General features: G+C 67.9%; 51 protein-coding genes (2 of these 51 cut by a window edge). 29 read left to right on the top strand and 22 right to left on the bottom strand.

Annotated features, from left to right (window positions below; all coding sequences use genetic code 11):
- From IG04_RS0126190 to IG04_RS0126210, 5 genes are all read right to left on the bottom strand, one after another.
- Positions 1 to 595 carry the 5' portion of a helix-turn-helix domain-containing protein gene (locus tag IG04_RS0126190; RefSeq protein WP_157513002.1) on the bottom strand. It extends 191 nt beyond the left edge of the window, so the window shows 595 of its 786 coding nt (coding positions 1–595); it begins with the start codon at positions 593 to 595; its stop codon lies off the left edge, out of view.
- Positions 596 to 639: 44 nt separating this feature from the next.
- On the bottom strand, positions 640 to 873 hold the full coding sequence (locus IG04_RS46690; RefSeq protein WP_144065729.1) for a hypothetical protein: 234 nt from the start codon (positions 871 to 873) through the stop codon (positions 640 to 642).
- Positions 874 to 970: 97 nt separating this feature from the next.
- Entirely contained in the window at positions 971 to 1,408 is a 438-nt protein-coding gene (locus IG04_RS0126200; protein ID WP_030479373.1) for a hypothetical protein, read from the bottom strand.
- Positions 1,392 to 1,694 (bottom strand): helix-turn-helix domain-containing protein, encoded by a 303-nt coding sequence (locus IG04_RS0126205; protein ID WP_030479374.1) that lies wholly within the window; start codon positions 1,692 to 1,694, stop codon positions 1,392 to 1,394. The genes IG04_RS0126200 and IG04_RS0126205 overlap by 17 nt, the downstream gene beginning before the upstream one ends.
- A complete protein-coding gene (locus IG04_RS0126210; protein WP_159460528.1) occupies positions 1,694 to 1,867 on the bottom strand; it encodes a helix-turn-helix domain-containing protein in 174 nt (57 codons plus the stop codon). Before IG04_RS0126210 ends, IG04_RS0126205 begins: the two co-directional genes overlap by 1 nt.
- Positions 1,868 to 1,995: 128 nt before the next feature.
- On the opposite strand from IG04_RS0126210, the gene IG04_RS0126215 reads away from it, so the two are divergent.
- Together IG04_RS0126215 and IG04_RS0126220 are read left to right on the top strand one after the other, a co-directional pair.
- Complete coding sequence (locus tag IG04_RS0126215) at positions 1,996 to 2,499, top strand: helix-turn-helix domain-containing protein (RefSeq protein ID WP_144065728.1); 504 nt, start codon at positions 1,996 to 1,998, stop codon at positions 2,497 to 2,499.
- A gap of 6 nt (positions 2,500 to 2,505) precedes the next feature.
- Complete coding sequence (locus IG04_RS0126220) at positions 2,506 to 4,074, top strand: LacI family DNA-binding transcriptional regulator (RefSeq protein WP_030479377.1); 1,569 nt, start codon at positions 2,506 to 2,508, stop codon at positions 4,072 to 4,074.
- Positions 4,075 to 4,289: 215 nt separating this feature from the next.
- Here the strand turns inward: IG04_RS0126220 and IG04_RS0126225 are convergent, their stop codons facing one another.
- On the bottom strand, positions 4,290 to 5,048 hold the full coding sequence (locus tag IG04_RS0126225; RefSeq protein WP_051770712.1) for an alpha/beta hydrolase family protein: 759 nt from the start codon (positions 5,046 to 5,048) through the stop codon (positions 4,290 to 4,292).
- A 19-nt stretch (positions 5,049 to 5,067) separates the two neighbouring features.
- Here IG04_RS0126225 and IG04_RS0126230 point away from each other — a divergent pair, with 19 nt between their 5' ends.
- On the top strand, positions 5,068 to 6,837 hold the full coding sequence (locus IG04_RS0126230) for a hypothetical protein (protein ID WP_144065727.1): 1,770 nt from the start codon (positions 5,068 to 5,070) through the stop codon (positions 6,835 to 6,837).
- 9 nt (positions 6,838 to 6,846) lie between these two features.
- On the opposite strand, the gene IG04_RS0126235 is transcribed toward IG04_RS0126230, so the two are convergent.
- On the bottom strand, positions 6,847 to 7,785 hold the full coding sequence (locus IG04_RS0126235; protein ID WP_051770714.1) for an ABC transporter substrate-binding protein: 939 nt from the start codon (positions 7,783 to 7,785) through the stop codon (positions 6,847 to 6,849).
- Positions 7,786 to 8,127: 342 nt separating this feature from the next.
- On the opposite strand from IG04_RS0126235, the gene IG04_RS0126240 reads away from it, so the two are divergent.
- From IG04_RS0126240 to IG04_RS0126250, 3 genes are read left to right on the top strand one after another with little or no spacing between them, the layout of a single operon-like run.
- Complete coding sequence (locus tag IG04_RS0126240) at positions 8,128 to 9,045, top strand: quaternary amine ABC transporter ATP-binding protein (RefSeq protein WP_211257819.1); 918 nt, start codon at positions 8,128 to 8,130, stop codon at positions 9,043 to 9,045.
- Between the two features lies 1 nt (position 9,046).
- The gene (locus IG04_RS0126245) at positions 9,047 to 10,990 is read left to right on the top strand and encodes an ABC transporter permease (RefSeq protein ID WP_030479382.1); all 1,944 of its coding nucleotides are present in this window, start codon (positions 9,047 to 9,049) and stop codon (positions 10,988 to 10,990) included.
- Between the two features lie 12 nt (positions 10,991 to 11,002).
- Complete coding sequence (locus IG04_RS0126250; RefSeq protein ID WP_030479383.1) at positions 11,003 to 11,956, top strand: ABC transporter substrate-binding protein; 954 nt, start codon at positions 11,003 to 11,005, stop codon at positions 11,954 to 11,956.
- 71 nt (positions 11,957 to 12,027) lie between these two features.
- On the opposite strand, the gene IG04_RS46695 is transcribed toward IG04_RS0126250, so the two are convergent.
- From IG04_RS46695 to IG04_RS0126295, 9 genes are all read right to left on the bottom strand, one after another.
- The gene (locus IG04_RS46695) at positions 12,028 to 12,204 is read right to left on the bottom strand and encodes a hypothetical protein (protein ID WP_157513004.1); all 177 of its coding nucleotides are present in this window, start codon (positions 12,202 to 12,204) and stop codon (positions 12,028 to 12,030) included.
- 191 nt (positions 12,205 to 12,395) lie between these two features.
- Positions 12,396 to 13,859, bottom strand: coding sequence for a PKD domain-containing protein (locus IG04_RS0126260; protein ID WP_030479384.1), 1,464 nt, complete (start codon positions 13,857 to 13,859; stop codon positions 12,396 to 12,398).
- 12 nt (positions 13,860 to 13,871) lie between these two features.
- Positions 13,872 to 15,332: a PKD domain-containing protein gene (locus IG04_RS0126265; RefSeq protein WP_084402198.1), complete on the bottom strand. Its 1,461-nt coding sequence runs from the start codon at positions 15,330 to 15,332 to the stop codon at positions 13,872 to 13,874.
- Between the two features lie 116 nt (positions 15,333 to 15,448).
- Positions 15,449 to 16,348: a glycoside hydrolase family 18 protein gene (locus IG04_RS0126270; protein ID WP_030479386.1), complete on the bottom strand. Its 900-nt coding sequence runs from the start codon at positions 16,346 to 16,348 to the stop codon at positions 15,449 to 15,451.
- Positions 16,349 to 16,351: 3 nt separating this feature from the next.
- Positions 16,352 to 19,258, bottom strand: a complete 2,907-nt coding sequence (locus tag IG04_RS0126275; protein ID WP_030479387.1) for an alpha-mannosidase — start codon at positions 19,256 to 19,258, stop codon at positions 16,352 to 16,354.
- Positions 19,259 to 19,279: 21 nt separating this feature from the next.
- Positions 19,280 to 20,398, bottom strand: a complete 1,119-nt coding sequence (locus tag IG04_RS0126280) for a glycoside hydrolase 5 family protein (RefSeq protein ID WP_051770718.1) — start codon at positions 20,396 to 20,398, stop codon at positions 19,280 to 19,282.
- Between the two features lie 20 nt (positions 20,399 to 20,418).
- Positions 20,419 to 21,225 carry a carbohydrate ABC transporter permease gene (locus tag IG04_RS0126285; protein WP_051770720.1) on the bottom strand — a complete coding sequence of 269 codons (807 nt, stop codon included), beginning with the start codon at positions 21,223 to 21,225 and terminating at the stop codon, positions 20,419 to 20,421.
- Positions 21,222 to 22,091: a carbohydrate ABC transporter permease gene (locus IG04_RS0126290; RefSeq protein ID WP_036015921.1), complete on the bottom strand. Its 870-nt coding sequence runs from the start codon at positions 22,089 to 22,091 to the stop codon at positions 21,222 to 21,224. Before IG04_RS0126290 ends, IG04_RS0126285 begins: the two co-directional genes overlap by 4 nt.
- 9 nt (positions 22,092 to 22,100) lie before the next feature.
- Positions 22,101 to 23,354 carry an ABC transporter substrate-binding protein gene (locus IG04_RS0126295; RefSeq protein WP_144065725.1) on the bottom strand — a complete coding sequence of 418 codons (1,254 nt, stop codon included), beginning with the start codon at positions 23,352 to 23,354 and terminating at the stop codon, positions 22,101 to 22,103.
- Positions 23,355 to 23,466: 112 nt separating this feature from the next.
- Between IG04_RS0126295 and IG04_RS0126300 the strand changes: the two genes are divergently transcribed.
- A complete protein-coding gene (locus IG04_RS0126300) occupies positions 23,467 to 24,456 on the top strand; it encodes a LacI family DNA-binding transcriptional regulator (RefSeq protein ID WP_030479392.1) in 990 nt (329 codons plus the stop codon).
- A gap of 27 nt (positions 24,457 to 24,483) precedes the next feature.
- On the opposite strand, the gene IG04_RS0126305 is transcribed toward IG04_RS0126300, so the two are convergent.
- Entirely contained in the window at positions 24,484 to 25,383 is a 900-nt protein-coding gene (locus IG04_RS0126305) for a LysR family transcriptional regulator (RefSeq protein ID WP_030479393.1), read from the bottom strand.
- Positions 25,384 to 25,880: 497 nt separating this feature from the next.
- Between IG04_RS0126305 and tig the strand changes: the two genes are divergently transcribed.
- The 7 genes from tig (at position 25,881) to IG04_RS0126340 (ending at position 33,474) form a co-directional block, all read left to right on the top strand.
- Entirely contained in the window at positions 25,881 to 27,227 is a 1,347-nt protein-coding gene (gene tig, locus IG04_RS0126310; protein ID WP_030479394.1) for a trigger factor, read from the top strand.
- Between the two features lie 198 nt (positions 27,228 to 27,425).
- A complete protein-coding gene (locus IG04_RS0126315; protein WP_030479395.1) occupies positions 27,426 to 28,013 on the top strand; it encodes an ATP-dependent Clp protease proteolytic subunit in 588 nt (195 codons plus the stop codon).
- Between the two features lie 20 nt (positions 28,014 to 28,033).
- Positions 28,034 to 28,663 (top strand): ATP-dependent Clp protease proteolytic subunit, encoded by a 630-nt coding sequence (locus tag IG04_RS0126320; protein WP_030479396.1) that lies wholly within the window; start codon positions 28,034 to 28,036, stop codon positions 28,661 to 28,663.
- Positions 28,664 to 28,991: 328 nt separating this feature from the next.
- Positions 28,992 to 30,272 (top strand): ATP-dependent Clp protease ATP-binding subunit ClpX, encoded by a 1,281-nt coding sequence (clpX, locus tag IG04_RS0126325; protein ID WP_030479397.1) that lies wholly within the window; start codon positions 28,992 to 28,994, stop codon positions 30,270 to 30,272.
- 65 nt (positions 30,273 to 30,337) lie between these two features.
- Positions 30,338 to 30,916 (top strand): RBBP9/YdeN family alpha/beta hydrolase, encoded by a 579-nt coding sequence (locus IG04_RS0126330; RefSeq protein WP_030479398.1) that lies wholly within the window; start codon positions 30,338 to 30,340, stop codon positions 30,914 to 30,916.
- 43 nt (positions 30,917 to 30,959) lie between these two features.
- A complete protein-coding gene (locus IG04_RS0126335; protein WP_051770721.1) occupies positions 30,960 to 32,156 on the top strand; it encodes a serine hydrolase domain-containing protein in 1,197 nt (398 codons plus the stop codon).
- 19 nt (positions 32,157 to 32,175) lie between these two features.
- A complete protein-coding gene (locus tag IG04_RS0126340; RefSeq protein ID WP_030479400.1) occupies positions 32,176 to 33,474 on the top strand; it encodes a serine hydrolase domain-containing protein in 1,299 nt (432 codons plus the stop codon).
- On the opposite strand, the gene IG04_RS0126345 is transcribed toward IG04_RS0126340, so the two are convergent.
- From IG04_RS0126345 to fdhD, 3 genes are read right to left on the bottom strand one after another with little or no spacing between them, the layout of a single operon-like run.
- Positions 33,471 to 34,349 carry an alpha/beta hydrolase gene (locus tag IG04_RS0126345; RefSeq protein ID WP_030479401.1) on the bottom strand — a complete coding sequence of 293 codons (879 nt, stop codon included), beginning with the start codon at positions 34,347 to 34,349 and terminating at the stop codon, positions 33,471 to 33,473. The genes IG04_RS0126340 and IG04_RS0126345 overlap by 4 nt on opposite strands.
- A gap of 39 nt (positions 34,350 to 34,388) precedes the next feature.
- Positions 34,389 to 35,519, bottom strand: a complete 1,131-nt coding sequence (locus IG04_RS0126350; protein ID WP_030479402.1) for a CaiB/BaiF CoA transferase family protein — start codon at positions 35,517 to 35,519, stop codon at positions 34,389 to 34,391.
- Positions 35,506 to 36,333 carry a formate dehydrogenase accessory sulfurtransferase FdhD gene (gene fdhD, locus IG04_RS0126355; protein ID WP_030479403.1) on the bottom strand — a complete coding sequence of 276 codons (828 nt, stop codon included), beginning with the start codon at positions 36,331 to 36,333 and terminating at the stop codon, positions 35,506 to 35,508. Before fdhD ends, IG04_RS0126350 begins: the two co-directional genes overlap by 14 nt.
- A gap of 65 nt (positions 36,334 to 36,398) precedes the next feature.
- Here fdhD and IG04_RS0126360 point away from each other — a divergent pair, with 65 nt between their 5' ends.
- The 4 genes from IG04_RS0126360 (at position 36,399) to IG04_RS46700 (ending at position 39,258) form a co-directional block, all read left to right on the top strand.
- Entirely contained in the window at positions 36,399 to 37,913 is a 1,515-nt protein-coding gene (locus IG04_RS0126360) for a phytoene desaturase family protein (RefSeq protein ID WP_030479404.1), read from the top strand.
- Positions 37,914 to 37,960: 47 nt separating this feature from the next.
- The gene (locus IG04_RS44270; protein WP_051770725.1) at positions 37,961 to 38,452 is read left to right on the top strand and encodes a hypothetical protein; all 492 of its coding nucleotides are present in this window, start codon (positions 37,961 to 37,963) and stop codon (positions 38,450 to 38,452) included.
- A gap of 68 nt (positions 38,453 to 38,520) precedes the next feature.
- Complete coding sequence (locus IG04_RS0126370; protein WP_030479406.1) at positions 38,521 to 39,078, top strand: winged helix-turn-helix domain-containing protein; 558 nt, start codon at positions 38,521 to 38,523, stop codon at positions 39,076 to 39,078.
- A 21-nt stretch (positions 39,079 to 39,099) separates the two neighbouring features.
- Positions 39,100 to 39,258, top strand: coding sequence for a hypothetical protein (locus tag IG04_RS46700; RefSeq protein ID WP_157513006.1), 159 nt, complete (start codon positions 39,100 to 39,102; stop codon positions 39,256 to 39,258).
- Position 39,259: 1 nt separating this feature from the next.
- Here IG04_RS46700 and IG04_RS0126380 read toward each other — a convergent pair whose 3' ends face one another.
- Complete coding sequence (locus IG04_RS0126380) at positions 39,260 to 41,548, bottom strand: FdhF/YdeP family oxidoreductase (RefSeq protein ID WP_030479407.1); 2,289 nt, start codon at positions 41,546 to 41,548, stop codon at positions 39,260 to 39,262.
- A gap of 149 nt (positions 41,549 to 41,697) precedes the next feature.
- Positions 41,698 to 42,564 carry a hypothetical protein gene (locus IG04_RS0126385; RefSeq protein WP_030479408.1) on the bottom strand — a complete coding sequence of 289 codons (867 nt, stop codon included), beginning with the start codon at positions 42,562 to 42,564 and terminating at the stop codon, positions 41,698 to 41,700.
- Between the two features lie 136 nt (positions 42,565 to 42,700).
- On the opposite strand from IG04_RS0126385, the gene IG04_RS0126390 reads away from it, so the two are divergent.
- The 11 genes from IG04_RS0126390 to pulA all read left to right on the top strand — a co-directional run.
- Complete coding sequence (locus IG04_RS0126390; protein WP_030479409.1) at positions 42,701 to 45,319, top strand: valine--tRNA ligase; 2,619 nt, start codon at positions 42,701 to 42,703, stop codon at positions 45,317 to 45,319.
- Between the two features lie 28 nt (positions 45,320 to 45,347).
- On the top strand, positions 45,348 to 46,685 hold the full coding sequence (gene folC / locus IG04_RS0126395) for a bifunctional tetrahydrofolate synthase/dihydrofolate synthase (RefSeq protein WP_030479410.1): 1,338 nt from the start codon (positions 45,348 to 45,350) through the stop codon (positions 46,683 to 46,685).
- Positions 46,682 to 47,080: a DUF4233 domain-containing protein gene (locus IG04_RS0126400; protein WP_030479411.1), complete on the top strand. Its 399-nt coding sequence runs from the start codon at positions 46,682 to 46,684 to the stop codon at positions 47,078 to 47,080. The genes folC and IG04_RS0126400 overlap by 4 nt, the downstream gene beginning before the upstream one ends.
- A gap of 150 nt (positions 47,081 to 47,230) precedes the next feature.
- Entirely contained in the window at positions 47,231 to 47,527 is a 297-nt protein-coding gene (locus tag IG04_RS0126405; protein WP_030479412.1) for a PE domain-containing protein, read from the top strand.
- Positions 47,528 to 47,540: 13 nt separating this feature from the next.
- Positions 47,541 to 48,146 carry a DUF3558 domain-containing protein gene (locus tag IG04_RS0126410; RefSeq protein ID WP_030479413.1) on the top strand — a complete coding sequence of 202 codons (606 nt, stop codon included), beginning with the start codon at positions 47,541 to 47,543 and terminating at the stop codon, positions 48,144 to 48,146.
- Complete coding sequence (locus IG04_RS0126415; protein WP_030479414.1) at positions 48,143 to 49,477, top strand: PPE domain-containing protein; 1,335 nt, start codon at positions 48,143 to 48,145, stop codon at positions 49,475 to 49,477. The genes IG04_RS0126410 and IG04_RS0126415 overlap by 4 nt, the downstream gene beginning before the upstream one ends.
- Position 49,478: 1 nt before the next feature.
- The gene (locus IG04_RS0126420; RefSeq protein ID WP_030479415.1) at positions 49,479 to 50,177 is read left to right on the top strand and encodes an ESX secretion-associated protein EspG; all 699 of its coding nucleotides are present in this window, start codon (positions 49,479 to 49,481) and stop codon (positions 50,175 to 50,177) included.
- A 43-nt stretch (positions 50,178 to 50,220) separates the two neighbouring features.
- Complete coding sequence (locus tag IG04_RS0126425) at positions 50,221 to 50,643, top strand: hypothetical protein (RefSeq protein ID WP_084402196.1); 423 nt, start codon at positions 50,221 to 50,223, stop codon at positions 50,641 to 50,643.
- A 51-nt stretch (positions 50,644 to 50,694) separates the two neighbouring features.
- Positions 50,695 to 52,203 carry an alkaline phosphatase D family protein gene (locus tag IG04_RS0126430; protein ID WP_030479417.1) on the top strand — a complete coding sequence of 503 codons (1,509 nt, stop codon included), beginning with the start codon at positions 50,695 to 50,697 and terminating at the stop codon, positions 52,201 to 52,203.
- 21 nt (positions 52,204 to 52,224) lie between these two features.
- On the top strand, positions 52,225 to 53,469 hold the full coding sequence (locus IG04_RS47735; protein ID WP_063758321.1) for a hypothetical protein: 1,245 nt from the start codon (positions 52,225 to 52,227) through the stop codon (positions 53,467 to 53,469).
- Positions 53,470 to 53,563: 94 nt separating this feature from the next.
- A protein-coding gene (gene pulA, locus IG04_RS0126440) for a pullulanase-type alpha-1,6-glucosidase (RefSeq protein WP_051770729.1) crosses the window boundary here: on the top strand, positions 53,564 to 57,671 show its 5' portion. It continues 1,331 nt past the right edge of the window; only the first 4,108 of its 5,439 coding nucleotides appear in the window; its start codon is at positions 53,564 to 53,566; the stop codon falls past the right edge of the window.

The following is a 57,671-nucleotide window of genomic DNA, read 5'->3' on the forward strand; positions in this document are numbered from 1 at the left end:
CGGCGTTGAGTTCGGTCTCGTCTGCTGTGAGATCGATGGAGGGCAGTTCGTCGTTCGAGCTCGCGCGCGTGTGGTGGGTTGTGGTGCCAACTGCTGGGTTGGTCCGCGTTGTGGGGTGGTCAAGCTGGGTTGGTGGGGGCTCACTGGCGACCCCTGATGCCGGTCGTGTGTGAGCCCTGATCGGCGGTTCAGGGGCTGCTGCTGACTCCTGATCGGTTTCAGGGTTCACAGGTGAGCCCTGATCCTTCGGGCGTCTACGAGCAGCCTCGGCGGCTTGTCGCTGCTCGTTGATCTCCTGTGTGGCGTTGTTGATCTCGCTCGGTGTGAGCCACTTCAGGCGGTCGAAGATGTCGTCCGCGAGGATCAGCCGGTACTCGTCAGCCTCGTGCTTGCGCCGATTCCCGCGCTTGGCGAGTTGGAGGAGGCCAGCGCGCAGGAGTTCCTGCCGTGCACGGCGAACGGTGGCGTACGACAGATCGGTGAGCACGCAGAGCCGCGCGATGGTCGGCCGCACGCGGGTGCCGTCGGGATCGGCGAAGGTCCGCATCGTGAAGGCCACCAGCTTCGTGGACGAGCTGAAGCGGGCGGCGAGCACGATCCGTTCCCAGGAGAACAGGAAGCCGGCCTTCTCGTCCTCGTTCACGCGGCCCACCTCCGCCCGTACCGCCGCTCGGCGACGAGCACGGCGAAGTACCGGCTGGGGTACTCGTCGGGCCCGTGCGAGGGGCACACGCCGATCCAGCAGCAGCCGCGGACCGCGCACCGTTGCCGCGCGCGAGGAGCTACTCTCGGGGCGTCGGTGTGTGCCGTATTTCGAGCGTTGGGGCGGTCGGGCTGCCGGGCCTGGCCGCTCCGCTCGTTGAACCGGGTCATCTCCCTCTTTCTGAGCCCCCGCGTGAACTCGCGGGGGCCTCGGCGTCAGCGCGGCTGGGAGTGGCCACGTGGCGATTTACGTTGTGCAGCAGGGATGTCAGGGCGTTTCCGGGTCCGCCAGATGGCCGACCTTCCGCGCGAGGTCCTCGACGTCCGCCTCGCGGCCGGCCTCGACCGTGAGGCCGAGCAGCTCGTCGAGGGCGGCGTCGGTCATGTCGCACAGCCGCTCGACGGTTTCGACGAGCTGTTCCACCTGAGCGCTCTTCTCCGGGTTGGCCTTGGTCCACCGGCGGCACTGCACGTCACGGCCGCGCTCAAGCAACCAGGCGAGCGTCCGGTCGAGCAGCTTCGGCGGCGCGTCGGGGAGTTCGGCGAACTTCAGCGGGCTGTCCTCACGGTCGGTACGGTGAGCGGCGGCGGATTCGGACATGGGGCTCTCCGGTTTCGTGTGCAATTCGCTGGGAGTCGCCCGGTGGCTGCCGGGCGACTCCGCCTTGTCGTTGATGTGCGGGACGCGGTCAGGCGGGTTGGGCATCGCTACCTGCCCTGCCTCGTCGGGGGCGCCGCGGGCGCAGCTGGGTGACCGAGGGATCCATTGCGGCCCGCTGTGAGCGCCTGGCGGTGCTGGTCGGCTGGTGCTCTGGGCGCTGCTCGTGCGACGCGACGATCTCGTCCAGGTGGGCGCTAGTGAAGCGATAGGCGCCACCGACCTTCACGAACGGCACGCGACGCTGACGGGCCTGCTCCTTCACCCACCACTCCGAGACGCCGAGCGCTTCGGCGATCTCCTCGGCGGTGTGCAGACGGGGGAGCGCGGACATCAGGCAGCGCTCCCGCCAACGGGCACAGAAGCCTGCTCGTCGATGTAGCGCTCGATGTCCTCCCAGCGCCAACGCAGGTGCTTGCCGACCTTGGTCGCGAGCGCGCCGACGCCGACGTTGCGGTGCCGCTGGTCGCGCAATGTGGCCTTGCTGACCTGGAGGTAGGCGGCCACTTCGTCGATGGTTCCCAGCGGTCTGCGTTCGGTCGTAACGACCGAGTCATTGTCACTTGGACTCATGTTCGGTAGCTCATCATTGCTAACGGTTGCTGTCAAGTCGCTACGACCGGTACCTTGTCGATATGACCGAGGAATCACGGAAAGTGCTGAGTGATGTGGTTGCCGAGCGGGTCAAGGAGGTGCGCGCGCGTCGGAGCTGGTCCGCCCAACAACTTGCCGATCGGTGCGCTGAGCTCGGCGCCACCCAGATGACGCCGAGCGTGATCGCCAACATCGAGGCCGGACGGCGTGGCAAGGACGGCCGGCGGCGGCGCGAGATCACGGTCGACGAGCTTTTCGTGCTTGCTGAAGCGCTCGGCACTTCGCCGACTGATCTCCTCGTGATGCCGTCCGTCGACGCAACGCACCCGGTGACACCGAATCGCCAGGCCCCAATGCAGCTGGTGCGCGCATGGCTGGACATGCACATGGTGCCGCTCGACGAGGTGATCGAGTACTGGGAACGAATGCAGGGCTCTGACGAGCTCGCCGAGGACCTCCGGCGCCGCTGGTACGCCGAGCAGGACGCTTACCAGCGGCGCGTGGACGGCGTCCGGCTGCTGCGTGAGTCGAGAGCAGAGGGGTAGGCCCTCATGGGTTACGCGGAGAAGCGCACTGGCAAGGACGGGGTCTACTACCGCGCCCGATACAAGATCGCGACCGGCAAGTACGGCACGGTCCAGGACGCGACCGGCGCGACGATCAAGTACCGCACGAAGCGTGACGCCGAGCAGGCCGCGGACGACGAGGAAGCCAAGGTCCGCGGAGGCACCTGGCGGGACCCGGCCACGGGGAAGGTCCCGTTCGAGGACTACGCGTCACGCTGGTACGCGGCACAGGACCTCGCTCTGTCGACAATGGAGACCTACAAGTCGAACCTTGAGGTGCACCTGATCCCGTTCTTCGGGGAGATGGAGATCGGCGCGATCTCCGCGTTCGACATCGCCGAGTGGGAGAAGGAAGAGCGCGCCGCCGGGTGGGCGCCGAGCAGCGTCAAGGGCTGGCGCAGCAACCTGCACCTGATCCTTGCGGACGCGGTTGACGACGGCCTGCGCGACACGAACCCAGCGACCCGGCGCCGCGGACGAGGGAAGCGCGCCGGCCGAGCCAAGGAGCGAGGCCCAGAGAAGGTCATCACCGATCCGCTGGGCACGCTGCTCATCGCCGAGCGGGCAGCGCTGCTGTCGGGCCGTGACGACGAGTTCGTGGCCATCGTGACGAAGTACTACACCGGGATGCGCTGGGGTGAGATCGTCGGCTTGGAGACCGAGTACCGGCGCCTTCGGTCGATCCGGGTTGAGTGGCAGCTGTACGAGCTCGACAGCAGCGAGCTTCATCGTTGCCCACCGAAGGACGACTCGTACCGCGACATCGACACGCCGGCCTTTCTGTCGCGGCTGCTCTCCGACCACATCGCGCGTACGGGGCCGACGCCGTGCACCTGCCACGGTCGGACGTACGTGTTCAAGGGGCTGGGCGCTGCGAACGGTGCCGCGCGTCGACCTGGCGCGAAGCTCGTCGACGTCGCTCGACGAGCGGGCGTGTCGACGGGCACGGTCTCGAACGTGCTCAACCACCCGGACCGCGTCGCCGAGGAGACACTCCGGCAGGTCAGGAGCGCGATCGCCGAGCTCGGCTTCGTCCGTGGTGCAGCGGCAGGGGAGACGGCTCCGCACTGGCGCCGCAACGGCTTCGCGACGTGGCTGTTCCAGCCGGCGGCGACCGGCTGGTACCCGAAGAAGGCGCCGCACGATGCACATCCGGTCCCGGTGCTCGCCGAGCCGTGGCCTGGCGTACCGGCGCGCGGACGCAACGCCAGTGGGCGCGCTGACTCCTGCTGGATGCCGATCGCGAAAGGTCTGACACCGCATGGGATGCGGCACTCGCACAAGACGCTGATGCGTGGGCTCGGGACGCCACCGCCGTTGATGGACGACCGGCTGGGGCATCTCGACGGCTCAGTCCAGGCGCGCTACGACCACGTCACGCGAGAGATGCGGGACCGGTTGCTCGACGGCCTGACGGCCGCGTGGGAGGCCTCGCTGGACGCGCGGCTGGCGCTGTGCCCGCGGTCGCCTGTCGCCGTGCTGGACGAGCTGCTGCGCGCCCGTGCCCGCAAGGTCAGCGAACCTCACCGGGGTGTCCTGGGGATCGCGCGCTGATCGGGGAGAAAACTGGGAGATGATCAAGGAAAACGGACTCGGTCAGACCAACGCAGCCCAATGCAGTCCAACGGCTAGACCAGGCGTTATCGCTCTTCAGGCTGGTGGAGAACCTCGCCGGACCATATTTGGGAGCGGGGGGTCGCAGGTTCAAATCCTGTCGCCCCGACGGTTGACGAAAGCCCTCGACGAGCACCTCGTCGAGGGCTTTCGGCTTACCTCAGGTAGCGGCTCACCCAGGCCGCGAGCACCTCCGCCACGTACGCGGCGTCCGCGCGGCCGGTCAGCAGGTGGTCGGCGCCGTCGAGCGAGACGAACGACTTGGGGTGGCGCGCCGAGTCGAAGACGAGCCTGGCGTTGTCGATGCCCACCATGTCGTCCTGCGGGGAGTGCATGACGAGCAGCGCGCGGTCCAGGCCGGAGATGCACGCGGTCTGGTTCTGCTGGTTGATGTCGAGCAGGAAGCCGTTGCTGATCCGGAACGGGCGGCCGGCCAGTTGCACCTCGGCCACGCCCTGAGCCTCGATCTGCTCCTTGGACGAGCCGAGCAGGTGTTCGACGTGTGAGGTGTCGAAGGGCGCGCCGATCGTCACGACGGCCTTCACCTCCGGGATCTGGTGCGCGGCGGCCAGGACGGCGGCGCCTCCCAGTGAGTGTCCGATGAGGACGCTCGGAGCTCCGATGGTGTCGCGCAGGTGGCCTGCGGCGCAGACCAGGTCGTCGACGTTGGACGTGAACGTGGTGTTGGCGAAGTCGCCGTCGGACTGGCCGAGGCCGGTGAAGTCGAACCGCAGCACCGCCACCCCGCGCTCGGCCAGGCGGCGGGAGATCCGGCCGGCCGCCACCGAGTCCTTGCCGCAGGTGAAGCAGTGCGCGAACACGGCGGTGGCCACGACGTCTCCCGCGGGCAGTTCGAGGCGACCCGCCAGTGCCTGGCCGTCGATGCCCGCGAAGACCGCTTTCCGGTTGTCCATGACCTCTATGGTGCGTCACGTGCGCTACCAGTACCTCGATGCCCGGCTACGGCAGGCTTTCGACGACGCCGGGCTCGATCGCGGGCAGCGGGCGTTACTGCAGGGTGTGCTGCGTGCGCTCGACCCCGACGCGCACCTCGGTGAGCACGTCGCGGGGCTCAACAGCGCGTACCTCGCCGTCACTCGGGCTCAGACCGCGTTGGAGAGTCACGCGACCGAGGACCAGCCTCGGTGGAACCTGTTGCGGCGCATCATCGCCACCTCGCTCGCGTGCATGGACGCCGCCAAACCCGCCTACGCCCACGGCGGCGGACTGGAGCTCGCCAAGGCCCGCAGGATCCTGGTGAAGGTCGACGCGGCCATCGTCGCGGACGGTCAGAGGTTCGATCCTCAGGTGGCGGCCGACGCCGCGGCCAGGCTCGACCCCGGGAAGCTGCGCGGTGCGGTGCAGAAGTGGATCACTCCACTGTGGAACGGAATCGAGCTTCCGTTGCGCGCCAGGATGATCGCCGAGGTCGCGGTGGTCGTCGCGGTGCACGGCAGGGACGGCAGGCAGCTCAGGACGGACCTGCTGCGGTGGCTCAAGAAGCGCGGCGATCTCGCCGACGTGCTGTGGCCCCGCAAGCAGAAGCACGTCGTCGCGTTCGTGGTGAGGGGTGCGCGCGTGCTCAGGCACCTGGACGAGCTGTTGCCCCAGGCGCGGCAGGAACCGTTGCACCGCAACAGGTTACCGAAGGACGACTTCCTGAAGGAGGCCGTCAACGGGTCGTCGGTGCTGGTGCGGGTGCCGGTCGAGGCGGCGGACGTGCACACGGCCGCGCTGAGGGGCCGCCGGATCCTCAGTGAGGTGCTCGACCAGTACGCGGCGGGGGAGCGGCTCACCGAACTGAACATCGCGCCGGTCTGGCAGGTCAGCGAACCGGGCGGACGGGTCACGCGCGGCACCGAGCACCAGCGCACGGTCGGCAACGCCTACCCGCTCACCGCGTACTGGCCGGCGGAGCTGCGCAGCGCGATGCGGGTGGCGAACCTGGCGCGGCAGGTCGACGCGCCGATGGCCAGCGCCGGGCTCGCGTGGAGTGCGCTGGAGGCGACCGGGCTCGACCCGGGCAAGATCGCGTGGCTGGCCAAGGCGTGTGCGCTGCAGATGCTGCGGCAGCACCTCGTCAGCCTGCACGTCGTGGTCACCAACCACGACACGGACCTGCGTAAACCGCTCGACGCGCACGTGCCGACCACCGGCGTGAAACACCACCTGAAGTCGGTGGACGCCTGGCTGGAGGTGCTCATCCAGCACAACCGCCCGGACGCGCGGCTCGAAGCCGCCCAGAAGGCCATCACCGCGCTCGCCGAGAGCGAGGGTGGTCTCGTGCAGGACCTCACGGAACTCTGGCGCGCCAGGCTCGCCGACTCGAAGGTCCTGGCGGGCTGGCTGCGCGAACAGGAGGACACCGCCGCCGCGCTGCTGGAGTGGCTCTATGTCACCAGGAACCTGGCGTTCCACGCGGGACGGTTCGCCTCGCCCGCCGACACGCTGACCGCGCACGCCGGCCAGGCCGTCGCCGATCTCACACTCGAGTTCCTCGGGAACTGGCGGACCGTCGAAAGACGCGCCCAGAAGGAACGAGGCAGCCGGCAGGAGACCTCCGCCGTGGAGATCTACCGCCGGCTCGCGCAACGACAGGACCAGCTGGTGGCCCGGCTCAAGCGCGCCGGGTCCGTGCGCAGGCTCAGCGTCGAGGACATCTCCGGGCCTGACGAGAAGTGGTGGTCGCGCGGCCGGAACTGAGGCCGTTGGTTACGGCTTGGCCTTCCTCAGCCAGTCCTCGACCCGGTCCGGGTTCGCCTCGACCCACCGCTTCGCCGCCTCGTCGGGCGACATCTTGTACTTCGCGATGAACGACGCGACCGTGTCCTGCTCGTCGTTGCTCCACTGGAAGTTCTGCACGAGCCTGGCCGCGGGGCCGCCCTTGTCCATGAACTTCTTCGAAGCGATCTTGTCGAGCTCGTAGCGCGGGTAGTCGCACGCGACCTTCGCCGCGTCCGCGTCACAGCCCGCCGTGTACTCGGGCAGTTCGATCTTCACGAGCTCGATGTCGAGGTGCAGCCACTGCGGCTCGAAGAAGTAGCCGATGAGCGGCGTCTTCTTCTCCTGTGCCTGGCGGAACGCCTTGATCGACGCTTCCTCGCTGCCCGCGTAGACGACCTTGTAGTTGAGGTTCAGGTTCTTGACCAGGGCCTCGTCGTTCGTCACGAACGACGGGTCGCCGTCGAGCACCTGCCCCTTGCCCTCGGACTGGGCGGTCTTGAACTTGTCCGCGTACTTGTTGAGGTTCTGCCAGTTCGTGATGTCCGGGAATTCCTTCTTCATCCACGGCGGCACGTACCAGCCGATCACGCCCTTGTTGCCGGTCGGGCCCACCCGCAGGGCGGAGCGCTTCTCCTCGATGTACTTCTGTTTCAGGTCCTCGTGACCCCAGTTCTCCAGGATCACGTCGATCTCGCCGGAGTCGAGGCCCTGCCAGGCTGTCTGTTCGTCGACTTCCTTCTTCGTCACCTTGCAGCCGAGCCGCTTCTCGGCGAGGTACGCGATCACGGCCGCGTTCGCCACGTAGCCGACCCAGGGGTTGACCGCGATGGTGATGGAGTCGCAGGGTTCGGTGGGTGCTGCCGAACTGGAGCGCGGTGATGCGGTTGATCCACCGCCACAACCGGCAATTGTCAACACGAACGTCATTGCCAGAGCGATTCTGGGGGCTTGCACGAACAGCTCCTCGTCGGGGGGAAGAGCGATGCAGGAGACCGCTCAGTTCAGCTTTTCCCTAACGATCAGAGCTAGTCAAGTCATGGGATGATTGGTTGTCCACAAAGGATCTGATTTGTATCAGCCCTTGACCGTATCCGTGTGAAGGTCAATGCTGTCGCGCATCGAGAAACGGTGTGCGCAGTCCGCAACAGGTCGGAGTGGTTTGGCGTGGATCCCGTGATTTCGGTCAGGGACCTGTGGAAGGTGTTTGGCCCCAACGCATCTCAACTGGTGGCCTCGGACGAGCTCAAAGCCTTGTCGCGGCAGGAGCTGATGGAACGCACAGGTTCCGTCGCCGCCGTGCGGGGAGTCGACTTCGATGTCGCTCCCGGTGAGATGTTCGTGGTGATGGGACTGTCCGGTTCGGGTAAGTCCACACTGGTCCGTTGTCTCACGCGGCTGGTGGAACCGACCGCGGGCACGATCATGTTCGAAGGCGAGAACATTCTCGAAGCGGACCCGAAGCGCCTGCGTGACCTGCGCAGGAACAAGTTCTCCATGGTGTTCCAGCACTTCGGTCTGCTGCCGCACCGGACCGTGGCCGAGAACGTCGGTTACGGCCTGGAAATCCGCGGGGTACCGCGCGCGAAACGTGGAGAACGGTCACAGGAAGTGATCGACCTCGTCGGACTGTCCGGAAACGAGAAGTCCTATCCGGACCAGCTCTCCGGCGGTATGCAGCAACGTGTCGGTCTCGCGCGCGCACTCGCCGGCGACCCCGACGTCCTGTTCTTCGACGAGCCGTTCTCCGCGCTCGACCCGCTGATCCGGCGTGACATGCAGTCCGAGGTCATCAGGCTGCACCGCGAGGTCGGCAAGACGATGGTCTTCATCACCCACGACCTGAGCGAGGCGCTCAAGCTGGGCGACCGCATCCTGATCATGCGTGACGGCCAGGTCGTGCAGGTCGGCACCGGTGACGAACTGGTCGGCGCGCCCGCGGACGACTACGTGCGCGACTTCGTGCGGGACGTGCCCAAGTCGCACGTGCTGACACTGAAGTGGATCATGCGTCCGCCGCGCCCCGACGACGAGCTCGACGGGCCGGAGCTGTCGCCGGAAACCGTTGTGCGGGAAGCCGTCCGCAGCGTGCTGAGCGCGGACAAGCCGGTGAAGGTCGTGCAGAACGGCGAGTTGCTCGGTGTGGTCGCGGACGAGGAGATCCTCGGGGTCGTGGCCGGGGAGGCGTGACATGGTTGCCGTCGCCGCCCCTCGGCAGCTACTACCTCGGGTGCTCCAGCACAGGAAATCGCTGATCTTCGCCGGCATCGTGCTGGCCTGGCTGGTGCTGTGGATGGTGTTCCGCAACGTCGGGACGCTCGCGCTCGGTGCCGCCGACCTCACCCCGCTGCACCGGTGGATCAACGACGTCAACGACGCCGTTGGCGCGTCCAGGAACTCCAATCCGCTGTTCCTGTACTTCTTCAACGAGATCCGGCTCGTCATCGACGAGTTCGTGACCTTCATCCAAGCCATGATCGCGCAGCCGTCGTTCGGCCGGCCCGTGCCGGTGATCGGCTGGCTCGGCGTGGTCGCGATCGCCGGTTTCGTCAGCCTCGCGGTGGCCGGCTGGCGGATCGCCCTGCTCGCCGTCGCGGGCTTCGTGTTCCTCGGCCTGCAGGGCCTGTGGCAGGAGAGCATGGACACGCTCTCGCTGACCCTCGCCGCGGTCGTGATCTCGTTGCTCGTCGGCATTCCGCTGGGAATCTGGGCAGGACTGTCCGATCGGGCCAACCGGATCCTCACGCCGGTGCTCGACTTCATGCAGACCATGCCGACGTTCGTCTACCTGGCACCGCTGACGTTGTTCTTCCTCATCGGCCCTGCCTCGGCGACGATCGCGACGCTGATCTACGCGGCACCGCCCGCGATCCGGATCACCGCGCACGCCATCCGCTCGGTGCCGCGCAACACCGTCGAGGCGAGTGAATCGCTTGGTGCGACGCGGAACCAGACGCTGGTCAAGGTGCTGCTGCCGTCCGCGCGCAAGACCATCGTGCTCGGCATCAACCAGACGATCATGGCCGCGCTGGCAATGGTCACGATCGCCGCGCTGATCGACGCGCCGGGCCTCGGCAAGACCGTCGTGAAGGCGTTGCAGACCCTCGACGTCGGCACGGCGTTCAACGCGGGCCTCGCGATCGTGGTGATGGCGATCGTGCTGGACCGCGTGACGACCGCCGCCGCGAGCGAGCGCCGCACGCTCCCGCGCTGGGCGCTGTTCGGCGGCCTGGGCATCACCGGTGTCTGCGTCTACCTCTCCTACACCTACCTGTGGGCGGCGGAGTTCCAGTCGGACGTGGAGATCGGCAGTGCGATCCGCACGGGCGCGACCGCCGTGACGGACTGGGCGCAGGACTCGCTGCCGGTGATCACGGACGGCTTCAAGGACTTCGTCACGCTCGCGTTGATCAACCCGCTGCAGGCGCTGCTGGCCGAGTCGCCGTGGTTCCTGGTGGCACTGGTGATCGTCGCGCTGTCGTTCATGATCGGCGGCGTGCGGTCCGCGATCGTCTCCGCCGTGTGCGTCGGCCTGCTGATCGCGACCGGCCTCTGGCAGGACTCGATGATCACGCTGGCGTCCACGCTGGTCGCCACGATCATGGTGATGGCACTGGGCATCGTCGTGGGTGTCTGGATGGGACGGAGCACGCGCGCCGACCGGTTCATCCGGCCGGTCCTCGACGCCGCCCAGGTGATGCCCGCCTTCGTCTACCTGGTGCCCTTCCTGGCGTTGTTCTCCGCGTCGCGCTTCACCGCGATCATCGCGGCCGTGGTGTTCGCGGCGCCGGTGGCGATCAAGATCATCGCGGACGGCATCCGCGCGGTGTCGCCCGCGACCGTCGAGGCTTCCACGGCGCTGGGATCGAGCTCGTGGCAGACGATCGTGAAGGTGCAGTTGCCCATGGCGCGCGGCGCGTTGACCCTCGCCGCCAACCAGGGCCTGATCTACGTGCTCTCGATGGTCGTCGTCGGCGGTCTCGTCGGCGCCGGCGCGCTCGGCTACGACGTGGTGGCCGGCTTCTCGCAGGGCCAGTTGTACGGCAAGGGGCTCGCGGCCGGTGCCGCGATCGTCGTGCTGGGCGTGATGCTCGACCGCCTCACCCAGGCGGCCGCCAAGCGGTGGACCAACTAGGAGGTTCGGAAAGTGGCTAGGCACAGCGTGCTGGGAGCAGTGCTCGTCGGAGCACTCGCCCTTGCTGGTTGCGGTGGCGCCAAGGTCGGTGACACCTCTACGGGTGCGACCGGCGACTGCGGCACGTTCAACCTCGCGATCAATCCGTGGGTCGGTTACGAGGCGAACGCGGCCGTGCTCGCGTACGTGGCCGAGAAGGAGCTCAAGTGCAAGGTCACCAAGAAGGAGCTCAAGGAAGAGGTGGCCTGGCAGGGCTTCGGCACGGGTGAGGTCGACGCCGTGGTGGAGAACTGGGGCCACGACGACCTGCGCAAGAAGTACATCGACGAGCAGAAGACCGCCGTCAGCGCGGGGTCCACGGGCGTGAAGGGGCAGATCGGCTGGTACGTGCCGCCGTGGCTCGCCAAGGAGCACCCCGACATCCTCGACTGGAACAACCTCAACAAGTACGCCGACAAGTTCAAGACCTCGGAGTCCGGCGACAAGGGCCAGCTGCTCGACGGCGACCCGTCGTTCGTGACCAACGACGAGGCTCTGGTGAAGAACCTGAACCTCAACTACAAGGTCGTCTACGGCGGCAGCGAGACCGCGCTGATCCAGGCCTTCCGCCAGGCCGAGAAGGACAAGAAGTGGGTGCTCGGCTACTTCTACTCGCCGCAGTGGCTGCTCAACGAGGTCAAGCTGGAGAAGGTGAAGCTGCCCGCGTACACGCCGGGCTGTGACGCCGACGCCGAGAAGATCGCCTGCGACTACCCCGACTACGACCTCGACAAGCTCGTGTCCAAGAAGTTCGCCGACGCCAACGGCCCGGCCTTCCAGCTGGTCAAGAACTTCAAGTGGACCAACGAGGACCAGAACACCGTGGCGAAGTACATCGCCGAGGACAAGATGAAGCCCGAGGACGCCGCCAAGAAGTGGGCGGACGCCAACGCCGACAAGGTCAAGGCGTGGCTCCCCAAGGCCTAGTCACAGCATGAGCCGTAGGGGGTGTGGTTCCTGGACGAGAGGAACCACACCCCCTACGACTACCCCCGGCATCACGCAGCCTGTTGTCCGGCGGGAACCTCAGGCTCGTGGTGGTGTGTCATGCGGTGCCACCACGAACGCGGCTTGCCGCCCTGGCGGTAGTACTCGCGGGCCTGGCGGGCGTCCTCCCGCAGGGCTGCCTGCCGGTAGTCCATCTCCGCCTTGATCGCTTCGGGCGTCCACTCCATCTGACTCACTCCTCAGTGCGTTCTCTCGCTTGCTGACAACGATGAGATTGCTCCTGAGGGGTGACCCCTTACATCGGACGATCACCTAAGGCGCCGCCGCGAGACCCCTTACCCAGGGGCCGCTCTCAGGCGGAAGGGCCCTCCCGCCACGACCTGAGGGGTCGCGGCGGGAGGGCCCTGTCAGTTCTCCGCTAGCTGATCTGCGCGTTCGCGGGCGTCCTGGCTGCCGCGTGCACCGCGGTGACGGCGACGAGCTCGTTGTCCGCCGGCTGTGCGTCGTCGTACTCCCACCGGTTCAGCTCCGCCACGAGCTTGAACTCCACCTGGCCCGCCGCTGCGTCAGCCGCCGTGTAGGTGTAGGCGAACGGGAACTCGACCTTGCCGGTGGGCGACGCCGCCACGCGCTGCGTCAGGTAGCCGATCTCCTCGTAGTAGCCGCTCGTCGTCTTGCGCTTCAGCGAGACGCGGACGTTCTCGTCGTAGCGCGTGTTGGCGACCGACACCTTGATCCGCTTGGTGTCGCCCGCGCGGGCAGAGGCCGGCAGGGACAGCCCGGTCAGCTTGACGTCGTGCGTGGCCACCTCCAGCACCTGCTCGGTCGTGCCGGTCCGGCCGTCCATCGTGGTCCCGGTGACGCGCACGGTGTAGTTGCCGTCCTTGGCGTAGCGGTGGCCGACGGCCTGCGTGCCGGTGAACGGCGTGGTTGCGCCGTCGCCGAACTGGATCTCACCGCTCACCAATGCGCGGTTGAGCGGATCCCCCGCGTAGGGCGAGAACTGGACGTCGTCGAAGACGGACGGCCGGTCGGGGGTCGCGTACGCGCTGGGCTTGATGGCGGGGGCGTTCACGAGGTTCAGCTCGAACTGGCCCGCCTGCTCGACGTCCTGGGCGGCGCGGATCAGGTAGCTCTCACCGGCGGTCGCGGTGAACACCAGGCCGTAGTAGTCCGAGGTGCCCGCACAGTCCACTTCAGACAGATCGGCCGTGCGGTGGACGCTCAGCACGGCGGAGCCGGACCGGCTTACCTGCACCGAGCGGGTGCGGTCCGGGGTGTAGCGGTACCAGACGGACTTGTCGGCACCGGGACCGCAGCTCGCCGTGAGCTCGTCCGGCTCGCTGCTCGCCCGGCGCAGGTCGCCCTCCAGCGTCGAGGGGAACCCGGTGACGGTCGCCGACGCGCGGTTGTCGTTAACGGCAGCCGGAATCGTCGTGAGGTCGAAGGTGAACTCACGGCCGTTCCACGCGTAGCTCTCGATGAGTGCGAAGTGGTAGGTCGTACCGGCCTTCACCGCGAACACGTCGGCGGAGGACCCGGTGTTGTAGGTGCAGGCACCCGGCACCAGCGCGAGCGCGCCGCGGTCGCCGGTGTACACGCCGATGGCGGGTCCGCCCGAGGAGGAGACGCGCAGGAACCCGTCCTCCTGCGCGGTGTAGCGGGTCCACACGGTCGACTCGCCCCAGTAGTGGCACGCGGTCGGGTCGTCGGTGGACTTGGTGGCGCCGACGGTGCTGATCTTCGCGCTGAACGGCAGCGCCGTGATCGTCGTGGCGTTGCCGAAGTCGTCGTTCGCGGGCGGGTCGGCGGCGAGAGCGACGCCGGGCAGCAGGGCGGTCGCCAGCGCGGCCGCCACCGTGGCGATGAACGTTCTCTTCATGATGTCCCCCAGTCAGTTCATGGCCGAGTTGGTCACGGCGGCCGGATGCACGGTCGTGGCGATCGAGATGACCTCGTTGTCCAGCATCCGGGCGTCCTGCGCGGGGTACTGGAGCGACGCCACCGCGCGGAAGGCCACCTTGCCCATCGCCGCGTCCTCGGGGGTGAAGGTGTAGGAGAACGGGAACTGCACCTTGCGCGTGGGATGCGCGGCCACGTCGAGCGTCAGCTTCCCGACCTCGTCCCACGACGAGCCGTCGGACCGGTAGAGCGTCACCGTCGTCTTCTCCAGGTACCGAGTGTTCGCGACGTGCACCGTGATCGGCTTGCTCTGGCCCGCCCGCGCGGAGGCCGGGACGACGAACTTCGTGATGCCCACGTCGTGGGTCTCGATCTTGACCTGGCCGGTGACGGTTGCGGTGCGGCCGTCGGCCGAGGTCGCCTTCATGGTCACCTGGTAGGTGCCGTCGGCCTGGTAGCGGTGGGACACCGAACCCTTCTGCGCCGGGAGCGTCGTGCCGTCGCCGAAGTTCCACTCGGAGGTGAGCTCGCCGTCGATGGAGTTGTTCGAGCCGGGGTGGAACACCACGTCGCTGTAGACGGTGTTCCCGTTGCCGCTGACGCCCATGTACGGCTGCAGGGGCGGTGCCTCGGTCAGGCTCACCGAGATCGGCTGGTAGTTGCGGTGCGCGGCGGTGAAGCGCAGGTAGTAGGTCGTGCCGGGAGTGGTGCGGAAGACCGCGCGCTGCGAGACGTTGCCGTCGGCGCAGGTGACCTGGGTGAGTCCGGCGATGTCGCTGCCGGTGTACACCGTGACGGCCGCCGTGCTGCCCTGGACCTTCGGCACCACGGACAGCGCCTCGGCCGGAGCCGTGTAGGCGTACCAGACCGACGGCCGCTGCTCCTCGTACACGCAGGTCGACTCGGGCTCGTCGGCCTCGAACGACGCCACGGTCACGTCCGGCTGCGCGGTGAACGGCAGCGTGACGGGCTGGGCCTGGGCGAAGTGGTCGTTGGGCGCCGGGGCGACGGTGTCGAGCGCGAACTTGAGCGTGCCGCCGTAGTAGCCGGCGATGAAGTGGTAGGTCGTGCCCGCCTTGGCGCGGAACGTGATCGGCGACGAGGCACCGGTGCTGCACGCCTCGTCCACGCCGCGCAGTTCACCGCGCAGGCCCGTGTTGGCCGACATGATCATGTTCTGGCTGCTGCCCGCCGTCGTGGCGCGCAGGATCACGTCCTCGGTGGGCGTGTACGAGTACCAGACCGAGCGCTCGATGGACGTCTGGCACCAGGACGGGTCGTCCGGTGCCCTCGTCGCACCGGTGAGGTCCTGGTCGTCGCTGAACGGCAGTGCCGTGACCTGCGTGGACGTGGAGAAGTCGTCATTGGACGGTGGCGCCGCGTGTGCCACACCCGGCACCAGCACCCCCACCAGCACGGCGGCCGCGACCGCCAGCGATCTTGCAGAAGGCATGCGAAAACTCCCCCAAAGCCCAGAACCCCAGCCTCCGATGGCCGGGGCTACCCCGGCCTTTAATCGCTTCGGGCGGGGTGCTCGTTGCCCACCCCGCCCGAATTACGCCGTTCGGCCTACTTCTGCATGGCCGTCACGTCCGCCGCCCACCGCCACGGCTCCGTGGTGCCGCCGGGCAGCGAGTTGAAGTACTCCCAGCCCGCCACGCCACCGAAGTTGGCGTACCTGTTCTTCAGGCTCGTGACGGTGTTCCTCAGCGTCGTCATGTTCACGTAGCCCGACCCGCCGTTGGCCGTGCTGGTGAGGGTGCCGAGCACGACCTTGTTCGCCGGGATCACCCGCCGGTTGATGATCTGGTCGTAGTGCGCGGTGCTGCCCGCGTTGCCCCAGCCGTTGTAGAACTGGCCGTTGAACCACGCGATCTTCGAGCCGTGGCTGCGGTACAGGTCCTCGTAGTTGAAGCCGGAGAGGTTGCCGCCGCCCCACAGTGCACTCGCCACCGGGGAGAGCGTGACGATGAAGTTCGCGCCGAAGTCGGTCTTGAGCTGGTCGATCACCCGCCGGATGCCCGCGATCGACATCCGCTCCTCGACGTCGAGGTCGACGCCGTTGAGCTTGTAGGTGCGGATCGTGTCGCGCAGCAACGGGTAGTACTCGGCGAACCGGGTGTCGAGCCGCTGGAACGAACCCGGTGCCGCGCCGCCGACCATGCCGATCACGTTGACGCCGCGGGCCTGCATCGCGGCGAGGTCCTGCCACATCCGCGTGTAACGCGAGTGCGACGGCGGGTGGTCGTTGAGGTGGACGATCTTGTTGTCGTTGAGGTGGATCGCGGCGACGAGGACGTCCGTGACGCCGGTGTTGCGGTCGACCAGGGGCTTGGGCGAGACATACGTGCCGGTCGCGCCGTTGCTGTACTGGGTCTGGTAGTAGACGACGGTTCGCTTCTGGGTGGCCGCCTGGGCCGGTGGCGCGGCGAGCGCCACCAGCAGCAGGGCCAGGAACAGTTTCTTCATGCGCTACCTCGTGAATCGCAGGGTGATCACTTGGAAGGGGCGCAGCACCACCTCTGCCGTGGCGTCGGCCAGGGGCCGTTCGAGCAGGTCGGTCTCCTGGATGCCCTGGTGCTCAAAGGAAGTGCTGATCGAGGCGCGCGCACGACCGCCGTGCGCCTCGTAGAGCCGGACGACGACGTCGCCCGACCGGTCGTCGGCCAGCTTCACGGCCTCGACCCTGACCGCGGGGTTGTCCGTGCGCACCAACGGTTCTGGCGCGTTCGACCCGCGGACGGCCTGTGGCGGCAGGTTGATGCGGTACCCGGCGTCGATCGCGGCCGGCAGGTCACCGACCACGAGGGCGTAGCGGAAGCGGTGCTCGCCCTGGTCGGTCTCGGGGTCGGGGAACCTCGGCGCGCGCAGCAGGGACAGGCGCACGGTCGTGGTGGTTCCGCCGTCGTCACGGGTGGTGCGGGTGACCTCGTGGCCGTAGGTCGAGTCGTTGACCACCGCGACGGCGTAGCCTGGTTCGCCGACGTACAGGTAGCGGTGGGCGCAGATCTCGAACTTCGCCGCCTCCCACGAGGTGTTCGTGTGCACCGGGCGGTGCAGGTGGCCGAACTGGGTCTCCGCCGTGGAGACCTCGGCGCGCAGGTCGAGCGGGAACGCGATCTTGAGCAGTTTCTCCCGTTCCTGCCAGTCGACCTCGGTGTCGAAGTCGAGCTGCTTGGCGCCCTCGCGCAGCCGGATGGTCTGGGTCAGGACCGAGTTGCCGAACTTCGCCCGGACGACCACACCGTCGGAGGCGTCGACGCGCTCGGACGGGACCAGGTCGGCCTTCCAGTTGCGGTAGAACGGGTCGATGTCCCAGGCGTCCCACTGGTTCGGGTTGTCCCGGTGCAGCTGCGGCATGCCCGCGAACCCGTGCGGCGGCAGGACTTCGCGGTCCTCTTCCAGGTCGAGGACCGAGAGCACGATGCCGTCGGCGTCGATCGTGACGCGGAGCCTTCCGTTGTCCAGCACGCCGTCCACGGGCGCGACGAACGCGCGAGGGGCGTCGCCGCCGAACACGTCGAACGTGAGCTCGTCGTCGCCCTCGCCCTTCAGTGCGTCGATAGCGGACGCCGTCAGGGCCTTGAGCTCGGACGCGACGCGGGCGTAGGTGGCCTCGGCCTCGCGATGCACCCAGGCGATCGAGCTGCCCGGCAGGATGTCGTGGAACTGGTGCAGCAGCACGGTCTTCCACAACCGGTCGAGGTCGTCGTACGGGTACTCGTGGCCGGCCAGGGCCGCCGCGACAGACCAGTGCTCGGCCTCGCGCAGCAGGTGTTCGCTGCGGCGGTTGCCCTGCTTGGTCTTGGCCTGGGTGGTGTAGGTGGCGCGGTGCTTCTCCAGGTACAGCTCACCCGCCCACACCGGCGCGTCCGGGTACTCGTCCTGCGCGGCCTGGAAGAACTCGCGCGGCGGTTCTACCTGAACGGTCGGTGAGCCTTCGAGGTTCGCGACGCGGTGCGCGGTCTCCATCATCTCGCGCGTGGGACCGCCACCGCCGTCGCCGTAGCCGAACGGGACAAGCGACCGCGAAGCCTTGGCGTGCTCGGCGAACTGGCGCGAGGCACGGGCGAGCTCCTCTCCGGACAGCGACGAGTTGTAGGTGTCGACGGGCGGGAAGTGCGTGAAGATCCGCGTGCCGTCGATGCCCTCCCACCAGAACGTGTGGTGCGGGAACTTGTTGATCTGGTTCCACGAGAGCTTCTGGGTGAGGAACCAGCGCGAGCCCGACAGCTTGATCAGCTGGGGGAGTGCGGCGCTGTAGCCGAACGAGTCCGGTAGCCAGACCTCCTCGGTCTCGACGCCGAAGTTGTCGAGGAAGAAGCGCTTGCCGTGCACGAGCTGGCGGGCCATCGCCTCGCCGCCGGGCATGTTCGTGTCCGACTCGACCCACATACCGCCGACCGGCACGAACTGTCCACTTCGGACTTTCGCGCGGACGCGGTCCCAGACGTGCGGGTGGTGCTCCTTCATCCACGCGTACTGCTGGGCCTGCGAGCACGCGAAGTAGAAGTCCGGGTACTCGTCCATCAGCTTGGTGACGTTCGAGAACGTGCGCGCGCACTTGCGGACGGTCTCCCGCAACGGCCACAGCCAGGCAGAGTCGATGTGTGCGTGCCCGATCGCGGAGACCTTGTGCGCGGAAGCGTTGGCGGGCAACGCCAGCACGCCGGCCAGTTCCCCGCGGGCCAGCTCGGCGGTCGCGGCGACCTCGTTGAGGTCCAGCGCGTCCATCGCCCGGTCCAGCGCGTGCAGGACCTTGTGCCGGCGCGGGTCGTGCTCCGCCAGTTCCTTCATGAGCGACTGGAGCACCTCGATGTCGAGCATCAGGTGCCACACCTGCGGCTGGAACACCGCGAGCTCGGCCTTGAGGATCTTGTACAACGGCTCGGTGCCCGCCGTGGCCTTGTCGCCCAGCGGGGTCGGCAGGAACGGGTGGAAGTCGAGGATCGTCGGGTTGCCCGCCGCCTCCAGGTAGAAGAGGACCTCGCGACCGTCGACGGGCAGGTAGGTGTTGCGCGGCTCGATGCCCTTGATGGGCAGGCCTTCCGCCGTGTACGCGAGGCCTTCGGACTGGAAGCCGGGGCCGGGGTGGGTGAAGCCGAGGTCCAGCACGACCTCGACCTGCTTGCCCTGCCATGACTCCGGGACGCTGCCGGTCAGCCGGAACCAGCTTGTGCTCCACGGCGCGCCCCAGTCGTCACCGACGCCGGCCGGTTCGTAGGTGGCCCGCAGTGCCTCGGCGACCGGGACGGGTTCGTCCGGCACGGTCCAGACGGCGAGTTCCAGCGGTGCGGTCTCGCCGTAGACGGCCGGGCGGATGCGTTCCTTCAGCGTGCGGTTGAGTCGTTCTTCCAGCAGCGCGCGTTCGTCGTGCACAGTATTCGATCTCCTTCTGGTTCATCCCCGCGCGATCGAAGCCCGCACGCCGTCCCGCGCGAGGCTCATCCACTCTTCGAAGAAAGCACCGCCCGGACCCCACGAGGGCCGGTCGCCGTGCAACTTGATCGGCGTGCGCTCGACCGGCTCGTACGCTGCCTCGCGCACGATCCGGGCGATCGCCTCGCCGAGCGGTTTGACCTTGCGTTCCGTCGTCAACAACCCCAACTCGTACTCGCGTTCGGGGAAGTCCACCAACGCACGGTCGACGTCGTGCGAGCACCACCACGTGACGCCCCACAGGTTCGAGCAGGTCAGCACGTTCGCAAGCGTTTGCTCAGCGAACCGCGGCGCCTGCTCGGCGGTGATCTCGGGCTGGGCGGCGCCGACCTCCTGCAGCCACACGGGCCGTTGCGGGTCCACGGCGTGCGCCTTCGCCAGTTCGACGAGGTATTCGGCGTGATGGACGCTCTCCGGTGACATCGATCCGTAGCGCTGCGCGGTGCCGTTGAAGACCCACGAGTGCACGGTGGTCATCGCGCCCTTGTTGGCGGCGTGCTCCGGCAGGAACGCGTGCTCGCTCTCGTACCAAACGGCGTCGTACTCGGAGTGGACGTGCGGGAGGCCCGGTGCGGCCTTCTCGCACTCGTCGAGCAGCGCGTCGATCCACTCGCCTGCCTGCGCGGGCGCGCAGGGGTTCGACTCGGTGAGCAGGTTGACCTCGTTGCCCAGGGTGAAGCCGAGGAAGCCGGGCTTGTCCTTCACCGCCTCGGCGAGCGCGCGGACGTAGAACCTCTGCCCGTCGATTACCTCGGGGTCGGTGAAGATGTTGCGGCGGTGCCAGGTCTGCACCCACGACGGGTAGAAGTCGAAGCTCGACAGGTGGCCCTGCAGCACGTCGACCTGCACGTCCAGGCCTGTCTCGTGGGCCGCGTCGAGCATCTGGGCGAGTTGCTCGAGCGCCTGCGGACGGACCAGGCCTCTGTTGGGCTGGAACACCGGCCACAGGGGGAAGACCCGCACGTGGTCGAGGCCAAGGCCCGCGATGGATTCGAAATCGGCTTTGACGTCGTCGAGCGAGAAGTCGAGCCAGTGGTGGAACCAGCCGTGGGAAGGGGTGTAGTTCACGCCGAAACGCAAGGCCGAACTCCTTCTGGGGATCATCCCTTGATCGCGCCTTCTCCCACTCCGCGGAAGAAGTGCTTCTGCAGCAACAGGAACAACAGGATCAGCGGCACGACGGCGATGATCGTGCCCGCCGCCACCAGCCGCTGGTTCTGCACGAACGTGCCCTGGAGGTACGCCAGGCCGATGGTGAGCGTGTACTTCTCCTGGTCACTCAGCACGATGAGCGGCCACAGGAAGTCGTCCCAGCTGAACATGAACGAGAACAGCGCCACCACGACCAGCGTGCCCTTCACCGACGGCAGCGCGAGGCGGGTGAAGCGCTGCCACGCGTTGGCGCCGTCGATGATCGCGGCCTCCTCGACTTCGGCGGGTAGTGCGAGGAAGGCGTTGCGCAGCAACAGGACGTTGAGCGCGGCGATCGCGCCGGGCAGCACGACGCCGGTGAGGGTGTTGGTGAGCCCGAACCCGCGCATCACCAGGAACAACGAGATCATGATCGCCTCGAACGGCACCAGGATGCTGCTGGCGAAGACCACCGCGGCGAACCTGCGGCCCCGGAACTTGAGCCGTGCCAGGGCGTAGCCGGCCATGGCCGCGCCGAGGCAGTTCGTGACGACGTTGACGCTCGCGACACCGAGTGAGTTGAGCGCGAACGTCCAGACCGGCACCACGTCGGCGACCGCGGCGTAGTTGCCGAACGTCGGGTCGTCCGGGATGAAGTCGGGGACGAACACGTCCTCGTTGGGGCCCTTGATGCTCGTGGCGAACTGCCAGAGGAACGGCCCGATGCTGATCGCGAGGATCGCCAGCAGTGCCACGTACCGGAGAGCGAGCTTCACAGCCGGTCCTCCCTGCGGTTGAGCCTGAGCGTGATCAGCAACAGCCCCAGCAGGATCACGAACAGCACGATGCTCAGCGCCGACGCGTACCCGACCTCACCGGTCAGGCCGCGGCCGGTGAGCTGGATGAGCATGACCAGCGTGGTGCTCGCCCCGCCCGGCCCGCCGGACCCGCCCGACAGCAGGTAGATCTCGGAGAACACGCGGAACCCGTTGACCGCGCTCAGTGCCGCGACGAACACCATCGTCGGCCTGATGCTCGGCACGGTGACCGACCAGAACCGCCTGACCGGTCCCGCGCCGTCGACCATCGCGGCCTCGTGCAGGTCCTTCGGCACGTTCGCGAGCGCGGCCAGGTAGATCACCATGTAGTAACCCAGGCCGCGCCATACCGTCACCACCATCGAGCTGATCAGCAGCAGCGTCGAGTCGGTGAGGAACCCGATCCTGCTGCCGCCCAACGCCTCCACCACGTTGTTCACCAGGCCGCGGCTGTCGAGCAGCCACGTCCAGATGAGCCCGACCACGACCGTGGACGCGATCACCGGCGTGAAGAACGCCGTCCGGAAGATCCCGATGCCCGGCACGACCTTCTGCGCGAGCATCGCGATCAGCAGCGGCAACAGCACCAGTGGCGGCACGACGCACACCATGTACAGCAGGCTGTTGCGCGCGGCGGCCCAGAACTTCGGATCCTGGGCCATCCGCACGAAGTTGTCCACACCGGTGAACTGGCCGCCGCCCAGCGCGCTCGCGTCGGTGAACGCGAGCACGATCATGTTCAGGAACGGGAAGATCGTGAACATGAGGCAGACAGCCAGTCCTGGAGCCAGGAACAGCCACGGCGTGTACGGGCGATGAGTCATGGGCGGGGCCTACTTGAGGAGCCGGTTGCACTCGGCGACGGCGTCGTCCAGGGCCTGCTTCGGCGACTTCTTGCCGAGCATGGCGTCGGCCAGTTGCTGCAGAAGTGCTTCGCGCATCTGGTCGCTGAACTGCACGGGCGTGTAGTTCACGGCGGTCTTGAGCTGCTTGGCCGCCGCGACTCGCACCCGCGCCTCGTCGGTGCCGTCCTCCGTGGTGAAGTACGGGTCGTCGCCGCCCTTGCTGGTGCTCGGGAAGATCGAGGCGAGCTTGGCGAACTTCACCTGGTTCTCGGCGTTGGTGACGAACCTGCCGAACGCCAGCGCCGTCGCCTGGTTCTTGCTGCTCTTCGGCACGCTCATGCCGTGCAGGAACATGTTGGCGCTGCCCGTGTTCGTGATGGGCGTGCTGATGCCGACGTTCGCGTAGAGGCTCGGCGCGTCGGTCTTGAACTTGCCGAGGTCGTACGCGCTGCCGGGGTTGAGCGCCGTCTGCTGCGCCATGAACTTCGCGCCGGCACCGGTGTAGTTCTGCGTGAGCGCCTCGGGGATGAGCGCGCCCGCGTCGTACATGCGCTTGTAGCTCTCGGCGAACTCGACGCCCTTGGGCTCGTTGAACGTGAACTTGTCGTTCTCGAACAGCTTCACGCCGTACAGCCCGAAGTCGGCGATGCTCGGCGTCTGGCCGAGGATCGCGATCTTCTTCTCGGCGAGCTTCAGAGCCTGCTCTTCAAGCTCCTTGAAGTTCGTGGGCGGCTTGTCCGGGTCGAGGCCCGCCTGGCTGAACAGGGCCTTGTTGTAGAAGATCGGGCCGGTGTTGAGGTACCAGGGAAAGCCGTAGCAGCCGCCCTTGCCGGGGATCTCGAACGCCTGCCAGGCGTTGCCGAGGTACTCGGGCTTGGCGTCCTTCATCGACTCGTCGAGGTTGACGAGCTGGCCTGCCTTGGCGAGCGGGAAGCTCAGGTCCGGCGGCACGTTGATCACGTCGGGGAGGCTCCCCGCGCTCGCGTCCGCCATGACCTTGGCCAGGTACCCGTCCGCGGGCTGGTCGACCCACTTCACCGTGGTGCCCTGGTGCTGCTTCTGGAAAGCGTCGACGACACCGTTGACGTAGTCGGTGTACTTGGGCTTGAGGGACCAGGTCTGGAACGTGATCTCACCCGTGACCTGGCCGGTTGTGCCTGTGGACGTGCTGGACGTGCCGGACAGTCCGCATCCTGCGACGGGCACCGCCGCCAGGCCCGCGAGGAACGTGCGCCTCTTCATTGACACCCACCTCCTTGGTCGCGGACCCTAGCTAAACCGGTTTATCTCCGGCTAGCCTCCGAACGTCTTGTTGTCTTGTTCCGGACAGGGTGCGGCGCTTGAAGGGCATTGGGTGAAGAGGCCAACGATCAAGGACATCGCGGCGGCGGCAGGGGTGTCCAAAGGAGCAGTGTCGTTGGCGTTGAACGGACGCTCCGGCGTGTCCGAGTCGACGCGGTCGCGGGTGCTGGGGGTCGCCTCGTCGCTGGGGTACCGGCCGTCGGTCACCGCTCGGGCGCTGTCGTCCGCGTCCGCCGACGCGGTGGGGCTGGTGCTGGTGCGGCCGCCTCGTGCACTGGGGGACGAGGCGTTCTTCTTCCAGCTGATCGCCGGGATGCAGTCCGAGATGTCCTGCGCCCTGTTGCTGCAGGTGGTCTCCTCCCGTGAGGAGGAGATCGCGTTGTACCAGCGGTGGTGGGCCGAGCATCGGGTCGACGGGGTGTTCCTGGTTGATCTGCTGGTGGCGGACCCCAGGGTCGAGCTGATGCCCTCGCTCGGGTTGCCGGCCGTCGTCGTCGGTGGGGCCGGGCACCACGGGGCGCTCGCCTCGGTCTGGGCAGATGACTACGCGGCCATGACCTCCGTTGTGGAGCACCTGAAAGCGTTGGGGCATCGGCGGATCGCCCGAGTGGCCGGGCTGGCCTCGTTGTTGCACACGGTCCGGCGGGATTCGGCGTTCGCGTCGTCCGTTGTGGACGGTGTGGTGGTGGCCGGGGACTACACGGCCGAGTCCGGGGCTCGCGCCACGCGGGAGTTGCTGGGGATGGCCGAGCCGCCCACGGCGATCGTCTACGACAACGACGTGATGGCTGTGGCTGGTGCCGAGGTGGCCGCAGATCTCGGGATTGCCGTGCCGTCCGAGTTGTCGATCGTGGCCTGGGACGACTCGGTGCTGTGCCAGCACGGGCGGTTGACCGCGCTGTCGCGGGACACGTTCGCGTTCGGGGCCAGGGCGGCCCGGGCACTGGTGGCCGTGATCGACGGGGCTTCGCCGACCGACGTCGAGGACGTGTTGCCCGAACTGGTGGTGCGGGGGAGTTCCGGGCCGGCGCCCGCGGTGTAGGTGGGGTGGCGGCACCCCACCCACGTGTCAGGTCAGCGAGGCGACCTGGTCGCTCACCACTTGAGCCGCTGCCGACACCAAGGCCGTCACCGCGGGGTTCGTCGAGTTGTCCTGGCGCCAGCCGAACTGCGTGTAGACGCGGAACGTCGAGGACCAGGGCAAGCGGACCAACCTGCCGTCGGCCAGTTCCGCGGAGACGGTGACCTCCGGCATCAGGGCGATGCCCAGGCCCGAGGCGACCGCTCGTTTGGCGGCGTCCACCGAGTCCAGTTCCAGAACCGGGGCGCGGGTGTCGTCGTAGCCGAGGGAGTGTTCGAACAGCTCGTGGTACGAGGCGCCGTTCTCCGCCCGGATCAGGGTGCTGCTGGTGATGTCGTCCTCGGTCAGCGACTGGCGCTGGGTGAGCATGTGGTTCGGGCCCGCGACCAGGACCAACGGCTCAGGGCAGAGGACCGTGGTCTCCAGGCCCTCGCGCGGTTCGATGGCGCCGATGAAGAAGGCGCAGTCGAGTTGGCCGTCGCGCACCGAGTTCAGGTTGTACAGGGCGTTGCGCGAGTGCAGCGAAAGTTGAACCGACGGGTAGCGCCAGCACATGTATTCGATGAGCGGTAGCAGACGGTAGTCGGTCAAACTCTGTGCGGAACCGATGACGAGTTTGCCGTGCGGCTCGCCGTTCATCGTGATGGCTTTTCGGGCCTTTTCGGTGAGGTTGATGATGTTTCGCGCGAACGGGAGGAGTTCCACGCCCGCGGACGTCATCTGGATACCTCTGGGGAGGCGCCGGAAAAGGACGACGCCGAGGCCCTCCTCCAGTGCCTTGATGCGGGTGGTGATGGTCGGCTGCGAGCAGTTGAGCGTGGCAGCGGCCTTGGTGAAGCTTCCTGTCTGAACCACGGTCGTGAACGCGAGAAGCTGGCGTGTCTCCATCAGGCGGATCCTCGGGCTGAAACGGTGCGACGACTTTTTCTCGTTCGTTCCCGTGGTCCTGTTACGGATGGTGCGGGAGCAGTAACGCTACCTGTCCGGTGCGGAGGCCAGATTGGTGCTTATGGAGTCATCTTGATCGGTCGCGAAAGGCGGCTACGGCCGAAAGAGTGAAATTGTGCCGAGCGCTTTGACGGGCCGTAGCTGGGTGACTCTTTTCAGTTAAGCCTTTCGCCAGGCGAACAAAACAACGCCGAGTAGAGCGGTGGCGAGCAGGCTGAAGGAAGTTTCCGGCATGCGGATCCCCCAGGATCACGGTCGAAGACCCCATAGGGCCAAATGGCCGCAGGGAGGTCAGGGGGGAGGAGTCCGTCGCCGGCCCAAAGCGGGGTGGCGGCGGTCACAGTGCGGGTCTCGCCTAGACTCGCTGGGAATCCGGGCGTCCCGAAGCGGCGATACCGGCTGTCTTGCACGTTCTTGTTCGTATCGAGGAGTCCACGTTGAAGAGCACCGTCGAGCACCTGAGCCCGACGAGGGTCCGGATCAACGTCGAGGTGCCGTTCGACGAGCTCAAGTCGAACTTCGACCAGGCGTACCGGAAGCTCGCGAAGCAGGTCCGCATCCCCGGCTTCCGTCCTGGCAAGGCCCCCGCCAAGGTCCTGGAGAACCGCATCGGCCGCGCCCCGGTGCTGGACGAGGTCATCCAGGAGGCGATCCCGGCCAAGTACCTGGAGGCCGTCAACGCGGGTGAGGTGCGCACGCTCGGCCGTCCCGACTTCGAGGTCACCAAGATCGAGGACGGTCAGACCCTCGAGTTCACCGCCGAGGTCGACGTCCGTCCCGAGATCACCGTGCCCGCCTTCGGCGAGCTCGCCGTGACGGTCGACGAGCAGGAGGTCAGCGACGAGGACGTGACCACCCAGCTCGACGAGCTCCGCGCTCGCTTCGGCACGCTGACCGGTGTCGCCCGCCCGGTCGAGACCGGCGACTTCGTCATCGTCGACCTGTCCGCGACCGTCGACGGCGAAGAGGTCGAGGAGGCCCGCACCAGCGGCCTGTCCTACGAGGTCGGCTCCGGCCAGCTCGTCGAGGGCATCGACGACGCGCTCGTCGGCGCGGCCGAGGGCGAGACCAAGACCTTCAACACCACGCTCGTCGCCGGTGAGCACGAGGGCCGCGAGGCCGAGGTCACCGTCGTGCTCAGCAGCGTCAAGGAGCGCCAGCTCCCCGAGCTGGACGACGAGTTCGCGCAGCTCGCCAGCGAGTTCGACACGCTCGACGAGCTCAAGGGCGACCTGCAGACCCGCCTGGCCCGCGTCAAGAAGATGCAGCAGGGCGTGCAGGCGCGCGACAAGGTCCTCGAGGCGCTGCTGGAGACCACCGAGGTCCCGCTGCCCGAGGGCATCGTCCAGGGCGAGATCGACGCCCGCAAGCACGACGCCGTGCACGCCTTCGACCACGACGAAGCGAAGTTCGGCGCGTGGCTGACCGAGCAGGGTCAGTCGGAGGAGGAGTTCGACGCCGAGCTGCGCAAGGCCGCCGAGCAGGCCGTCAAGACGCAGCTGGTGCTCGACTCGATCGCCGACGCCGAGCAGGTCACGGTGTCCGACGGCGAGCTGACCGAGCGGATCATCTACCAGGCCCAGCGCTTCGGCATCAGCCCGGACGAGTACGTCAAGCGCGCGCAGCAGTCCGGTCAGCTCGGCGCGATCTTCGCCGACGTCCGCCGGGGCAAGGCGCTCGCGAGCGTCGTGCGCCAGGCCGAGGTCAGCGACTCGACCGGGCAGAAGCTTGACCTCGACGAGCTCTTCGGCGAGACCAAGTCCGATGAGGACGGCCAGGAGTAGCGAAGACCGAGTTGCTCGCCCTTCCCCCGCGAGTGGGCGAGCTCCGGAAATACAGCTGATAGCGAACGCGGGCGGTGTCGGGCATCTGACGCCGCCCGCCTTCGTTAAGGTCGATCGCAGAGAGTTTTCGCTTCCAGATTCGTTCCACCTGGAGTTAGGCAGGCAGACGTGACGCAGCACTCCTTCCCGACCCCCGAGATGCGGTCGGCCACCGCCGGGATGAACCTCAACGACTCGGTGTACGAGCGGCTGCTCCGCGAGCGGATCATCGTCCTGGGATCACAGGTCGAAGAGGGCATCGCCAACCAGATCACCGCGCAGCTGCTGCTGCTGGCCGCTGAGGACCCCGAGAAGGACATCACGCTTTACATCAACTCGCCGGGTGGTTCCGTCACGGCGGGCATGGCCATCTTCGACACGATGCAGCTGATCCAGCCGGACGTGGCCACGTACGCGATGGGCCTCGCGGCCTCGATGGGGCAGTTCCTGCTCTCGGCGGGTGCGCCCGGCAAGCGCCACGCGCTCCCGCACGCCCGGATCCTCATGCACCAGCCGTCGGCCGGTGTCGGCGGTACGGCCGCGGACATCGCGATCCAGGCGGACATGCTGACGCGCACCAAGCGCGAGATGGCGGAGCTCATCGCCGAGCACACCGGCCAGACGCTCGAGACCGTCACCCGCGACTCCGACCGCGACCGCTGGTTCACGGCGCAGGAAGCGCTGGAGTACGGCTTCGTCGACAGGGTCGTCACCAGGGCCCAGCCCGTCGGCGACTCGAACAACTGACGTCAGCTAGGAGACTTCAAGTGAGCCAGTTCCACCTGCCTCAGTCGCGGTACGTGCTGCCGTCGTTCGTCGAGCGCACCAGTTACGGCATGAAGGAGTCGAACCCGTACAACAAGCTCTTCGAGGAGCGCATCATCTTCCTCGGCGTGCAGGTTGACGACGCTTCGGCCAACGACGTCATGGCGCAGCTGCTGGTGCTCGAGTCCGAGGACCCGGACCGCGACATCCTGATGTACATCAACTCGCCGGGTGGTTCGTTCACCTCGTTGATGGCCATCTACGACACCATGCAGTTCGTCCGCCCGGACATCCAGACGTACTGCCTCGGCCAGGCGGCCTCCGCGGCGGCCGTGCTGCTGGCGGCTGGGTCGCCCGGTAAGCGCCACGCACTGCCCAACGCGCGAATCCTGATCCACCAGCCTTCGATGGAGGGCGCGTACGGTCAGGTTTCCGACCTGGAGATCCAGTCGAACGAGATCCAGCGCGTGCGCCGCCTGATGGAATCCACCCTCGCGCGGCACACGAACCGGACGGCGGAGGAGGTTCGCGAGAGCATCGAGCGCGACCGCATCCTGACGGCCGAAGAGGCCAGGGAATACGGCATCGTCGACACGGTGCTGCCCTACCGCAAGCTTTCCGCCAAGTCCTGACGGGCGACGGTGGGTGAGGTGCACTCGCGAGAGCGCTAGCCTCGCCCGCCGCCCGGTGTTCGTCTGGGGACACTCCAGGCCCCGGGCCTTGTCCCGGTGGCTGGGAAAATCCCCAGCCCTCGGGCATCGTGCACCCACCCGACACGCCGATGTGACCGGATGTCCGGCCTGATCGGCGCGTCGGGGGACGCGGGTCCTCCCCTGAAACGGGGTCGGCCAGGTACCGTCAGGAGAACGGGCTCAGCACCCACAGCCAGTGGGACTGCCACAGCAAGTCAGCAGGCGCACTACAGCAGGTGTGCGCCGGAGGGGACATAGGTCAGCGGTCATGGCGCGTATCGGTGACGGCGGCGACTTGCTGAAGTGCTCTTTCTGCGGAAAGAGCCAGAAGCAGGTGAAGAAACTCATCGCCGGCCCCGGCGTCTACATCTGCGATGAGTGCATCGATCTCTGCAACGAGATCATCGAGGAGGAGCTGGCCGAAGCCGGCGACGTGAAGCTCGACGAGCTGCCGAAGCCCGCCGAGATCCACGAGTTCCTCGACCAGTACGTCATCGGACAGAGTGACGCCAAGCGCACCCTCTCCGTCGCCGTCTACAACCACTACAAGCGCATCCAGGCGGGCGACCGCGGGCGCGAGGGTCGTGACGACGGCGTCGAGCTGGCGAAATCGAACATCCTGATGCTCGGCCCGACGGGCTGTGGCAAGACCTACCTCGCGCAGACGCTCGCGAAGATGTTGAACGTGCCGTTCGCCATCGCGGACGCGACAGCGCTGACGGAGGCCGGGTACGTCGGTGAGGACGTCGAGAACATCCTCCTGAAGCTCATCCAGGCCGCCGACTACGACGTGAAGCGCGCCGAGACGGGCATCATCTACATCGACGAGGTCGACAAGATCGCTCGAAAGAGTGAAAACCCGTCGATCACGCGCGACGTGTCCGGTGAGGGCGTGCAGCAGGCACTGCTGAAGATCCTGGAAGGCACCACCGCCTCGGTGCCCCCGCAGGGCGGCCGCAAGCACCCGCACCAGGAGTTCATCCAGATCGACACGACGAACGTGCTGTTCATCGTGGCCGGTGCGTTCGCGGGTCTGGAGAAGATCATCCAGGACCGCGTCGGCAAGCGGGGTCTGGGCTTCGGTGCCGAGGTCCGCTCCAAGGCCGAGGTGGAGTCGTCGGACTTCTTCGCCGACTCCATGCCGGAGGACCTGATCAAGTTCGGCCTGATCCCCGAGTTCATCGGGCGTCTGCCGATGGTCGCCTCCGTCACGAACCTCGACAAGCCGTCGCTGGTGATGATCCTCACCGAGCCGAAGAACGCACTGGTGAAGCAGTACCAGAAGCTCTTCGAGATGGACGGCGTGGAGCTCGAGTTCACCAAGACCGCGCTCGAAGCGATCGCCGACCAGGCGATCCTGCGCGGCACCGGTGCTCGTGGCCTCCGGGCGATCATGGAAGAGGTCCTGCTCCCGGTGATGTACGACATCCCGAGCCGCACGGACGTCGCCAAGGTCGTCATCACCGAGCAGACGGTGAAGGAGAACGTGAACCCGACCATCGTGGCTCGGCAGCCCTCGCGCCGGGAACGCCGGGAGAAGTCCGCGTAAGTGATCTTCTTGGACCGGCCCCGGCAACTCGTTGCCGGGGCCGTTCTTCGTTCTAAGGTGGAACCATGTCGCTGCCTCACGTGCTTTTGCTCCACGGCTACACCGGTTCCGGCCCTGGCCACTGGCAGCGCTGGCTGGCCCAGACGGTGTCCGAGCACGGCGGCCTCGCCGACATGCCGCACTTCAGCAGCCCGGAGGCGCCCGACCGCGACACGTGGCTGCGCGAACTCGACACGCACCTCGAAGCGCTGCCCACCGACCGTGAACGGGTCGTCGTGGCGCACTCGCTCGGCTGCTACCTCTGGCTGCACCACGCGGCCCGCGAGTCCATCGCCCACGTCGACCGCGTGCTGCTCGTCGCCCCGCCGGCGCTGGACCACCCGGAACCGGCCATCAAGTCGTTCTTCCCGGCCCCGCTCGACCCGGCGAACCTGCGCCGCGCCGCCACCGAGACCCGCCTGATCGCGGGCGAGGGCGACCCGCACTGCTCGATGCAGGCCGCGAAGGAGCTCGCCGAGGCGTTGCGGATCGAGATCGACGTCCTGCCGGGCGCCGGGCACGTCAACATCGACGCGGGCTACGGGGAGTGGCCGGCGGTGCTCAAGTGGGTGCGGTCGAAGACGGTGCCGCTCTCACCGCGCTAGGTCCTCGCAGGGAAGGGCCTGGACATCACTTCCTGGGGGGAACGTGATCGAACTGCAGGGGCTGATCGACGAACACGGTGTCGTCGGCGCCCAGTTCGCCGTGCTGGTCGACGGTGAGATCACCGACGTGGCCGCCGGTGTGCTGAACGCCGGCACGCGCGCACCGGTGACGACGGAGTCGCTCTTCCAGATCGCGTCGATCACCAAGGTCTGGACGGCGACGCTCGTCCAGGAACTGGTGAACGAGGGCAGGCTCGACCCCGAGGGTCCGGTGCGCGACGTTCTGCCGGGCTTCCGGCCGCTGATCACCCCGCGCCACCTGCTGACCCACACGTCGGGCATCGACGGTGACCACTTCCACGACACCGGCTCGGGTGACGACGCGGTCGAGAAGTTCGTCGCACGGCTGGCCGATGCCCCACAGATCGCGCCGCCGGGTGAGACGTGGTCGTACTGCAACAGCGGCTTCACCGTGCTCGGCCGGATCGTGGAAGTGTTGCGCGGCAAACCTTTCAACACCGTCCTCAAGGAACGGTTGGCGGCACCGCTGGGTCTCACCGTAGCGACGACCTACGCGGAACGCACCGCATCGCACGCCGTCGGGCACGAGGACGGACGGCCGGTGACTGATCCGGGCCCGGAGTCCGACTTGCCTGCGGGGTCGGCACTCGCGATGAGCGCGCGGGACCTGCTCGCGTTCGCGCGCATGCACCTGGCGACGCCGGCGTTCGCGGTGATGCGCGAGCCGCAGGTTCTGTTGCCGGACTTCGGGAATCACGCTTCGTGGGGCCTGGGCTGGGAACTGCCGGGCTACTCCGGCGGCCCGGTGATCGGCCACCACGGCGCGAACAGGGGCCTGGCCTCGTTCCTGCGGATCGCACCGGAACGCGGGATCGCGGTCGCCCTGCTGACCAGCGGCGGCGGGGCCCGCGAAGTGTTCGACGACATCATCGACAACGTCTTCAGCGAACTCGCGGGCGTGCGCAGGCCGGAGCCACCGACGCCGCCCGGAACGCCCGGACCGGTGAGCGAGCGCTTCCTCGGCACCTACCGCTGCGCCGACCACGAAGTGGTTGTCACGCAAGCAGATCACGGCCGCGTGCAGGTCGACCTGGACGACGACGTGCGCGAGTTCGTGGCTCTGCGCGACGACGCCTTGATCGCCTTGGAGAGACCGCACACCGTGCTGGTGCTGAAGGGCGATCTGTTGCACTTCGGACGGGCTGCCGCCCGAACCTGAGAACTCCTGGGGGAGAAACATGATCAAGCTGGACGAACTGATCGAGGAACACGGCGTCGTGGGCGCCCAGGTCGCCGTACTGCACAACGGCGAAATCGTCGACATGGCAGCAGGTGTGCTGAACAACGTCAGCGGCGAGAAGGTGACGACGGACTCCATCTTCCAGATCGGGTCGATCACCAAGGTCTGGACGGCGACGCTCGTCCAGGAACTGGTGAACGAGGGCCTGCTGGACCTCGACCGCCCGGTGCGCGACGTGCTGCCGGAGTTCAAGCTCGCCGACGAGCAGGCCGCGCGGATCATCACGCCACGGCACCTCCTCACCCATACCGCGGGCTTCGAGGGTGATCTCTTCCACGACACCGGCAACGGTGATGACATGCTGGCGAAGTACGTCGAGCGGATGGCGGACGCACGGCAGCAGGTTCCGCCCGGTGAGCTCTACACGTACTGCAACAGCGGCTTCACGCTGCTCGGCCGGATCGTGGAAGTGTTGCGCGGCAAGCCCTTCCGCGTCGTCCTGAGGGAACGCCTCATCGAGCGGCTCGGCCTGCGCACCGCGGCCGCGAGCCACGCCGAGTACGCCGCCCAGACGTGCGCCACAGGACATCCGGGCAAGGAACCCAAGCCCGCCGACAAGCTGATGGCCGAGGGCGACACTCCGGCTGGAACAGTGCTCGCGATGAGCGCGCGCGACCTGCTGGAGTTCGTGCGGATGCACCTCGGCACCAGCGAGTTCGACGCGATGCGCGCCCCGCAGGTCGTGCCGCCCGACTTCGGGCACGGCGGCAAGCAGGGGCTCGGCTGGGCGCTGCACGACTACGCAGACGGCGTTTCCGGTATGGGCCACACCGGATCGACCCTGGGCTTCCGGGCCTACCTGCGGGTGGTCCCGGAAGCCGGACTCGCGATCGCGGTCCTCACCAACGGCGGCGAGGCCCTGCCGCTGGTGCGCGCGGTCTACGAGAAGGTGTTGGGCGACCTGGCGGACATCACCCTGCCCGGTCTGCCCACGCCTCCGATGATGCCGGTGCCGGTCGACGTCGAGAGGGTCGTCGGCGTCTACCGGTCCACCGGGCTGGAGGCGCACATCACCGAAGGCGACGGGGGCCGGGTGACGCTGCGGTACGTGGCCCTCGACCCCGACTGGAAGTCCTTCGTCGACGAGGACGAACACGAGTTCACTGGGCTGCGTGACGACGCGCTGATCGCCGTCGAGGAGGAGGGCGGGTACCACGCGGTGGTCGTCCTGTGTGGACGTGACGAGCAGGACCGGGTGAAGTGGCTGCACTGGGGCCGTGCGGCCGTGAGGGTCTAGACGGCGCGCTTCGCGTACTTGGCGAGGAACTGCACGACGTCGGGCGTCACCTTCCGGTACAGCCCGTCGTCGTGCCCGCCACCCTTGACCGCGCTCGCCTCGGGCCGTACCTCGCGGATGAACCGCCGGGTGCCCTCGATGAACCTGTCGCGGTCGCCGATCCACACGCCCAGCGCGGTCGGTCCGGTGGACTTCAGGTGGCGCAGCGGGTCGAGCGACGCCCACTCGCCCTCGTTCTTGAACGCACGCCGCTTGGCCATCTCGGGCCACGCCGTGATCAGGCCGGGGGAGATGACCGCGGCGGCCGCGATCGGGTCGCCGCGTTCGGCCCTGCGCCTCGCGTAGAGCAGCGAACCGAAGCCGCCCATCGACACGCCCGTCACCGCGAACGGTTCGCCGTAGCCACGTTCCTTGAGCCAGCGAGGGACCTCGTCGAGCAGCATCGCCATCGGGTCGTCGCCGGGGACGTTCTCGTGCCAGTAGTTGTTCCCGCCGTCGACCGCGACGAAGCCGAACGCCGGCACCGAGCCCTTCGCGACGGCGGCGGCCAGGACCTCGGTCAGGTTGCCCACGGGCGCGTGCCTGGCGTCGCCGTGCAGGCCGTGCAGGAGGATCGACATCGGCAGGCCGCGGGCGTTCGCGCCGGGCGGGAGGTAGAAGGCGAGGGTGACCTCGCGGTGGCGGGCGGCCGAGTACACGCGTTCGAACCGGATGGCCGGCTTCGCGGTGGACGTGGCCCGTACCTTGTCCGCCGTCGCGATCTGCCGTTCGACGGTCTCGGACGACGACACGTACGTCACGACGCCGGTGGCTGTCGCGACGACCACGCCGACCGCCGCAAGGAGGGTGCGGCGGCTGTACCTCGGTTCCCCCATGCTCACCTCATCGCGCGGGCACCGTTCCTCGTTTCCTTCTCAGAGGACGGAACGCGCGCGTAAGGAAGACAGTTCCTCACCCGAATAGCCCAGCCACGTCAGCACGGCGTCATTGTGCTCGCCGAGGGCGGGCACCGCACCCGGTGACCACTCGAAACCGGCCACCGGCGGCGGCAGCATCCGCGCCGTTCCGCCGGGAACCCGCACGTCAACCCATGTGTCGAGCTGCGGATGGGTGGGCAGGTCGGTGATCGGGCGGGTCAGTGCGGCAGGCACGTCGACGGCGTCCAAAGTGGTCAGCAACTCAGCTGCCGTGAGGCTCGAGAACGCCTCTTCGAGAAGCTTCTGCAGCTCCGCGCGGTGCTCCACCCGGGACGCCACTGTGGCGAACCTCTCCTGCGAAGCGAGCCCGATCAGGCCGCACAGCCGTTGCCACTGCCCGTCGTTCTGCACGGCCAGGTGCACGGCGCCGTCCGCGCAGGCCACCGGCCCGTACGGCGCGATGCTCGGGTGGTGCGCGCCCGAGCGCGGGGCCGCGCCGCCCGTGCCGGCGGCGTAGAGCATCGGCTGGTGCATCCACTCGGCCATCGCTTCGAAGAGTGACAACCGCAGCCGCACGCCTTCGCCCGTCCGGCCGCGTTGCAGCAACGCCGCCAGCACGGCGGCTTGGAGCTGGACGCCCGCCGCGATGTCCGCGACCGAGATGCCGGCGCGGGCCATCACGTCGCCCTCGCCGGTCAGCGACACCAGCCCGGCCTCGGACTGCACCAGCGCGTCGAACGCCTTGCGGTCCGCGTACGGGCCGTCCCAGCCGTAGCCGGACAGCTCACCGACGATCAACGCCGGCGGCAGCTCCAGCGCCAGCCGCTGCCACACCCGCGGCGACAGGTTGCACAGCAGCACGTCCGCCCGTGCCACGAGCCGGTCCAGCACCTCACGGCCGTCGGGGTGGTTGATGTCCAGCGACACCGACTCCTTGCCGGCGTTCGTCCACGCGAAGTACGACGACACCTCGCCGCACGACGAGTCGTAGTGGCGCGCGAAATCGCCGGTGCTGGGCCGTTCGACCTTGATGACCCGCGCGCCCAGATCGGCCAGCAGCCGCGTCGCGTACGGCACGGCGACGGCCTGCTCCAGGCTTACCACCACGACGCCGTCAAGCGGTCTCAACCACGCGCTCCCCACCGGTGTAGATGTTCATCGAGTCACCGCGCAGGAAGCCGACGAGCGTCATGCCCTGCTCCTCGGCCAGCTCGACCGCGAGCGACGACGGCGCCGACACCGCCGCCAGCACCGGGATCCCGGACATCGCGGCCTTCTGCACCAGCTCGAACGAGGCCCGCCCGGACACCATCAGCACCGCGCCGCGCAACGGCACCAGGTTCTGCAGCACCGCCCAGCCCAGCACCTTGTCGACGGCGTTGTGCCTGCCCACGTCCTCGCGCACGACCAGCAGCTCACCGTCGACGAACAGCCCGGCCGCGTGCAGCCCACCGGTGCTCTCGAAGACCTTCTGCCGTTCCCGCAGCGCGTCCGGGAAACCCGTCAGCGCCTCGGGCGTGATCCGCACCTCGTCCAGGGCGGGGGAGTAGCGGGTCTTGAGCTTCACCGCGTCCAGCGCGCCCTTGCCGCACACCCCGCACGACGACGTGGTGTAGAAGTTCCGCTCCACCCCGATGTCCGGCGGCGGCACGCCCTCGGCCAGCGCGATGTCCAGCACGTTGTAGGTGTTCAGCCCGTCCGGCCCGGTGCCCTCGCAGAACCGCGCGATCGAGATGTCCTCGGACGACCCGATCACGCCCTCGCTGAGCAGGAAGCCGTGTGCGAGCTCGACGTCGTGGCCGGGCGTGCGCATCGTGACCGCCAACGCCTTCCCGTTGACCCGCAGCTCGAGCGGCTCCTCGGCGGCGAGCGCGTCGATCTTGCGGCGCCGACCGCTCGGCGACACCTGTTCGACCGCTCGGCGCACCGTCACTCGGCCCATGTGCACATCTCCTTCGGACCGCTATGTTCCCCACCGACCAGGCTACGTGGGAGGGATTCCGGGGCATGGACGACGTCGTGATCGTGGGGGGCGGCCACAACGGGCTGGTGGCGGCCGCGTACCTCGCCAAGGCGGGGAAGTCGGTCAGGGTGCTGGAGAAGCTGCCGCACGTCGGCGGGGCGGCGGTGAGCGCCTCACCGTGGGAGGGCGTCGACGCCCGGCTCTCGCGCTTCTCGTACCTCGTCTCGCTGCTGCCCGACCGGATCGTGTCGGATCTGGGGCTGAAGCTCGCGTTGAAGTCTCGTTCGGCCTCGTCCTACACGCCGAACGGCAAGGGCGGGCTGCTGGTCGAGCGTTCGCCGGGCGAGGCGACCGTGAAGTCGTTCGAGGCCGTGTGCGGGTCGCTCGACGACTGGGAGCGGTGGCAGCGCTGGTACGCCGATCTGGAGCTGATGGCGCAGGTATTGGCGCCGACCCTGCTGGAACCGTTGGTGTCGCGGGAACATCTGCGCGTGCGTGTCGACGCGGTGGTGCGCGGCCGGTTGTGGGAGCAGGTCTTCGAACGGCCGATCGGCGCGACGCTGCAGGAGCTGTTCGACGACAACCTGGTGCGCGGCGTCGTCGCCACGGACGCGTTGATCGGCACGCACTCGTCGCTGCATTCGTTGCGCGCCAACAAGTGCTTCCTCTATCACGTGATCGGCAACGGGACCGGGGAGTGGAAGGTCCCGGTCGGCGGCATGGGCGGGGTCACCGCCGAGCTGGAACGGGTCGCGCGCGAGGCCGGTGCGCGGATCGTCACCGGCGCCGAGGTCACGTCCGTCGAGTCGGACGGCAGGACCGCCTCGGTGACGTACGGGGACGAGACGGCCGAGGCCCGGTTCGTGCTCTCGAACGTGGCCCCGTCGGTGCTGGGACGGTTGCAGGGCAGGGAGGTCCACGACGCTCCCGGGTGCCAGTTGAAGATCAACATGCTGCTGCGCAGGCTGCCCGAGCTCAAGTCCGGTGTCGACGCGCGGCTGGCGTTCGCCGGCACGTTCCACCTCGACGAGTCCTACGACCAGCTGGAGACCGCGTACCTGGAGAGTGCCGCCGGTCAGGTGCCGTCGGTGCTGCCGGGCGAGATGTACTGCCACTCGCTGACCGACCCGTCGATCCTGGGGCCGTCGCTGCGGGGTCACGAGACGTTGACGCTGTTCGGCCTGCACCTGCCGGCGTCGTTGTTCGAGGGCCGCAACACCGAGTTGCGCGACGAACTGGTGCGGCGCTACCTCGACCAGCTCAACGCCCACCTAGCGGAGCCGATCCAGGACTGCCTGGCCGTCGACGCGCAGGGCAACCCGTGCATCGAGGCGCGCACCCCGCTTGACCTGGAGGAGGAGCTCGGCTTGCCGGGCGGCAACATCTTCCACGGCGAGCTCGACTGGCCGTTCGCCGAGACCGGCGAGCAGGTCGGCAAGTGGGGCGTGGAGACCGACGTGGACAACGTTTTCGTCTGCGGTGCGGGCTCCCGGCGCGGCGGCGGAGTCAGCGGCATCGGCGGCCACAACGCCGCGCGGGCGGTCCTCGAAGCTGGCTAAGACATTTTTGATGACACTCCGCGTCATCTCTGGTTACAGTTGCCGACGTGGGGGACTTCTACGGGATCGCGGAGATCGCCGACGCCATGGGGCTCAGTCGGCAGTTGGTCGCTGTCTGGCGCAAACGGCGCTCGCACGGCATTCCCGAGCCGGACGCGGAACTCGCGTCCGGCCCGATCTGGCGGCGCGAGACGGTCGAGCCGTGGATCGAACGCACGCGCGGCCGTCTGGGGCTGGCGGGCACGCGGGAGTCCGCGAGCAGGAGCCTTCGGCTGCGCACCTGCCGCCGCGTGCTGCGGCTGGCGGCGTTGATGCTGGAGGAACCGCAACGGCCGCGCGTGCTCAACGAGGCCGCGGACCAGCTGCGCGACCTGATCCACGAGGTCGACCAGTCCGCGGACGACGTCGTCGGCGCGCTGCTGCGTGAGCTCATCGAACCCGTGCGCGACCCGAACGTGCCTGCGGAGTTGTTGCGGGTGCCGGTGATCGAGTCGCTGCCGCTGGTCACGGCCGTCGCGCGCAACTCGCCGGACTGGTGACCGCTACCTAAGGACCTGTATATCAAGGAACCTTGCTAAAGGTTCCTTGATACGCGTACCTTGGTGTCATGACCGAGGCTCCGATCACCGATCCCAAGACTCTCCGGGCGCTCTCGCACCCGTTTCGGTGGAAGCTGCTCCAGTTGCTCACCGAGGAGGGGCCACGCACCGCGACCCAGTGTTCCGAGGTGCTCGGTGAAAGCGTGGCGAGCTGCTCCTATCACCTGAACATGCTGGCCAAGTACGGCTTCGTGACCGAGGTCGAGGGGCCCGGCAGGCAGAAGCCGTGGAAGATCGTTCCCAAGCGCCAGTCGATCTCTTCGGAAGGTCTCGAGGGTGAGACGGCGATGGCGGCCGAGGCGGCGGCGATGGCCTACCTGGACCAGGAGTTCGAGCGCACGCGGACCCGTCTGCGGCAGCGTGAGCACCTGCCGCAGGAGTGGCGCGAGGCGGTCGGCACCGAGGGCACGGTCAAGTTCATCACCGCCCAGGAGGCCGTCGAGTACCTGGCGGAGTTGCGGGCCCTGCTGGACAAGTACGACGAGCGCCGGCTGGACCCCGCGCTGCGGCCGGAAGGTTCGCGGCCGGTCAGGTTGTTCCTGAGTCACACGGTCGCACCCGACTAAACCGATCGAGGGAGATTCGCCATGTTCTCGCACCATGATGCGTTTGCTATCGCGAAGTACCGGCAGCAGGAGTTCGAGGCCGACGCGGCCGCGCGCCGGCTCGTCAAGGAGTCCGACACCGTTGCGGCCAAACCCGAACGACGCCGGTTAAGACTCTTCGTCCGGGTCCGGCACGCGTAGTTCAGGCGACGGGTTCCAGCCGCACGATCACCGACTTCGAGGTCGGCGTACCCGAGATGTCCGCCTTGGAATCCAGTGGCACCAACGGGTTCGCCTCGGGGAAGTACGTCGCCACGCACCCGCGCGCGGTCGAGTAGGAGACGATCCGGAACGACTCGGCGCGGCGTTCGACGACGCCCGTCGGGTCGTCCTTCCACTCCGACACGATGTTCACCATCTGCCCGTCCTCGAACCCCAACGCCTTGACGTCGTCCGGGTTCACGAACACCACACGACGGCCGTCCTTCACGCCGCGGTAGCGGTCGTCCAGGCCGTAGATCGTGGTGTTGTACTGGTCGTGGCTGCGCAGCGTCTGCATCAGCAGCCGGCCCTCGGGGATCTCGATGACCGTCAGTTCGTTCGGTACGAAGTTCGCCTTGCCGGTCGCCGTCGCGAACTCCTGCGAGTCACGCGGCGGGTGCGGCAGCACGAAACCGTCGGGCTGACGCACGCGCGTGTTGTAGTCGGTGCAGCCCGGCACGACGCGGGAGATGTGTTCGCGGACGACGTCGTAGTCCTTCTCGAACTCCTCCCACGCGACGGGGTGCGAGGCGCCGAGGGTCTTGCGCGCGAGACGGCAGACGATCGAGATCTCGGACAGCAGGTGCTCCGACGCGGGCGTCAGCCGGCCACGTGAGCGGTGCACGACCGACATCGAGTCCTCGACCGTGACGAACTGCTCGCCCGAGTGCTGGACATCGCTCTCGGTGCGGCCCAGCGCGGGCAGGATCAGCGCGGTGCGGCCGTGGACGACGTGCGAGCGGTTGAGCTTCGTGGAGACGTGCACCGTCAGCGAGCACTGCTCCAGCGCCTTCTCGGTCACCAGGGTGTCCGGGGTGGCGCTGACGAAGTTGCCGCCCATCGCGATGAACACCTTGCCGCGGCCGTGGCGCATCGCGTTGATGGCGTCGACGGTGTCGAAACCGTGCTTGCGCGGCACGGAGATGCTGAACTCGCTCTCCAGTGCCTGCAGGAACTTCTCCGGCATCTTCTCGTAGATGCCCATCGTGCGGTCGCCCTGCACGTTCGAGTGGCCGCGCACCGGGCACAGGCCCGCACCCGGCTTGCCGATCATGCCGCGCAGGAACATGACGTTCGTGATCTCGCGGATCGTCGGCACGCTGTGCTTGTGCTGCGTGAGGCCCATGGCCCAGCACGCGATCGTGGCCTTCGAGTCGACGAACATGCCGGCCACGCGGGTGATCTGCTCGCGGGTCAGGCCGGTCGCGGTGAGCACGCCGTCCCAGTCGAGTTCGCGCACGCTCTCCGCGTACTCCTCGAAGCCGTGCGTCTTCGCCTCGATGAACGTCTTGTCGAGCTTGTCCCACTGCAGCAGCAGATGCCCGATGGCCTGGAACAGCGCCTGATCGCCGCCGACCCTGATCTGCACGAACTCGTCGGACAGCGCCGTGCCCCTGCCGACCAGCCCCGCGACATTCTGCGGGTTCTTGAACCGCATCAGGCCCGCTTCCGGCAGCGGGTTGATCGCGATGATCTTCGCGCCGTTCTTCTTCGCGTCCTCCAGCGCGCTGAGCATGCGCGGGTGGTTCGTGCCGGGGTTCTGGCCGATGACCACGATCAGGTCGGCGAGGTCGAAGTCCTTGATGGACACCGAACCCTTGCCGATGCCGATCGTCTCGTTGAGCGCCGAGCCGGACGACTCGTGGCACATGTTCGAGCAGTCCGGGAGGTTGTTGGTGCCGAACGAGCGGACCAGCAGCTGGTAGAGGAACGCGGCCTCGTTGCTGGTGCGGCCGGAGGTGTAGAAGATCGCCTCGTCCGGGGACGACAACGCTGTCAGCTCGTCGGCGATGAGCGTGAACGCGTCGTCCCAGCTGATCGGTGTGTAATGCGTCGCACCCGGCTTGAGCACCATCGGTTCGGTGAGCCGGCCCTGCTGGCCGAGCCAGTAGTCCGTCTTCGTCCGCAGGCTCTCGAGGGAGTGCTCGGCGAAGAACTCGGGCCCGATTCGTCGTTTGGTGGCTTCCTCCGCGACGGCCTTCGCGCCGTTCTCGCAGAACTCCGCCATCTTGCGGTGGCCCTGCGGTTCGGGCCACGCGCAACCAGGACAGTCGAAACCTTCACGCTGGTTGAGCAGTCGCAACGTCTTGACCGTGCGCCCGACACCCATCTGCTCGACCGCGCGGTCGAGCGACACGAGCACGCCGGGAATACCCGCTGCCCAGGTCTTGGGGGTGCTGACTTCGAGCGCGGACTCGTCGACGTCGTGCTGCGGGGGCTTGCTGCTCATACGTCCATTGTTCGCTGATCGACGTCGGCGCCGCCAGCGCCCCCGAAGAACGCGGCGGCGTCGCCCGTCACGGGCCCCAAGGGGTTGAACGGTCCGTGACGGTCAATTGTGATCGCCGTCACTGCGTCCCGGCACCTCTGAAAGAGTGATCAGTTGCACGTGTTCTCGGTCGGGACCTCTCCGCCGGCGGTGAAGTACTTCTTGTCGTCGTTCAGAGGGCTTCCCACCTGCTTGGGAGGCTCGATGAACTGCGGCCCGAGGAAGCCCTCCGCGAGCGCCTGACACGCGATCGAATACCGGTGGCCGCGTGCATCCGTCGGCCACAGCCCTTCCGGCGTGACCGTGTACGTGATCTTCTCGCGGACGGCGGCGATCATCTCCATCTGGTCGACGAGCTTCTTCGGGTCCGGCGGCTCGAACGCGTACGCGAACACGTAGTCCGCGGTCACGGTCTGGTGGCCGTCCTTCTCGCCGAGCGCCATCGTCCCGGACACCCTGATGCCGTTCGGGAGCAGCTTCGTGCCCGGCTTGAGCCGGGTGGTCCAGTTGTGCAGGTGGGCGGAGACCTGCTCGCGTGCCCCTGGCGCCAGCAGCGCGAGGTACCGGTCGGGCTTGAGTTCGCTGATCGTCGCCGGTTCCAGACGCGCCGCGATGAGCGCCTGCCGGACCTGCTCGAACGCCGGGTCGGTGGACGGGAGGACGATGCCCCGCTCGCCCTCGGACCACTGCTCCGCGTGCGTGCCGGCGAAGGGCTGTTCGACGTTGACGCCCGAATAGGGCAGGTTCAGGTTCGGCGCGTCCGGCGGCGAGACGTTGTCGAACGTCCCCGCCCGGTTCAGGCCGAACACCACCGCGCCGACGGTGACCAGCGCGATCACCGCGATGATCTTGCCGCGGTGCCTGCGCGCCCGCGCCTGCCGTCTTTGCCTGCGGACCTCCCGCTTGGCACGTCTGTTCGCGCCGCGGATCCAGGCGGAGTCCTGGAGGTCCGGGTGGTCCTCGATGCCGTAGTGCACGTTCCCCCCATGTGATCGGCGGACATCATTGATCACGGGGGTGAGCGACGCCGATGGCTTGGTCCAGATTGTCGCCGGGCCGTTATCAGGTATCTCGTTTCAAGTCGAGACCCCGGGCTCCGTAGACTTCTCGGCTGTGACTGAACTCGACACCGCAACCCAGCGTCCCGACCTCCCCGCCGCGTGGACTCCGGCGGAGGTAGAGGCGGAGCTGTACCAGCGGTGGGTCGACCGGCGGTACTTCGAGGCGGACGTCAAGAGCGACAAGCCGCCGTTCACGATCGTGCTGCCCCCGCCGAACGTCACCGGCAGCCTGCACATGGGCCACGCCATGAACCACAGCGTGATGGACGCGCTGTCGAGGCGCCGCCGCATGCAGGGCTACGAGGTGCTGTGGCTGCCGGGCATGGACCACGCCGGCATCGCGACGCAGAACGCCGTCGAGCGCGACCTCGCGAAGCAGGGCCTGTCGCGGCAGGACCTCGGGCGCGAGAAGTTCGTCGAGCGCGTCTGGGAGTGGAAAGAGGAGTACGGCGGCAAGATCCTCGACCAGATGAAGCGGCTCGGCGACGGCATCGACTGGTCGCGTGAGCGCTTCACCATGGACGAGGGGCTGTCGCGCGCCGTCCAGACGATCTTCAAGAAGATGTACGACGACGGCCTGATCTACCAGGCCGAGCGGATCATCAACTGGTGCCCGCGCTGCCAGACGGCGCTGTCGGACATCGAGGTCGACCACAGCGAGGACGAGGGCGAGCTCGTCTCGATCCGTTACGGCGACGGGGAGAACTCGATCGTCGTCGCGACCACGCGCGCCGAGACGATGCTGGGCGACACCGCGGTCGCCGTCCACCCGGACGACGAGCGCTACCGGCACCTCATCGGCACCGAGGTGGAACTGCCGCTGACCGGCCGCCGCATCCCGATCGTCGCCGACGCGCACGTCGACCCGAAGTTCGGCACGGGCGCCGTCAAGGTCACGCCCGCCCACGACCCGAACGACTTCGAGATCGGCCAGCGCCACGGCCTGCCGAACCTCACGGTCATGGACGGCCGCGCCACGATCACCGCGAACGGCCCGTTCCTCGGCCTCGACCGGTTCGAGGCGCGCCCGGCGATCGTCGCCGCGTTGCGCGCGGAGGGCCGGATCGTCGCGGAGAAGCGGCCGTACGTCCACTCCGTCGGGCACTGCTCGCGGTGCAACACGGTCGTCGAGCCGCGCCTGTCGCTGCAGTGGTGGGTCAAGGTCGAGACCATCGCCGAGGCCGCGTCCGCCGCCGTCCGCGACGGTCGCACCAAGATCCACCCGGCCGAGCTGAACAAGCGGTACTTCGACTGGACCGACAACCTGCACGACTGGTGCATCTCGCGTCAGCTGTGGTGGGGCCACCGGATCCCGGTCTTCTACGGCCCGAACGGCGAGGTCGTCTGCGTCGGACCGGACGACGAGGTGCCCACCGGTGAGGGCTGGCGTCAGGACGAGGACGTCCTCGACACGTGGTTCTCCTCGGGCCTGTGGCCGTTCTCGACCCTGGGCTGGCCGGAGTCCACTGAGGACCTCAAGAAGTTCTACCCGACCTCCGTTCTGTCGACCGGCTACGACATCCTGTTCTTCTGGGTCGTCCGGATGATGATGTTCGGCCTGTACGCGATGGACGAGGTCCAGCCGTTCGACCACGTCTTCCTGCACGGCCTGATCCGCGACCAGTACGGCAAGAAGATGTCGAAGTCCAAGGGCAACGGCATCGACCCGCTGGACTGGATGGAGCGCTACGGCGCGGACGCCACCCGGTTCACGCTGCTGCGCGGCACGAACCCCGGTTCGGACATGGCCGTCGCCGAGGAGTGGGCGGCCGGTTCCCGCAACTTCACCACGAAGCTGTGGAACGCCACCAGGTTCGCGCTGGCCAACGGTGCGACGGTCGCCCGTCCGCTGCCGGCCCGCGACGAGCTGACGGCGGCCGACCGCTGGATCCTCGACGAGCTCGACGCGCTGGTGTCCACTGTGGACTCCAATTTCGAGGCGTTCCAGTTCTCCCGCGCCTGTGAGGCGCTGTACAGCTTCACGTGGGACGAGTTCTGCGACTGGTACCTGGAGATCGCGAAGGTCCAGATCGCGGACGGCCGCGCCGAGGCCACGCAGTCGGTCCTGGGCCACGTCCTCGACGTCGTGCTGCGCCTGCTGCACCCGGCGATCCCGTTCATCACCGAGACGCTGTGGACGTCGCTGACCGGCGGCGAGTCGCTCGTCGTCGCCGACTGGCCGAAGGTCTCCGGCGCCGAGCGGGACGCGGACGCGGCGGCCGAGGTCGAGGGCCTGAAGAAGCTCGCGACCGAGATCCGCCGGTTCCGTTCCGAGCAGGGCCTCAAGCCGGGCCAGAAGGTCGCGGGCAAGGTCCGCGGCGCGTGCTGCGTCGGCCTGACCGACCAGGTCCCGTCGGTGCGCGCGCTGACGCGCCTGACGGAGCCGGGTGAGGAGTTCACCGTCTCCGCGACGCTGGAGGTCGGCCTGCCCAAGGGCGCGGTGAAGGTCGAGCTGGACCTGTCCGGCACGATCGACGTCGCGGCCGAGCGCAAGCGCCTCGCGAAGGACCTCGCGGCGGCGCAGAAGGAGCTCGAGGGCACGACGAAGAAGCTGGGCAACGAGGCGTTCCTCGCCAAGGCGCCCGCCGAGGTCAAGGCCAAGATCGAGGAACGCAAGGCCGTCGCCGAGTCCGAGATCGCCCGCATCAACGAGCGCCTGGCCGCGCTGTAATTTTTTATTTGGCTGGAGGCGTCAGACCGTGGAAACCAACCTCGACGAGTTCCTCGACGTCGAGAACGAGCTCAACCAGCGGTGGCCCGAGACCAAGCTCGAGCCGTCGCTGGACCGGATCTCCGCACTCGCCCATGTGCTGGGCGACCCGCAGACGTCGTACCCGGTCGTGCAGCTGACGGGCACGAACGGCAAGACGTCGACGTCGCGCATGATCGATGCGCTCTTCACGCGCATCGGCCTGCGCACCGGCCGGTTCACGAGCCCGCACCTGCAGCTCGCGACCGAGCGGATCAGCATCGACAACCAGCCGATCTCGCCTGAGCGCTACGTCGAGGTCTACCGCGAGATCGAGCCGTACGTCGCGATGGTGGACAGCCAGTCCGAGATCCGGATGAGCAAGTTCGAAGTGCTCACCGGCATGGCGTACGCGGCCTTCGCGGAAGCGCCGGCCGACGTCGCCGTGGTCGAGGTCGGCATGGGCGGCACGTGGGACGCGACGTCCATCGTGGACACCCGCGTCGCCGTGCTCACCCCGATCGGCGTGGACCACACCGAGTACCTGGGCAACCGGCCCGAGGACATCGCGGTGGAGAAGTCCGGCATCATCAAGCCGGGCGCCGTCGCGATCGTCGCGGAGCAGACGCCCGAGGTCATGAGGGTGATCCTGGAACGCGTCGCCGAGGTGGACGCGATGGTGGCCCGGTTCGGCAGCGAGTTCGGCGTCCTGTCCAGGGCCGTCGCCGTGGGTGGCCAGATGATCACGCTGCAGGGCCTGGGCGGCGTCTACGAGGACATCTTCCTGCCGCTGCACGGCGAACACCAGGCGAAGAACGCCGCACTGGCGCTGGCCGCCGTCGAGGCGTTCTTCGGTGCCGGCCCCGAGCGCAAGATCGACATCGAGATGGTCCGCGAGGGCTTCGCCTCGGTCGTCACGCCGGGCCGCCTGGAGCGAGTCCGTTCCGCGCCCAACGTCTTCGTCGACGCCGCGCACAACCCGCACGGCGCCGCGGCCCTGGCCAAGGCTCTGGAGTCGGAGTTCGGCTTCCGCAAGCTGGTGGCCGTCGTCTCTGTCATGTCCGACAAGGACGCCGAGGGCATCCTCGCCGCACTGGAGCCGGTGGTGCAGGAACTGGTGATCACCACCAACTCCTCCCCGCGCGCGATGGACCCGGACGTCCTCGCCGGCCTGGCCGTCCCGATCTTCGGCGAGGACCGCTTCGAGGTACGTCCCCGCCTCGTGGACGCCATCGAGGAAGCCATCCACCTCATCGAGGACGAACAGTCCGGCGGCGGCATCATCGTCACCGGCTCCGTCGTCACCGCGGGCGAGGCCCGCGCGCTGTTCGGAAAGGAGCCGGCATGACCACCCCGGCGCCTCTGAAGAAAGACCCGATGAAGGCGTTCCGGGGCATCATGGCCGGAACGCTGATCCTCGAGGTCATCGTCGTCGCCCTGGCCCTGCCCGTGATCGCCAAGCTGCACGGCGGCGTCACGTCCCTGGTGGGCTGGATCGCGTTCGGCTTCATCGCGGTTTTCATCGCGATGTGCGCCTTCGTCCGCAAGCCGTGGGCGATCGGCGCTGTCGTCGGTCTGCACGTGCTGCTGATCGCCACCTGGCTGCTGTTGCCGGCGATGGGCGTGATCGGCGTGATCTTCGGGCTCGTCTGGGCGTACCTGTTGTGGCTGCGCAAGGACCTGCTCAAGCGCATGGCCGAGGGCCGGCTCCCGGCGCAGCAGCAGCCAGAACAGCAGTCCTGACAGAGCGCATTTCCGCGCAACACCCTCGCTCGTCGCAATGCGACGGCGAGGGTTTGTCGTGTTCACCCGATCGTGCTTCGAAACCGAGACCGGCCCCGCGACCTGGCGCTATGCTGCTCGACGCACGAATCTTCGGGGGAGGGCACTGGGATGAGCGGGACCAAGGTCGATCTGGAGACACTGCGCGCCGCGATCAAGGAGTACGAATCCATCCGCGACGACCTGATGGTGGCCCATCAGAACGGCGAGCGGCTGACCACCGTTCAGGGTGCCGGCAAGGACGCGCCGAGCCAGGTCTACGCGAACTGGGCGCGCGCCGCCGGCGAGGCGCATCAGAAGTCGAACAAGCAGCTTCAGGACACCCTGACCACCAGGATCGAGAACCTGCAGGCCACGCTGCGTCAGTACGAGCAGACCGAGCAAGGCAACCGGGACAACCTCAAGTAGAAGGACTGAGCTGTTGCGCATCCGAACCATCGTCGCTGGTACCGCAGCAGTCGCGCTGCTCGCGGGCTGCGGCGACAGCGGTGGCACGACCGGTATGCCCACCACCGCCACCCAGTCGACCAGTGCCGACGACAGCGGCGGAGCTCCCAAGATCGAGAGCCCGCTGGACGTCAAGGCCTTCGAAGCCGCTCCGTGCAATACGGTCACCCCTGCTCAGGTAGAGGCGTTCGGACTGCCCGGCGTCACCGGACGGGTGAACAGCAACGAGCTCGGCGCGGCTTGCATCTGGCTGGGTGCCAGCACACCGGCGAAGATGGCTCCTGGGATCGCATTTCTCCCTGAAGGCACGAACCTCTCCACCATCCTTCCGAACAAGGCGAACATCTACGCGGCGTTCGAGTCTCAGCCGGCCATCCAGGGCTACCCCACCTACATCGCTCTCGTGTCGGATGCCCGTACCAACGGTGACTGCGCGTTGCTCGTCGGAGTGTCCGACGTGAAGGCCGTCACGTTCACCTTCCAGAGCAATCAAGGCAGCCCGAAGTTCGCCGACCCGTGTGCTGGGATCACCGAGTTCGCGAATCTCGCCATCACCACGATGAAGGCAGGTGCGAAATGACCAGGCCCGCGCCCAGCTGTTTCACGGAGGACAACACACGCGCCGAGGGCTTCTCGGGAGCACAGATCTACTCCCAGATGCATGGTGGCCCTGGTACCGCGTCGGCTGATGCCGCCGCCACCGCGGCCGCAGGACTGGGGCGCGACTACGCCGGCATCGAGGCGAGACTCAAGCGGGTCGGCGAGACGCTGGGCGAAGCGTGGGCCGGGTCGAGCGCGGACGCCGCTCAGGCAGCCGCCAACCCGATCAACCAGGCCATGGTCCAGATGCAGGACGCCCTGCGGCAGGCCGACCACTCCATCTCGAACCAGGTCTACCAGTTCAACCTGAACAAGAACCAGCTCAAGGACATGCCGGCGTCCAAGCCGGACACGAACTTCTGGGACGACGCGACCCCTTGGGACACGGACACCGAGGACAAGGTCAACGGCTACAACGCTGAAGAGGCCCACAACCGCAGCGTCTACAAGGAGTTCCAGAGCGCCAGCAACACCAACCGCGGTGAGCTGCCGAGGGAGTTCCCCGGCGTCACGACCGACAGCCTCGTGGTCGAGATCGCCGAGACCGGCGGCCACAACGGTGAAGAGAAGACGTCGAACAACACGACGACCACGCGGACGTCGAGCACCTCGAGCACTTCCTCGACCAGCACGCCGCAGAGCACTGTCGGCACCCCGTGGACCGTGCCGACCACCAACGGCGACCAGACCACCACCAGTTCGTCCGACACCACGAACACCAGCAACACCAACAACACCGGCAAGCCCGGGATCGACAACCTCATCGGCAAGCCCCCGGTCGGCAGCGTGATCGACCGGCCGAACAACACGGGCCTCCCGCCCATCGGCGTGCCCGTCCGCCCGAACACCGGCGGTCCTGGTGGCCCCGGCGGTCCGGGTGGTCCTGGTCGCGGCGGCACGAACGGTCCGGGCGGCACCGGTCGCGGTGGCCCCGGCGGCCCTGGTGCGGGTGGCAAGTTCGGTGGTGGTGCCGGTGGCGGTGCCGGAGGCAAGTTCGGTGGCGGTGGCCTCGGCGGAGTCGGTGGCGGCAGCGCAGCGGCCGGCAGCACGGCGGCCCAGCAGCCCGGCGGCAAGGCCGGGGTGTTCGGCGGCATGGGCGAGACCGGCCAGAACGCGGCCCGCGGCGGAGCGGCAGGCGCGGCCGGACGAGGCGGCGCGGCCGGCATGGGCGGCATGGGCGGTCAGGGGCGGAAGGGTCAGGGAGAGGACGACCTGGAGCACAAGTCCGCCGACTACCTCATCACCGAGGAGAACACGAACGAGATCATCGGCGACATGCCGATGGTCGCACCGCCGACGATCGGGGGCTGACGTGCTTCGGTCGTCGATCCAACTGTCCGACCTCGCCTTCGACGTCCTGTGGAAGCAGGAGAAGCTGGGGCAGTACCACCCCGCTCTCTCCGTCGAGTCGCCCGGTGAGACCGAGGACGAACGCGTGCTCATCGAGCGCGACGTCATCGGTGAGCTGCGGCGGGTCGGGCTCGACCACCCGGACGTCCGGGGCACGCTGCACCTGATCGCCAAGGCGGAGCACGACTACTCGGCCTGGATCGCGGTCACGCCGAACGAGACCAAGCCCGTGGTGGTCGCGGCGAACGCGCAGCACGGTGTGCTCGCCCTGCACGACAACGGGTTCGTGCAGCTGCACCCGATCCGGCCGGACAACGCGCCGGAGGTCCTCGCGATGCAGCTGCCGGACGTTCCGGCGGGCCGCGGCGCGTCGATCAACGTGCACGAGACCGAGATCAACCTGCACCAGCAGGGCAAGGCGTCGCCGTCGATCTCACTGCGCCAGCTGCTCGCCCAGCCCCGCAACGGCACGGCGAAGCTGTACGCGGCGAAGCGCGACGGCGAGGGCCGGCAGCGCGCCAAGACGTTCCTCACCACGATCGACTTCGAGGACGGCCGCTGGCTCGTGGTCAAGTACACCGACCAGAACCAGCAGACGTGGGTGCACGCCACCCCGGCGTCGCGCCAGATCATCACCGACTGGCTCAAGCGCCTCGCATAACGGATTTACCGCCGCATAACCGGACTGCACCAGCGTCGTGGCTGTGAGAAAGCCATTCGCCATCGCCGCCGCACTGGCCGCGACGCTGCTGTCCGTGGGTGTCGGCACCGCCAACGCCGAGACCGTCCCCGGTTGTGCCTCTGCCAAGCAGATCGGCAGCACGGGGTACGTGAAGTACCAGGGCGCGACCATCGCGTCGGTCAAGCAGTTCGCCGGGTGTGGCAAGAACTACGCCTACACCTGGGTCTGGGACTCCTACGCCAAGAGCCACTCCTACCGCGTCTCGAACTGGATCGCGGTGATCGACGGCAACGAGGAGTACCCCGGCGGCGACATCCGCAGCGGCACCAAGCAGGAGCTGTGGGGTGCCGGGGCGGCCACGCTCAGCAAGTGCACCCGCGCGGTCGCCAGCGTCACCGTGCCGGGCGGCAGCTACGTGTCGGGCTGGACCGACCTGCGCTGCTGAAGTTCACCTCGGGTTTCAGAACCGGCCAGAACCGGCGACTAGAAACCGCGCATGACCTTCGACCGTCGTACGTTGTTCAAGGCAGGCGCACTCGGTACGGCCGCGGCGCTGGTGCCCTCGGGCATCAGCCTCGCGAAGTCCGACCGTCCGATCCTCACCCACGGCGTGCAGTCCGGCGACGTCACCTGGGACGGCGGCATCGTGTGGACACGCGCCGACCGTCCCTCGCGGATGTTCGTCGAGGTGTCCAACGATCCGGGGTTCCGTCTCTCCCGCCGTCTCCGCGGCCCGTTGCTCACCCCCGAGACCGGCGGCACCGGGCAGGTCAGGGTGTCGAGCCTGCTGCCCGGCCGCCCCGCCTACTACCGCGTCACGGCCGAGGACCTGCACGGCCGCACCTGCAGCGCACCCGTCACGGGCAGCTTCGCCACCGCCCCGCTCGGCCGCGACGACGTGCGGTTCGTGTGGTCCGGTGACGTCGCGGGCCAGGGCTGGGGCATCAACCCCGACATCGGCGGCATGCCGATCTTCAGGGCGATGGCCGACCGCAGGCCCGACTTCTTCATCCACAGCGGCGACAGCGTCTACTCCGACGGCCCGATGCAGGCGAGCGTCACGCTCCCGGACGGCCGGATCTGGCGCAACGTCGTCACGCCGGAGAAGTCCAAAGTGGCCGAAACCCTCGACGAGTACCGCGGCCAGTTCGCGTACAACTTCCTCGACGACAACGTGAAGCGCTTCGCCTCCGAGGTCCCCGTCGTCGCGCAGTGGGATGATCATGAAGTTACGAACAACTGGTACCCCGGCGAGATCCTCGACAGCCCGCTCTACACCGAGAAGCGCGTGGACGTGTTGGCGCAGCGGGCTTTCCAGGCGTTCCACGAGTGGATGCCGATCGACCGGAAGCGTGCGGTGGACGGCCGCGTCTACCGGAAGTTCTCCTACGGCCGCAACGTCGAGATCTTCGTGCTCGACATGCGCACCTACAAGGACCGGAACACCTCGCCCAAGGACAAGCCCGGCGTGATCCTCGGCGCGCAGCAGGCGAAGTGGCTCGTCGACGGGCTCAGCCGCAGCACCGCCACGTGGAAGATCATCGCGGCGGACCTCCCGATCGGCCTCACCGTGCCGGACGGCGCCGACATCGAGGGCGTCGCGAACGGCCTGCCGGGCGCGCCCAACGGTCGCGAGCACGAGATCGCGTGGGTCCTGCGCGAGCTCAAGAAGCGCCGCGTCAAGAACACCGTGTGGCTCACGGCGGACGTCCACTACACCGCCGCGCACCACTACTCGCCCGACCGCGCGGCCGTGGGTGACTTCGACCCGTTCTGGGAGTTCGTGTCCGGTCCGCTGCACGCCGGTGCGTTCGGCCCGAACACGCTCGATCCGACGTTCGGTCCGCAGGCCGTGTTCGTGCACGCGCCGCCCGCCGCCAACACCTCGCCGCTGGACGGGTTCCAGCACTTCGGCGAGGTCAAGGCGTCGCGGCACGAGCTGACGGTGTGGCTGCGTGACGCGACCGGCACCTCCCTCTGGTCCAAAACGCTCAGGGCCGCCTGACGGGGGTCGTAGGGTCGGTGGGTGCCCATCTCGTTCGACACCACCGGTTTCCGTCAGCTCGACCAGAACACCTGGCAGCACCCCAGCGGTGACCAGGCCGAACTGGCCTACTACGGCCTGGTCCCCGATCTGCCCGCCGGGCTGGACGACCTGCCGAGACTCAGGCACGACCTCGCCCTGATCCACGGCGAGACCGGTTGCCTGATCGAGGCCCACGTCGTCCAGCTCGGAGGGGCGCCGGCGCTGCTGCGGATCATCAAGCTGCCGCTGCCGAACCAGCCGAACGGACAGGTGTTCGTCGGCTCCTTCACCATCCCCAAGGAGAACTGCAGCGCCGTGCTGCAGCTGGGCGCGGTGGAACGCGGCATGACGGGCGTGCGGGAGGCGATTCTCGCGGACGAGCTCGGATTCCAGAACTGGGTGAAACCGCATCCGTACGCGCCCGAACTGGAAGGCGTGCTGCCGTTCCACGCGGGTGACGATCCCCGCCACGACGCGAGGTTCCCTGACCACCCGTTGACGCGTGTGCGCGCGTGGGCACATCACGTGGTCCGCACGGCACGGGTGGATCCGGGGTTCGCCTCGCTGCCGCCGTTCCGGGTGCAGGCGCCCCCACCGCCGGTCACGCCTGGTCAGAGCCTCATCACGGCGCTGCCGAGCCTGCCGGTCAAGGACTTCATCGGCCTGCAGATCGGCGAGCAGACGACGTACTGGCGGACCGCAGACCCGAAGCTCAGGGAGATGCTCGGCCGCGGGCTCATGGGCCGGTCGCCGCTCGCCGAGACCCGGTTCCGCGACATGCTGCTCATCGACATCGAGACCGGCGAAGCGATGATCCCCGACCGCTTCACCACCAACGGCCAGATGACCGCGCACGGCACGCGCTTGCAGCAGGTCACGCTGCCCGAGGCCGACGCGGCGCTCTCCGACGACGACGTCATGGACGCCTACAAGTGGGCCGGCCGGATGGCGGGGGCGGCGGCGGAACGCGGCGAGTTCCTGTCCCTGGAACCGATCGAGAACCAGGGCGAACAGGTTGATCCGCACATCCTCCTGGCCGTGCAGCCGCACGAGGGCCAGCCGATGGTCATCGCCCAGTTCTCGCCGCCGCCGACCGAGGGGCCGTTGGCCGGCTCGCCGAGCCGCAGCGCACCCGCGACGCCGGAGTCGGTCGAGGGCATCGGCGTGATCGCCGGGCTCGCGGTCAACGAGTGGCGCTCACATCCCCTGCGGATGGCGATCACCTATCGGCGTCCGGCAGGCTGATTGCAAACATTTGCAGTACCCGACGTATTGTTTCCCGCTGTTTGTCGTGGTTTCGTGCAGCAACCCTGCAAGAGTTTGCGACAAGGAGGTCGCGATGCGTCGGGTCGTCGCCGCGCTCGCTGCACTGGTTCTACTTCCGCTGACACCCGTCCAGGCCGTTGCCGCTCCACCGCAACGCCTGGCCGTGGGGGAGGTGGTGGACATAGCGCCCGGTGTGCGCGACGGGGATTCGAGACTCGCGTTACCGCCCAAGCGAGACGACCTCCGGGGCGAACGCTTCTACTTCGTGATGCCCGACCGGTTCGCCAACGGGGACCCAGGCAACGACCGGGGCCGTTCGAAGGCCGCCGAGAACGGCTTCGACCCCGCTGACAAGGGCTTCTACCACGGTGGCGACCTCAAGGGTCTGCACCGGAAGCTCGACTACCTCGACGGCATGGGCATCACGGCGATCTGGATGACGCCGATGTTCCTGAATCGCTGGGTGCAGGGCGACTCCGCCGGCTACCACGGCTACTGGACCCTCGACTTCACCAAGCTGGACCCGCACTTCGGCACCACGCAGGAGATGCGCGACCTGATCCGCGACGCGCACCGGCGTGGCATCAAGGTCTTCTTCGACATCGTCGCGAACCACACCGCCGACGTGATCAAGTACGCGGAGAACAAGACCCAGTACGTGAGCACGGGTGCGCAGCCGTACCTGGACGCTTCGGGCAAGCCGTTCGACCTCGCGGACTATGCGGGCCGCAAGGACTTCCCGAAGCTCGACGCTCAGAAGTCCTTCCCGTACACCCCGGTCAAGGACGGTCCGGCGAAGTACCCGTTGTGGCTCAATGACTCCACGCTCTATCACAACCGCGGCGACTCGACGTTCTCCGGAGAGTCGAGCGAGCAGGGCGACTTCTCCGGCCTCGACGACCTGATGACCGAGCACCCGCGCGTGGTCAACGGCATGAAGGACATCTTCACCAGCTGGATCGACACGCTCGACATCGACGGCTACCGCGTCGACACCGTCAAGCACGTCAACCTGGAGTTCTGGCAGGCTCTCGCGCCGCACGTGAAGCAGTACGCGAACCGCAAGGGCAAGAAGGACTTCTTCGTGTTCGGCGAGGTCTTCGACTCCTCGCCCGAGAACACCTCGAAGTACACGACCGACGGCAGGATGCAGGCGACGCTGGACTTCCCGTTCCAGAGCAGTGCGCTGACCTTCCTGTCCGGCAAGGGTTCCCAGCGGCTCGGCGAGGTGCTGCTCGACGACGACCGCTACACCGACGCCGACTCCAACGCGTCCTCGCTGCCCACGTTCCTCGGCAACCACGACATGGGCCGGATCGCGTGGATGATCCGCAACGACCGCCCCGGCATCTCGGACGCCGAACTGCTGGAGCGGCTCAAGCTCGGCAACCAGTTGATGTACCTGTGGCGCGGCAACCCGGTCGTCTACTACGGCGACGAGCAGGGCTTCGCGGGCACGGGCGGCGACAAGCTGGCACGCCAGGACATGTTCGCCTCGAAGACGCCGGAGTACATGGCGGAGAAGCTGGTCGGCAGCGACCGCACCGGCGCCCAGGACAACTTCAACCCCGCGCACCCGCTGTACCGGCAGCTCAAGGCACTGGCCGAGCAGGTCGACCGCGATCCCGTGTGGCGTGACGGCAACCAGGTGCTCCGGTACGCCGACGGTGACGTGTTCGCGTTCAGCCGCATCCTCGGCCGCGAGCACCTCGTTGTCGCCAACGCGGGCACCTCGCCGGCGACCGTGACCGTGCCGGTGTCCTCGTCCGGCTTCGAGAACGCGCAGGTCCAGAACGGTCGCGTCACGGTGACCGTGCCCGCGCTGTCCTCGTTGGTGCTCAAGGGAACCAGCGACGTCGTGAAGTCCAAGCCGGCGCCCGTCCTGGTCGCCCCGGCGGCCGGAACCGTGCTGGACGAGCGCGTCGAGCTCAGGGCCGACGGCATCAGCGCGCCCAACGCGGCGGCCACGTTCGCCGCCCGTGTCGAGGGCACCCGCGACTGGACCGTGCTCGGCACCGACGACGCGGCTCCGTACCGGGTTTTCGCCGACGTGTCGGCACTTCCGGGCGCGGCCGTCGGCAAGCGCGTCGAACTGCGGGTGGTGGCGAAGTCCGGTGAGATCGGCGCGGACGGTGCGTTCGTGTCGCTCGTGGCCGCGCCGCCGCTCCCGGACCCCGGCACGAAGAACCCGGACTGGCTGGTCGTGCACTACGCACGGGACAACTACGACGGCTGGGGCCTGCATGCCTGGGGCGACGTCGAGACGCCGACCGAGTGGAACGCGCCGCTGCCGTTCGCGGGGGAGGACGCCTACGGGCGCTTCGCCTGGGTCAAGCTGAAGCCGGGCGCCAAGTCGGTCGGTCTCATCGCGCACAAGGGCGACGAGAAGGACACCTCGGTCGACCGGTTCGTCGACCCGAGCGTGACGCCCGAAATCTGGCTGAAGCAGGGCGACCCGGCCGTGCACGCGTCCGAGCAGGCGGCCACGGGCAAGGCGGTCGTGCACTACGTCGGCGACGCCACCGGAGCCGTTGTGCGCGTCGCCGGACGAGGTGACGTGCCGTTCACCAACGGCGTCGCGGAACTCCCGCCCACCACTGACTTCTCCGTCGTGCGCGGCACGACGGTGGAGGCTTCGGGCAAGTTCGCGAGCGGCCACGCGTGGGTCGCCGGCGGCAAGGTGCACGCCACGAAGGCGGCGGCCGAGAACCGGGCAGTGATCCACTACAACCGCCCGGACGGCGACTACGCGGCATTGAATGCCGCCTCAGCTGAGGAACGTACTTCGGCGGGCTGGACGATGTACCACTGGACGGGTTCCGCGGAGCCGTCACCGGGCTGGAACCAGTCCCAGGTGCCGGACGGGCGTGACCAGTTCGGCGTCTACTGGTCGGTGCCGCTCGCCGCCGGTGCCGCGGGGCTGAGCTACATCATCCACCGCGGCGACACCAAGGATCCCGGACCCGACCAGTTCCTCGACCTGGGGCAGAAGGGCAACGAGGTGTGGCAGTTGCAGGGCAACGAGACCTACCTGCTGCCGCCCAACGCCGGTCCGGCCGCCGATGACGACCTGACCAAGGCCAAGGCGATCTGGATCTCGAAGGACAAGGTCGTCTGGGACGTTCCGTCCGTGCAGTCCGACGGCTACCGCCTCGAATACGGCGCACGGGTGCTGCGGTTGTCCCCCACGACCGAGGAGGTGCCGGCGCAGTTCCCGCATCTCAAGGGCAAGCCGGTGTTCGCCGTGCGCGGGTTCGTCGACGAGGCGTTGCGGGACAAGCTTTCCGCCGTGCACGTTGATGCGGGCGGTGCGATCCGGCACCGCACGAGCGTGCAGATCGCGGGCGTGCTCGACGACCGTTATGCCGCTGCCGCAACGAAACTGACGTTCGGACCGACGTTCGACCACGGCCGCGCGTCGATCAGGTTGTGGGCGCCTACCGCTCGGAACGTGAAGCTGCGCCTGTTCGACCGGCCGTCCGGAGAGCCTTCGAGGACCGTCCAGCTCAAGCGCGACGACGCGTCCGGATCGTGGTCCGGCACGGGCAACTGGAAGGACAAGTACTACCAGTTCGAGGTCACCGACTGGCAGCGCACGGTCGTCGTCACCGACCCGTACTCCGTCGCGTTGTCGGTGAACTCGACGCACTCGCAGTTCGCTGACCTGACGGACAGCCGCTCGATGCCGCAGGGCTGGTCCCGCGATGTCGCTCGCGGTATCGGCGGTGCGATCACCGAACTGCACGTGCGGGACTTCTCGATCAACGACCAGTCCGTCCCGGCGGCGGATCGCGGTACGTACAAGGCGTTCACGCACCGCGACTCGACGGGCATGAAGCACCTGAAGACGCTGGCCGCGGCGGGCATGGACACCGTGCACCTGCTGCCGACGTTCGACATCGCGACGATTCCCGAGAAGCGCTCCGACCAGGCCACCCCGGCCTGCGACCTGCCAACGCTCCCCGCGGACTCCGAGCAGCAGCAGGCCTGCGTCGGTGCCGTCGCGGCGAAGGACGGCTTCAACTGGGGCTACGACCCGTTCCACTACGACGTGCCCGAAGGCTCGTACGCCACGGCGGACGCGCAGAACGGCCAGGCGCGCTCGAAGCAGTACCGCGAGATGGTGAAGTCGTTGCACGACAACGGCAACCGCGTGGTGGTGGATGTCGTCTACAACCACA

The sequence above is a fragment of the Lentzea albidocapillata genome, from assembly GCF_000719115.1.
In the GTDB taxonomy this organism is placed as follows: Bacteria; Actinomycetota; Actinomycetes; order Mycobacteriales; family Pseudonocardiaceae; genus Lentzea; species Lentzea albidocapillata.

Coding starts and splice junctions, on each gene's coding strand:
- IG04_RS46690 (WP_144065729.1), bottom strand. CDS start 873: ATGACCCGGTTCAACGAGCGGAGCGGCCAGGCCCGGCAGCCCGACCGC.
- IG04_RS0126200 (WP_030479373.1), bottom strand. CDS start 1,408: ATGCCCAACCCGCCTGACCGCGTCCCGCACATCAACGACAAGGCGGAG.
- IG04_RS0126205 (WP_030479374.1), bottom strand. CDS start 1,694: ATGTCCGCGCTCCCCCGTCTGCACACCGCCGAGGAGATCGCCGAAGCG.
- IG04_RS0126215 (WP_144065728.1), top strand. CDS start 1,996: ATGACCGAGGAATCACGGAAAGTGCTGAGTGATGTGGTTGCCGAGCGG.
- IG04_RS0126220 (WP_030479377.1), top strand. CDS start 2,506: ATGGGTTACGCGGAGAAGCGCACTGGCAAGGACGGGGTCTACTACCGC.
- IG04_RS0126225 (WP_051770712.1), bottom strand. CDS start 5,048: ATGGACAACCGGAAAGCGGTCTTCGCGGGCATCGACGGCCAGGCACTG.
- IG04_RS0126235 (WP_051770714.1), bottom strand. CDS start 7,785: ATGACGTTCGTGTTGACAATTGCCGGTTGTGGCGGTGGATCAACCGCA.
- IG04_RS0126240 (WP_211257819.1), top strand. CDS start 8,128: ATGGAACGCACAGGTTCCGTCGCCGCCGTGCGGGGAGTCGACTTCGAT.
- IG04_RS0126245 (WP_030479382.1), top strand. CDS start 9,047: ATGGTTGCCGTCGCCGCCCCTCGGCAGCTACTACCTCGGGTGCTCCAG.
- IG04_RS46695 (WP_157513004.1), bottom strand. CDS start 12,204: ATGGAGTGGACGCCCGAAGCGATCAAGGCGGAGATGGACTACCGGCAG.
- IG04_RS0126260 (WP_030479384.1), bottom strand. CDS start 13,859: ATGAAGAGAACGTTCATCGCCACGGTGGCGGCCGCGCTGGCGACCGCC.
- IG04_RS0126265 (WP_084402198.1), bottom strand. CDS start 15,332: ATGCCTTCTGCAAGATCGCTGGCGGTCGCGGCCGCCGTGCTGGTGGGG.
- IG04_RS0126270 (WP_030479386.1), bottom strand. CDS start 16,348: ATGAAGAAACTGTTCCTGGCCCTGCTGCTGGTGGCGCTCGCCGCGCCA.
- IG04_RS0126290 (WP_036015921.1), bottom strand. CDS start 22,091: ATGACTCATCGCCCGTACACGCCGTGGCTGTTCCTGGCTCCAGGACTG.
- IG04_RS0126295 (WP_144065725.1), bottom strand. CDS start 23,354: ATGAAGAGGCGCACGTTCCTCGCGGGCCTGGCGGCGGTGCCCGTCGCA.
- IG04_RS0126305 (WP_030479393.1), bottom strand. CDS start 25,383: ATGGAGACACGCCAGCTTCTCGCGTTCACGACCGTGGTTCAGACAGGA.
- IG04_RS0126315 (WP_030479395.1), top strand. CDS start 27,426: ATGCGGTCGGCCACCGCCGGGATGAACCTCAACGACTCGGTGTACGAG.
- clpX (WP_030479397.1), top strand. CDS start 28,992: ATGGCGCGTATCGGTGACGGCGGCGACTTGCTGAAGTGCTCTTTCTGC.
- IG04_RS0126330 (WP_030479398.1), top strand. CDS start 30,338: ATGTCGCTGCCTCACGTGCTTTTGCTCCACGGCTACACCGGTTCCGGC.
- IG04_RS0126340 (WP_030479400.1), top strand. CDS start 32,176: ATGATCAAGCTGGACGAACTGATCGAGGAACACGGCGTCGTGGGCGCC.
- IG04_RS0126345 (WP_030479401.1), bottom strand. CDS start 34,349: ATGGGGGAACCGAGGTACAGCCGCCGCACCCTCCTTGCGGCGGTCGGC.
- fdhD (WP_030479403.1), bottom strand. CDS start 36,333: ATGGGCCGAGTGACGGTGCGCCGAGCGGTCGAACAGGTGTCGCCGAGC.
- IG04_RS0126360 (WP_030479404.1), top strand. CDS start 36,399: ATGGACGACGTCGTGATCGTGGGGGGCGGCCACAACGGGCTGGTGGCG.
- IG04_RS0126370 (WP_030479406.1), top strand. CDS start 38,521: ATGACCGAGGCTCCGATCACCGATCCCAAGACTCTCCGGGCGCTCTCG.
- IG04_RS46700 (WP_157513006.1), top strand. CDS start 39,100: ATGTTCTCGCACCATGATGCGTTTGCTATCGCGAAGTACCGGCAGCAG.
- IG04_RS0126380 (WP_030479407.1), bottom strand. CDS start 41,548: ATGAGCAGCAAGCCCCCGCAGCACGACGTCGACGAGTCCGCGCTCGAA.
- IG04_RS0126400 (WP_030479411.1), top strand. CDS start 46,682: ATGACCACCCCGGCGCCTCTGAAGAAAGACCCGATGAAGGCGTTCCGG.
- IG04_RS0126405 (WP_030479412.1), top strand. CDS start 47,231: ATGAGCGGGACCAAGGTCGATCTGGAGACACTGCGCGCCGCGATCAAG.
- IG04_RS0126415 (WP_030479414.1), top strand. CDS start 48,143: ATGACCAGGCCCGCGCCCAGCTGTTTCACGGAGGACAACACACGCGCC.
- IG04_RS0126430 (WP_030479417.1), top strand. CDS start 50,695: ATGACCTTCGACCGTCGTACGTTGTTCAAGGCAGGCGCACTCGGTACG.